This is a genomic window from bacterium (genome assembly GCA_037128595.1).
Classification (GTDB): domain Bacteria; phylum Verrucomicrobiota; class Kiritimatiellia; order CAIKKV01; family CAITUY01; genus JAABPW01.
Map to the genome: position 1 here is coordinate 1 of JBAXWB010000007.1, position 57,671 is coordinate 57,671.

47 protein-coding genes (1 of these 47 running past the window's edge) are annotated in these 57,671 nt (G+C 57.4%); 29 read left to right on the top strand and 18 right to left on the bottom strand.

The genetic code is table 11. The features are described from left to right. Position 1 precedes the first annotated feature (1 nt). Genes WCS52_05335 through WCS52_05385 form a run of 11 tightly spaced genes read right to left on the bottom strand, consistent with a single transcriptional unit; the run spans position 2 to position 8,099 of the window. Positions 2-1,036: a hypothetical protein gene (locus tag WCS52_05335; protein MEI6166598.1), complete on the bottom strand. Its 1,035-nt coding sequence runs from the start codon at positions 1,034-1,036 to the stop codon at positions 2-4. Positions 1,037-1,080: 44 nt separating this feature from the next. Further along, positions 1,081-1,449 (bottom strand): four helix bundle protein, encoded by a 369-nt coding sequence (locus tag WCS52_05340; GenBank protein MEI6166599.1) that lies wholly within the window; start codon positions 1,447-1,449, stop codon positions 1,081-1,083. Positions 1,450-1,507: 58 nt separating this feature from the next. Further along, positions 1,508-2,371: a sugar phosphate isomerase/epimerase family protein gene (locus WCS52_05345; protein MEI6166600.1), complete on the bottom strand. Its 864-nt coding sequence runs from the start codon at positions 2,369-2,371 to the stop codon at positions 1,508-1,510. After that, positions 2,368-2,727 carry an MBL fold metallo-hydrolase gene (locus WCS52_05350; GenBank protein MEI6166601.1) on the bottom strand — a complete coding sequence of 120 codons (360 nt, stop codon included), beginning with the start codon at positions 2,725-2,727 and terminating at the stop codon, positions 2,368-2,370. The genes WCS52_05345 and WCS52_05350 overlap by 4 nt, the downstream gene beginning before the upstream one ends. After that, complete coding sequence (locus WCS52_05355) at positions 2,724-3,092, bottom strand: hypothetical protein (GenBank protein MEI6166602.1); 369 nt, start codon at positions 3,090-3,092, stop codon at positions 2,724-2,726. The genes WCS52_05350 and WCS52_05355 overlap by 4 nt, the downstream gene beginning before the upstream one ends. Further along, a complete protein-coding gene (locus WCS52_05360) occupies positions 3,089-3,640 on the bottom strand; it encodes a glucose-6-phosphate isomerase family protein (protein ID MEI6166603.1) in 552 nt (183 codons plus the stop codon). The genes WCS52_05355 and WCS52_05360 overlap by 4 nt, the downstream gene beginning before the upstream one ends. Next, entirely contained in the window at positions 3,637-4,572 is a 936-nt protein-coding gene (locus WCS52_05365) for a shikimate dehydrogenase (protein MEI6166604.1), read from the bottom strand. Before WCS52_05365 ends, WCS52_05360 begins: the two co-directional genes overlap by 4 nt. Then, positions 4,560-5,276 carry an FGGY-family carbohydrate kinase gene (locus WCS52_05370; protein MEI6166605.1) on the bottom strand — a complete coding sequence of 239 codons (717 nt, stop codon included), beginning with the start codon at positions 5,274-5,276 and terminating at the stop codon, positions 4,560-4,562. Before WCS52_05370 ends, WCS52_05365 begins: the two co-directional genes overlap by 13 nt. Continuing rightward, positions 5,213-6,040: an FGGY family carbohydrate kinase gene (locus WCS52_05375; GenBank protein MEI6166606.1), complete on the bottom strand. Its 828-nt coding sequence runs from the start codon at positions 6,038-6,040 to the stop codon at positions 5,213-5,215. The genes WCS52_05370 and WCS52_05375 overlap by 64 nt, the downstream gene beginning before the upstream one ends. Further along, positions 6,040-7,074, bottom strand: coding sequence for an alcohol dehydrogenase catalytic domain-containing protein (locus WCS52_05380; GenBank protein MEI6166607.1), 1,035 nt, complete (start codon positions 7,072-7,074; stop codon positions 6,040-6,042). The genes WCS52_05375 and WCS52_05380 overlap by 1 nt, the downstream gene beginning before the upstream one ends. Continuing rightward, positions 7,071-8,099 (bottom strand): Gfo/Idh/MocA family oxidoreductase, encoded by a 1,029-nt coding sequence (locus WCS52_05385; GenBank protein MEI6166608.1) that lies wholly within the window; start codon positions 8,097-8,099, stop codon positions 7,071-7,073. The genes WCS52_05380 and WCS52_05385 overlap by 4 nt, the downstream gene beginning before the upstream one ends. Positions 8,100-8,290: 191 nt before the next feature. Here WCS52_05385 and WCS52_05390 point away from each other — a divergent pair, with 191 nt between their 5' ends. Next, positions 8,291-9,088: a DeoR/GlpR family DNA-binding transcription regulator gene (locus WCS52_05390; GenBank protein MEI6166609.1), complete on the top strand. Its 798-nt coding sequence runs from the start codon at positions 8,291-8,293 to the stop codon at positions 9,086-9,088. A gap of 76 nt (positions 9,089-9,164) precedes the next feature. Here the strand turns inward: WCS52_05390 and WCS52_05395 are convergent, their stop codons facing one another. Both WCS52_05395 and WCS52_05400 read right to left on the bottom strand, forming a co-directional pair. Then, positions 9,165-9,977 (bottom strand): 6-phosphogluconolactonase, encoded by an 813-nt coding sequence (locus tag WCS52_05395; GenBank protein ID MEI6166610.1) that lies wholly within the window; start codon positions 9,975-9,977, stop codon positions 9,165-9,167. 52 nt (positions 9,978-10,029) lie between these two features. After that, a complete protein-coding gene (locus WCS52_05400; protein ID MEI6166611.1) occupies positions 10,030-11,952 on the bottom strand; it encodes a family 20 glycosylhydrolase in 1,923 nt (640 codons plus the stop codon). 170 nt (positions 11,953-12,122) lie between these two features. Between WCS52_05400 and WCS52_05405 the strand changes: the two genes are divergently transcribed. The 28 genes from WCS52_05405 to WCS52_05540 all read left to right on the top strand — a co-directional run bounded on the left by WCS52_05405 (position 12,123) and on the right by WCS52_05540 (position 50,896). Then, positions 12,123-14,420: a hypothetical protein gene (locus WCS52_05405; protein ID MEI6166612.1), complete on the top strand. Its 2,298-nt coding sequence runs from the start codon at positions 12,123-12,125 to the stop codon at positions 14,418-14,420. Positions 14,421-14,436: 16 nt separating this feature from the next. After that, on the top strand, positions 14,437-16,485 hold the full coding sequence (locus WCS52_05410) for a Sip1-related alpha-galactosidase (GenBank protein MEI6166613.1): 2,049 nt from the start codon (positions 14,437-14,439) through the stop codon (positions 16,483-16,485). 10 nt (positions 16,486-16,495) lie between these two features. Further along, positions 16,496-17,344, top strand: a complete 849-nt coding sequence (locus tag WCS52_05415; GenBank protein MEI6166614.1) for an SGNH/GDSL hydrolase family protein — start codon at positions 16,496-16,498, stop codon at positions 17,342-17,344. After that, entirely contained in the window at positions 17,341-18,216 is an 876-nt protein-coding gene (locus tag WCS52_05420; GenBank protein ID MEI6166615.1) for an amidohydrolase family protein, read from the top strand. The genes WCS52_05415 and WCS52_05420 overlap by 4 nt, the downstream gene beginning before the upstream one ends. A gap of 41 nt (positions 18,217-18,257) precedes the next feature. Next, on the top strand, positions 18,258-20,840 hold the full coding sequence (locus WCS52_05425; protein MEI6166616.1) for a fibronectin type III domain-containing protein: 2,583 nt from the start codon (positions 18,258-18,260) through the stop codon (positions 20,838-20,840). Positions 20,841-20,915: 75 nt separating this feature from the next. Next, positions 20,916-22,463 carry an MFS transporter gene (locus WCS52_05430; protein MEI6166617.1) on the top strand — a complete coding sequence of 516 codons (1,548 nt, stop codon included), beginning with the start codon at positions 20,916-20,918 and terminating at the stop codon, positions 22,461-22,463. Positions 22,464-22,493: 30 nt separating this feature from the next. Further along, a complete protein-coding gene (locus tag WCS52_05435) occupies positions 22,494-23,003 on the top strand; it encodes an SDR family NAD(P)-dependent oxidoreductase (protein ID MEI6166618.1) in 510 nt (169 codons plus the stop codon). 16 nt (positions 23,004-23,019) lie between these two features. Next, positions 23,020-25,290, top strand: coding sequence for a DUF5107 domain-containing protein (locus WCS52_05440; GenBank protein ID MEI6166619.1), 2,271 nt, complete (start codon positions 23,020-23,022; stop codon positions 25,288-25,290). Positions 25,291-25,293: 3 nt separating this feature from the next. After that, positions 25,294-25,716, top strand: a complete 423-nt coding sequence (locus WCS52_05445; GenBank protein MEI6166620.1) for a serine hydrolase domain-containing protein — start codon at positions 25,294-25,296, stop codon at positions 25,714-25,716. Beyond that, entirely contained in the window at positions 25,716-27,638 is a 1,923-nt protein-coding gene (locus tag WCS52_05450; GenBank protein MEI6166621.1) for an alpha-galactosidase, read from the top strand. Before WCS52_05445 ends, WCS52_05450 begins: the two co-directional genes overlap by 1 nt. Beyond that, on the top strand, positions 27,635-27,997 hold the full coding sequence (locus WCS52_05455; protein ID MEI6166622.1) for a hypothetical protein: 363 nt from the start codon (positions 27,635-27,637) through the stop codon (positions 27,995-27,997). Before WCS52_05450 ends, WCS52_05455 begins: the two co-directional genes overlap by 4 nt. After that, the gene (locus tag WCS52_05460; protein ID MEI6166623.1) at positions 27,998-29,116 is read left to right on the top strand and encodes a serine hydrolase domain-containing protein; all 1,119 of its coding nucleotides are present in this window, start codon (positions 27,998-28,000) and stop codon (positions 29,114-29,116) included. Between the two features lie 26 nt (positions 29,117-29,142). Continuing rightward, positions 29,143-32,475, top strand: a complete 3,333-nt coding sequence (locus tag WCS52_05465; protein MEI6166624.1) for a hypothetical protein — start codon at positions 29,143-29,145, stop codon at positions 32,473-32,475. Positions 32,476-32,494: 19 nt separating this feature from the next. Continuing rightward, positions 32,495-33,721 (top strand): hypothetical protein, encoded by a 1,227-nt coding sequence (locus tag WCS52_05470; GenBank protein ID MEI6166625.1) that lies wholly within the window; start codon positions 32,495-32,497, stop codon positions 33,719-33,721. Positions 33,722-33,726: 5 nt separating this feature from the next. Then, the gene (locus WCS52_05475; protein ID MEI6166626.1) at positions 33,727-35,061 is read left to right on the top strand and encodes an AGE family epimerase/isomerase; all 1,335 of its coding nucleotides are present in this window, start codon (positions 33,727-33,729) and stop codon (positions 35,059-35,061) included. Positions 35,062-35,082: 21 nt separating this feature from the next. Further along, positions 35,083-36,075, top strand: coding sequence for an amidohydrolase family protein (locus tag WCS52_05480; GenBank protein ID MEI6166627.1), 993 nt, complete (start codon positions 35,083-35,085; stop codon positions 36,073-36,075). 2 nt (positions 36,076-36,077) lie between these two features. Continuing rightward, positions 36,078-37,175 carry a uroporphyrinogen decarboxylase family protein gene (locus tag WCS52_05485; protein MEI6166628.1) on the top strand — a complete coding sequence of 366 codons (1,098 nt, stop codon included), beginning with the start codon at positions 36,078-36,080 and terminating at the stop codon, positions 37,173-37,175. An 18-nt stretch (positions 37,176-37,193) separates the two neighbouring features. Continuing rightward, positions 37,194-37,901, top strand: coding sequence for a PIG-L family deacetylase (locus WCS52_05490; protein MEI6166629.1), 708 nt, complete (start codon positions 37,194-37,196; stop codon positions 37,899-37,901). A gap of 115 nt (positions 37,902-38,016) precedes the next feature. After that, positions 38,017-41,499, top strand: a complete 3,483-nt coding sequence (locus WCS52_05495; GenBank protein ID MEI6166630.1) for a hypothetical protein — start codon at positions 38,017-38,019, stop codon at positions 41,497-41,499. A gap of 111 nt (positions 41,500-41,610) precedes the next feature. Next, on the top strand, positions 41,611-42,708 hold the full coding sequence (locus WCS52_05500; protein ID MEI6166631.1) for a 1,4-beta-xylanase: 1,098 nt from the start codon (positions 41,611-41,613) through the stop codon (positions 42,706-42,708). 108 nt (positions 42,709-42,816) lie between these two features. Further along, the gene (locus WCS52_05505) at positions 42,817-43,089 is read left to right on the top strand and encodes a hypothetical protein (GenBank protein MEI6166632.1); all 273 of its coding nucleotides are present in this window, start codon (positions 42,817-42,819) and stop codon (positions 43,087-43,089) included. Positions 43,090-43,119: 30 nt separating this feature from the next. Then, the gene (locus WCS52_05510; GenBank protein MEI6166633.1) at positions 43,120-43,497 is read left to right on the top strand and encodes a hypothetical protein; all 378 of its coding nucleotides are present in this window, start codon (positions 43,120-43,122) and stop codon (positions 43,495-43,497) included. 54 nt (positions 43,498-43,551) lie between these two features. Next, complete coding sequence (locus tag WCS52_05515; GenBank protein ID MEI6166634.1) at positions 43,552-44,925, top strand: hypothetical protein; 1,374 nt, start codon at positions 43,552-43,554, stop codon at positions 44,923-44,925. Then, complete coding sequence (locus WCS52_05520; protein ID MEI6166635.1) at positions 44,922-45,467, top strand: GNAT family N-acetyltransferase; 546 nt, start codon at positions 44,922-44,924, stop codon at positions 45,465-45,467. Before WCS52_05515 ends, WCS52_05520 begins: the two co-directional genes overlap by 4 nt. Positions 45,468-45,525: 58 nt before the next feature. Continuing rightward, complete coding sequence (locus WCS52_05525) at positions 45,526-46,767, top strand: uroporphyrinogen decarboxylase family protein (protein MEI6166636.1); 1,242 nt, start codon at positions 45,526-45,528, stop codon at positions 46,765-46,767. 21 nt (positions 46,768-46,788) lie between these two features. Next, a complete protein-coding gene (locus WCS52_05530; protein MEI6166637.1) occupies positions 46,789-47,841 on the top strand; it encodes an alpha/beta hydrolase family protein in 1,053 nt (350 codons plus the stop codon). Next, entirely contained in the window at positions 47,838-49,613 is a 1,776-nt protein-coding gene (locus tag WCS52_05535) for a DUF4832 domain-containing protein (protein ID MEI6166638.1), read from the top strand. The genes WCS52_05530 and WCS52_05535 overlap by 4 nt, the downstream gene beginning before the upstream one ends. Next, on the top strand, positions 49,610-50,896 hold the full coding sequence (locus WCS52_05540) for a PQQ-binding-like beta-propeller repeat protein (GenBank protein ID MEI6166639.1): 1,287 nt from the start codon (positions 49,610-49,612) through the stop codon (positions 50,894-50,896). Before WCS52_05535 ends, WCS52_05540 begins: the two co-directional genes overlap by 4 nt. A 5-nt stretch (positions 50,897-50,901) precedes the next feature. On the opposite strand, the gene WCS52_05545 is transcribed toward WCS52_05540, so the two are convergent. The 5 genes from WCS52_05545 to WCS52_05565 form a co-directional block, all read right to left on the bottom strand. Beyond that, on the bottom strand, positions 50,902-53,007 hold the full coding sequence (locus tag WCS52_05545; protein MEI6166640.1) for a PQQ-binding-like beta-propeller repeat protein: 2,106 nt from the start codon (positions 53,005-53,007) through the stop codon (positions 50,902-50,904). A gap of 33 nt (positions 53,008-53,040) precedes the next feature. Then, positions 53,041-54,972, bottom strand: a complete 1,932-nt coding sequence (locus WCS52_05550; protein ID MEI6166641.1) for a PQQ-binding-like beta-propeller repeat protein — start codon at positions 54,970-54,972, stop codon at positions 53,041-53,043. Continuing rightward, on the bottom strand, positions 54,969-55,991 hold the full coding sequence (locus WCS52_05555; GenBank protein MEI6166642.1) for a Gfo/Idh/MocA family oxidoreductase: 1,023 nt from the start codon (positions 55,989-55,991) through the stop codon (positions 54,969-54,971). Before WCS52_05555 ends, WCS52_05550 begins: the two co-directional genes overlap by 4 nt. Before the next feature lie 503 nt (positions 55,992-56,494). After that, complete coding sequence (locus tag WCS52_05560; GenBank protein ID MEI6166643.1) at positions 56,495-56,815, bottom strand: hypothetical protein; 321 nt, start codon at positions 56,813-56,815, stop codon at positions 56,495-56,497. Next, positions 56,812-57,671, bottom strand: partial view of a transposase domain-containing protein gene (locus WCS52_05565; GenBank protein MEI6166644.1) — the 3' portion only. The gene runs 22 nt beyond the window's last position; the window shows 860 of its 882 coding nt (coding positions 23-882); the start codon falls outside the window, past its right edge; its stop codon occupies positions 56,812-56,814. The genes WCS52_05560 and WCS52_05565 overlap by 4 nt, the downstream gene beginning before the upstream one ends.

A 57,671-nucleotide genomic window follows, 5' to 3' on the forward strand; every position in this document is an offset into this window, starting at 1 on the left:
CTTACCGCGTGACCTTTTCATACAACAGGTGTTGCATTAGCTGGTTGCGCGCGGGCTTCTTGTCGTAGTGACGCACATCGGAAAACAGTACCGGCTCGCCGCTGATGAGTTTAAAGAGCTGCATCGTCAGCGCCGCATCCATGTCCGCCTCGGTGGCCGCCACAATTGGCTCGTGCGGGCCATCCCAGTCGTACGGATCGTTCAGGAACGCCTCGGCAACATCCACGGTGACAAACGTTTCCGTCAGATCGCCATGCGCCTTGGTTCCGATGAAGTCCAGTCTGCGTTCCGCAATGATCTGGCGATAGGCATAATATGAGCGGATCTGAAGTTTGAGTTTCTCGGGGGTGAGCCCTTTGCCATCGTAGGCGATGTGGCCCACATGCTTCTCCAACCAGGCCAACGCCCGGTCGACTTTCTTGGAGTCCGCCTTCTTCGCGTAACGGACGATGTCCTCCTGCTCAATGTGCTCGACATCGAGTCCGAACATCTTCTGCCACTGATCCAGATTCGAGACAGCGGTGTACATTCCCAGCGGCCGCCCGCCAAAGAGGCCGTAGGTCTGCCCTTTGAGCAGGGAGAGCGCGCCGGCCGCCCTGATGAACGACATGACCTTGGCCAGCACAGCCTTTTCCTCTATCCGGCCCCAGACACGGGTATGTGGCCGGCCGACCTGGGCCAGGGTTCCGGCCGCCGCCAGCATGCCGACCATACCCGGTTCGGAGGGATGCACATTACAGAAAAGCAGATAAGGACCCGGGGCGAAGGCGGTGGCCACCGCCGTCAGGTGCGGATAGCACCAGATCGCGTAGTTGCAGATCGTCAGATCGCACCCGGCCTGAGTCAGGCGCCGCCCCTCGGCCTGGGCCACCTGCTGGTTCCAGATGATTTCTTCACCTTGAACCACCTCCACGCCCGCCTTCTCCAAGGCGGCGGCCAGTCCCTGTTGATAGCGGCGATTCAAGGGCTCCAGGCTTTTGTGAATATAATCGCGTCCATCCGAAAATGTCAGAATACCAACCTTTATTTTTCTCATACAAGTTCCTTTCGATCGTCAAGAGTCAGGCGTCAGGCGTCAAATTAACAATACTTTTCCGGGTTCACGAGCATGGCCCCAAGCATGCGTCCCACCTCGACATTCCCATCGAAAAGTGATCGATGCTCTTCAACTGCCAGATAACCGCAATCTCTGGCAAAATCCAGCGAGGTGGCGGTTTCAGCGTTTTCTCCATCGCAGTCCGTCAACTTGCTGACGAAATGCGCTGGATAACGCCTCTTGGCCCACGCTTCACGCAAGTTCATGGAGACGGATCGCGATGAACGACGAATCTGACTGGTTAGCGCATACCGTTCCTCCAGTGGGAACCTCTTACTAGCCTGGAATATCCGCATCGCCAGCTCATACGACTTCTCATACACAGCAAGTTCCGTAACATTCCTGACAGCCATCCTTCTCCTCCTCTCAATATTCCCTGACGCCTGACTCCTGACGCCTGACTCCTGACTCCTACGCCAGCATCCCCTTCACAAACCGGCATGCCCGAGCCGCCTCCCGGTCGAGATCGAGCCCCTCGCGTAAATCGCGAAAGACCTTGATATCACGTCCGACCTCGCCACCCGGCATCAGGAACGGCTCCATAACGATTGAGCCTTTGAACTTAATGGCCTTCAGCGCTTTAAAGACCTCGGCCCAGGGGATCTTGCCGCGCCCCGGCGCACGGCGGTTGGTCTCGCCAATGTGCAGATGACCGAGATACTTACCCGCCGTTTTGATCGCCCCGGCAAAGCTGTCCTCCTCGATGTTCATGTGGAACGTGTCGAGAAGCACGGTGCAGTTGGGGCTGCCTACTTCCCTGACATACCGTACCGCTTCCTCAGCGGTGTTCAGCAGGTACTGCTCGAAGCGATTCACCACTTCCATGTGGAACGTGACGCCGCAGTCTTCGGCCGTTTTCATGACTTCGCGCATGCTCTCGATACTGCGATCCCAGTAAGGCCGCTTGTCTGTCTCTCCCTCGGGCAGACTGCCCGGCCAGTAACTGTAAACGATGCCGCCCAGTTCGCGGATACCTGTCGCCGCCAACGCCTGCGACTGCTTCTTCAGGAACGCGATGCCGCGCTGCCGGGTAGTCTTATCCGCAGAGGCGGGATCGAACGCCTTGGGAAGACCAATGCAGGAGGTCAGTTCAATCCCCTCCGCCTCAGCGGCTCCCTGCAGTCGGCGCTGTTGCGCCACGGTCATATTGGCCACCGTGCCCGAATTGACCTCCAGCACATCGAAACCCAATTTCTTCACCTTGGCCACATACGGTACAAAGTCCGCATTCCAGTTATGAGTCCAATAGGCGTAATAAATTCCAATCTTGTTCATAAGTCATACCTCTCGTTGACACAGGGCATAATCACACGCAATCCCGGAGCAAGGCCGGCCATCTTCCGTTTCAGTTCTGTTTCATCCACCGTATTGAAGGCAAACATCCCGAAATGATGCGCAACCAGAACAGGAATCTGCGCGGCACGGCATAAGGCCACGGCTTCCTCAAATGTAAAATTACCGGGCACCCCTTTGCCTCGCCCGTTCACCGGTAGGAGGGCGACATCAATCCGCTCGGCCGCCAGCCGCTCCGGCAACCCCTCATACGGCACGCAGTCGCCCGAATGATAAATCGCCCTGCCCGCCATCCGGATGATATAGCCAAGCCAATGATGTTCACCACGTGCATTCATCTGCAATTGCTCATGCGCGACGCAATCGCCAGTTCCGCCACTCCCCGCGCATTCGCCCCTTCAGCCCGGCAAACCCGGATCCCGTGTTTTCTTGCCGCATCCAGATCGATGTTGTCCACCCCGGTCCCGTTGCGACTGATCACCTTCAAATCCCGCGCCGCCTCTAGCACCCGTGCCGTCACCGGCTCGACTCCCGCCAGATAACCAACGCAGCCGGGCAGCAAGCAGATGAGTTCGTCTTCCGAGGGCGACACACCCGCCGAACAGAACTCCACGGTAAACCCTGCCCGGCTCAACGACTCCAGCGCGGGATGTTTGCCGGTTTTGGTCAGGGAACGTGGGGTCACCAGAATACGTCCGCTCATACGATGACCACTTTCCCATTCCTCAGGAACACCCGTTTCGGGAATCCCTCTTTCTCGATGTCGCCATAGTTATGCCCTGAGTCGGCCGGCCAGATGGCCAGCATCGTCAACGGCTCATTGCCTGTGTTGACCGACCGGTGCGCCCAGTAAGGCGGCACATAGACGAGGCTGCCACGTTCCATGCGTTGCGCATCGAACTTGCCTTCCTTCGTCTTCATCACCATGAAGCCGCCGCCTTGAACGCAGAGATAAATCTCCCCGGTATTCTCGCGAGTGTGATAGTGCCCCTTGGTCATGAAGTACTCTTCTCCCACGAGGCCCGGTTGGATTTTGCTGATGCAAAACAGCAGATGGCCATACTCCTCGGGCACCTGCTTCTCGTAGGTCTCGTAATGCAACGGGTCATGGCCGTCCTGAATGAGTTTTTCCAGGGCGTCCGCATCCTGGTAATAACCGCGCATGACTGAAGCCCGGCGAATGTTATGCTTGTCGGCGCCACGCATGATATTTTCGGCGAAGTCGATGGTCACGGTAAAGGGTTGCATCATTTTGCCTCCTTGGCGATTTTGGATATCTCTTCAAACACCGGTCCGCGCACCGGGATGTCCACATGGAATACCTCGGCGACAACCCGCGTCCAGCCGTGAAGAAAATAGACCCAGCCATCCTCGATCAACAGATGGCGGTGTTGCTCCTGCCGGCGCGCCTGGTCGAGGAAGATCAGATCGCCCCGGTAATTGAATTCCCAGACCAGTCCCTGTTCCGGGAATTCCGCCGCATCCGTCAGGGGTGAACCGGGGGCATCCTTCCCCAGACCGGTTGCATTCACCACCAGGGATCCTGGCTTGAGCCGCGCCATCAGGGCATCGCTCATTCCTGGGCGAGGGGTCTCATGGTATTCGACCGGGATCTGGGAATGCAGTTTCCCGTGAATTTCCCGCATCTCATGAAGCCGTGCACCACTACGATTCGCGACGATGATCTTTGAAGGTCCCTGTGGGCGATTCATCAAGTACCAGGTAATGGCGATGGCCGAACCGCCCGCACCCAGCACAAAGGCCTCCGCACCGGTCGTCTCAAAGTGCCGCGCCGGCAGGAAGGCCTCGAGAGCCAATCCGCTCGTGATCGGATCCTTTGCATGGCCAACCAGTTTGCCGTTATGCTTGGAAATCGAACTGACCTCGCCCATCAGCTGCGCATACTCGTCCAGTTCGTCGAACTGGTCACGGCAGGCCTTCAGCAAGTCAATCTTGTGAGTGGTCACCAGCGCACCAAGTGAGAGTGGATCGCGTTTGATGAACTCAACTACTTCACGGTAACGCGCCGGCTCATCGTGCAACTTGAGATCGAAACCCTTGATGACCACATCCCCCAGTTTCAAATAGTTGGCCCAGGCGGGAAAGACCTTCATAATGGACGACTTGGAGGTCGTCACGCCTATGAAATACATCGTCGGTTTGTCTGCCTTTACAAACTCCATTGATTCATCTCCTTTAATAAGTTCTGATATTTTGCCAACCGTTTTCCGTAATAGCCGGTCTTTTTCCGGTCCGGCGCCGTCATACAGCCGGTCTTGATCCATGTGGTCGCCGTCGCATGCAAATCCGTGAAAATCCCCACACCTAATCCCGCCACCAGCGCTGCTCCCAGAGGCGCGCCTTCAGGCCGCGTCATCTGCGTCACCGGGCAACCCAGCACATCCGCCTTGATCTTATTCCACACGTGACTCTTTTCGCCCCCCCCGGTAATGCGCAGTTCGCGCAGCCGGTAGTCCGGACACAGTTCCCGCAACACGTCTCTGTAAATTCCGTATTCCAGGGCAACGCCTTCGAGAATGGCCCGGTACAGGTGCCCCTTACAATGTTCCCAGGTCAGCCCCGCCCAAGCGCCCCGCAGAAGCGGTTGGCTCGGAGTCACTCGCCCTGCCAGATGTGGCACGAAGAACGGCAGATCTCCAGCCGGCACCACACGCGCCGCCTGCATGTCCAGTTCCTTAAAACCTGTTCCTCCTCCGAATTCCCGGAGAAACCATTCGAGGTTCATTCCGCCGCCATTGATGTAGGCGTAGGGATGCCACAATCCGGGAACCGCAGACCGGCCCCACCCGAGCATCTTGTGCCTCACATCCGCCCGGTACGTCGCTGTCGTTGCCGCGAACACCGACGCCGTGCCTGCCACATCCACGCAAATGCCTTCACGTGGGCGCCGCAGGCAAGAAAGCTGGCGGCGGTGTCACCGCAACCTGCGACAACGGGTGTTCCGGCCGTAAGTCCACAGGCCCGCGCCATGGCTGGTGTCAAACCCCCAGCAACCTCCTGCGGCTGGACGATGCGGGGCAATTTGGCCGGATCAATGCCGAATTGAGTGCATAGGTCAGTATTCCAAACCCGCCGCAGATTGTCGGCAAAGCCGGAAAAATGAAGATACGTGTGGTCAATAAAGGCGTGGCCGGCATCCAGCCCGCACAACCGCATCACCGCATAGCCACCTGGCTGAACAAACGCCTGGATGCGCCGGTAGGTCGAGGCGCGTTCATGCTTCCACAACAGCAGTTTCGGTCCGTGGTTAAAACTGGGCGGCCCACCGGCCTTGCGGATCACAATGTCGGCAGGTAGCCTGGCGATATAGGGCGCGCACCGTGTATCGAGCCAGGAATCATAGGGCGTCACCGCGCAACCATCCGCACCGATCCCGATCACTCCGGCCATCTGGCCGGCAATCCCGATCCCGGCCACGTTGCCTACCCGCGCTTTACGGACGCATTGCCGGATCGTGTTGCAAACAGATTCGACCTGTTGGTCGGCATTCTCTTCCACAACACCGGGCTTGGGGCGGTGCAGACGCGATGGTTGAAAGGCCATGGCCAGACATTTGCCGGTACCGGTAAAGAGCGCCGCCTTCGTACCCTGCGTGCCAATGTCCACACCGATGAGACAGACGGTTGTCATTATGCGTTCTCCCCTGTGATCACGACTTTCATACATTTTCCCGAGAACGCCACATCATAAGCCTCGTTCAGGCGGGAGAGCGGGAACGTGTGTGAAATCACCGGACGGACGTCCACGCGGCGGCCGGCAATCAACCGCATCGCCGTGCGATAGTCATTCGTGCAGCCTCCGCTGGTTCCAACCACCGAGAGATTGCGGTAATGGATCAGGTTACCATCGAGGCGGACGTGGGCGTCATCCTTGGGAAGTCCGGCAAACAAACACAGACGGCCAAAGGGCGCCAGCATGGCCAACCCTTCCTCGGCAATCGCCCGAACCGGCGCCGCCACAAGAACCACATCCACACCTGCCCCGCCGGTGATGCGCGTGACTTCGTCGGGAACGGACTGAGTGTCGGATCGGATCGGGATGATATCGGCTATCTGCCCGGCCTGCTGCAACCGAAGGGAATTGGGATCGGCGAGGATCACCTGTGCCGCACCGCTGGCAACCGCCAGCAGGACATGCAGCATCCCCATGGGACCGGCGCCATAGATGAGTACAGTGTCGCCCGGCGCCAGTCGCGCCGCCTTCTGGCCGTTCAGGCAACAGGAAAGCGGTTCGGCCAGCGCTGCTTCCGCCCAGGAAATTCCCTCCGGCAAATCCACCATGTTGCCCTGCGCCACAACGGCCGCTGGGATCCGGACGTAGGCCGCGTGTGAACCATCGGTGTTAATGCCAAAGGCCGAAAAATCGGGACACATGTTGGCCATGCCGCCGATGCAGGCGGGACAATTCCCGCACCCCCAGTTCGGGGCGATGCCCACACGTCTGCCCTGCCCCACTCCGGCCACAATCGATCCGACAAATTCATGGCCCAGAATGATCCGTTGGCCGGGATTGAGTTTGCGATGCCCGGCCCGGGCGATCTTAGTGTCCGTTCCGCAAATGGCCGTCGCTTCAACTTTCAAAAGAGACTCCCCCTCGCCAATCGTTGGCACGGGGACCTCGATGATGTCCAGTTTCCGGCCCTGTGTATAAGTGGCGGCGATCATGACAGGGTAACCAGCTTTCCGGTGCGAATGGACTCATTACCCGCATTCACCACCTGGACGGCCCGCAGACCATCAAGGCCCGTGGCGCGGGGCGGACGCCCCTCCCGAATGCACTGGACGAAATCCTCATCCTCGGCCCGGTACGCCTCCAGAAACAAGTCCGTCCAACTCCTGACCACAGGCCGGGAGAGGCCTGCCGACGTACACGAAACAACTGAGGAATCATCCAGGTGTCCCACAAATAAAATGCCTTCGGTTCCCAGGATTTCGCACCGTGCATCATACCCGTATTTCGCCCCTTGTGCCCCGCTGATCATCCCCTGCATGCCGTTGGCGAAGGAAGCCGTCAGGAGCACGTTGTCATAAAAATCAGGGAACTCACGCCGGGCCTCAGCGCAACGGTAGTTGCCCGCTATGGCGTAGAGCGTCTTGAACTCGCTCTGGGTGAACCAGCGCAACGTATCGATATCATGGCTGTTCACTTCCGCCAGGGGCCCGTTGCTCTGGCGGATATCATACATCCAGGGCTTGGGGGTGCTGGGGCCATGAGTGAGGGATTTCACCTGCACCACCCGCCCGATTTCACCGCGCTCGATCCGCTCCTTGGCCATCGCAAAACTGCGGTCAAACCGCCGCATAAACCCAATCTGCAGGTGCACCCCGGCCGCCTCCGTTGCCGAGATCATCTCCTGGCATTCGACGGCATTCATAGCCATGGGTTTCTCACAGAACACATGCTTGCCGGCGCGCGCCGCCACCACGGCAATCCGGCAATGCTCTGCGGTAGGGGTAGCAATCACCACCGCGTCAATGTTCGGATCCGCCATGGCATCCGACACGCTTGAATAACCACGCGCCACACCTAACTCGCTAGCCGCCCGCGCCAATGATTCGGCAAAGGGATCAACCAACGCAACCAGCCTAGCGCCAGACACGCCTGCCGCGAAATTGCGGGCATGAATCATACCCGCTCGACCTAACCCAATAACGGCTATTCCCAACGCTTGTTTACTACTGATCATCATGCTCCCACCATTTAACGATCATTTGCTTTCGAATGCATTCGTTTCTTTTCTTATTATTAATATTTCACAGTTTAGTCAACCATTATTATAACTATTTCTTTTATTTTTGCTTTTATTTGCTTGCGATCTACTATTTGATTTGTCATTTTCACGTGGTATTCCCTAGCTGGTAACGATATCTTGGAAACAATATGACTTCGATCAATATCCCTGATGCAATCCACGACGGACTCTTCGCCGAAGAACGAAAACTCAAAATTATGGAGGAAGTGACAGAGAAGAAGAAAGTCACGGTCACGGCCCTGTCCAAATCCTTGGGTGTATCTGGTGCCACGGTGCGCAATTATTTGCGGGATCTCGATAGCGCCGGGAGGTTGATCCGAACGCATGGCGGAGCCATTGCTAAAACCAAAACCGGCTTTGAACTGGCATCGCAGCAAAAAGAAGTTCATTTTCAGAATGAGAAGCGCCAGATTGCCCGCCGGGCGTTGAGCCTGATCGAGGATGGGGACACTATCATTCTGGACACGGGCACAACGACACTCGAGTTGGCCCGGTGTCTTCACGAGCGCAAGAACTTGACCGTGGTCACCAATGATCTCATGATTGCCCAGGTGATTGAAGAGTTCGAAACCGTGAATGTCATCTTCATGGGGGGCGTCCTCCGCAAAGGGTTCCACTGCACCCTCGGCCTGCAGGGACGGGAACTCATCACCGGCCTGACTGCCGACAAGGCCTTCATGGGAGCGAATGGCTTCAGCCTCACCAAGGGCGCAACCACCCCGGACATTAATCAGGCGGAAACCAAAAAGCGAATGGTTGCGATTGCCGGTAAGGTGGTCCTGCTTTGCGACCATACCAAACTCAACAAAGTCTCGTTCGCCCGGTTTGCCATGCCCGACCAGATCAACATCCTCGTGACCGACCGTATTGACGAGGCTGAAAAACTTCGCCTCGAAAAGGTTGGTATCGACGTCCTGGTGGCATGAGGCGCTTTCGCTGCAGGGTATGGATAAGAAGTTCTTTAGGCGACACGGGATTATCCCTTTCTTGTTATAAACGGAATCACTTTCTGTCTTCGCTTTGGCAACCTCGCCAAAGATCGGGACACGAGTCCTCATCGACAAAGAGAGTCCCTTCCTTTTCGAGAAGAATAGATGCCGGCAGCAACTCAACAGGGGCAGTCAACGCCGCAAGCTGCGTAAGAATGGGCTTTTTTAAAGCCAGCGGCACCATGGTATACACCTGCGCCGCAGAAAAGATCGCAGGAATCGTCATGGTGATCCCCTTCTCGGGAATATAGCCGAGTTCCTTGAAATTCGGATCGGCCATAAGCTGTTTTTTTGACTGAGGAACCAACTCAACGAGGCGCACCCACATTTCGTCATTGAACTGACATTGCCCCGGTTCATTCAAAGCCAGATGGCCTGACGTACCGATCCCTTGACAGACGATGTCAAGCGGCTGCGCCCTGAGAAGTGCCTCAAAACGAGCGCATTCCGCTTCCGGGTCTGGGGCATTGAACCGGACAAGATTGACCGTCTGCGGCTTGACGAGACGATAGAGCTCCCGCGTGGTTTGTGCACCGCATGTAAATTTCCCAGGCATCCGGATGTCCCAGAAATCGTCAATATTGAAACAGATGATTCTCTTCCAATCGAGTCCCGGCGCCTTCGAAAGGGCCGCGAGAAAAGTGCCCTGACTCTCCCCCGCCGCAAACACCACACGGATTTCAGCTTTTTGTGACAGGACTATCCGCATTGCATCGGCAACGGCCCCTGCAGCTTTCCGCCCCAACTCGTTCGCATCGCTGCAAACAATAACCCGCGTTTTGCCATACCTGTTCATCAATCCCACCCTATTTTTAATCAATGCCAACTTACCGTTTCCCCCATCACGCGGCCCGTTGCTGCGCCCGAGGCTGTGCGGTTCAAATGATCACAGAGCCGGAAACGAAGAATTGATAGGTGGACAATCCTGTTCCACCCCCATGTTCTTCCGGAGCAATCTCGTCAAGTTCCTCAATGGACGATCTGGATCCACGATTAAGCTCATTGATCCGAACGGCAATTTCCTTATACCGCCCGATCAATCCGTTAAGCCGGAGTTGAATGACTTCAAAACCGAAAGGCTTATTGCGTTTCATCCACTGGGAACGGAAGGACCGCAAAAGCGCATTCAGGGCTTTCACCATGGCCGGGACCATGACTTTTCGAATCGTCTCAAGGCCGTCCTTATCCCTCTCGGCATAGGCTTTCAGCAGGGCCTGGCGAAAGTCCAACTTCATCAGAATCACCTCCGCCAACACCTTACCATGCATGATGCTCGCATTATGGTTGTCCCTCGCCGGGGCTTCAAGCGATCGGAGCATCCTGCCATAATTTTCCCGGGTCAGGTCCACCCAGTGGGGATTGATGGTATTATTGTTGTTCCAGTTAATCCCTAGTAGCGGATCATCCCAAAGCAGCAAATGCCCTGAAATCTTTTTGACCCCGAAGAGGGGGTCGTCCCACTTCCGCATGTGCTTTTCGATGTGCCCGTGCTGGAGCCCACAGGGATACTGGAGGGTTGATAAGGCGACATGATTGCGATAATTGGCATGGCAGATGGCCTTGAATTTTCGAGCAACAAGTTCCTCGTTCCCGCCGCCGAAACATAGATCCGCCGCCAGGCAGAGTCCCGCAAAACTGGAATCCATTTCGCAGAAGGCGCCATCATCGCCCCAAAGGGTAAAAGAGAGGGCCTGCACCTTTTCTTCCGTGCAGGCTTCTATGCAAGGCTGAATGGTTTCCAGCGTCAACTGATGGTCGTACCATAAAGCATTCCAGGTCCAGACGCCCGACTGCACGATGGGCTCGTGCCCAAGGTCGCGGTGCCGCCGGATCCAGTCCACATAAAACCCCTTGTGATGGTGATAATAATCCCAGTACACCAAATCGACGTCCTTGGGGATTTTGGCCTTCACGTCCGGCGGGATCTTTGTATCGATGGCATAATAGTCCATGTCCCGGTTACCCATCCGGAAATACATATCCGACCAGATTCGCGGTCTGAGCCCATGCTGACGGCATATTTCCGACACCCGACCCAGATGTCGATTGAACATATCAAAGCCGCGCTCATACCCGAAACGATCCATGAAACGCCCCCGCCCCAGGTCATGCGTCTCATCCATGCCGATGGCAATGTTGCGACTTCCGAATACGCGGCTACATAACGCCACCATTTTATCAATCAGCTTATAGGTGTCGTCACAATCGACAAGCAGGACGCTTGAAGTGTCCTTGATTCCTGCGTAAGGCGCCCAGCGGAGCAACTGCTGCAAATGGCCAAGAGTCTGGATAGATCCGATCATTTCAATACCCAACGAGCCCGCATAGGCATTGATTTCCCTCAGTTCCGGTTCGGTGTAAGCCCCGCGCATATAGCCGAAATAGGGTTCACCGGGGAGTTTATAGGTATCCTCGGTATAAAGTGAGGCCTGGTTATACCCCATTAACGCCAGACGCCGCAGCCAGCGCTTGAAATGCGCCACGGTCATCACAGCGTTGCGGGAGCAGTCCAGCATGACACCCAGCGATTTGAACACCGTGGTTTCCCGTGATTCGACCCCAGCCATTAATGCGCCGAGCGCGCGGGCCGCCATGCTGACCTGGTCATATTCAATGGTGGCAACCGACTCATTGATTCGGATGGCAGAGAGGCCTTTCGTCTGAGACTTGACAAACTGAACCTGGACTCCACCCCGGCCTTTACCGACGATAATGGGGTATTCATCCGCCAGAGCCCCCAACAGGGTATGCAGTTCCGCTGGCGTTCCCTCCTTCAACCAAAAAAGTTTACCATTTTCCATGATAGTGCCCCAAACCCTTCCCGGCCATTAGCAATCTTCTACTCATACTTTCCTTGGCGCAGACGACGTGTTGTTACCGTGTACATATGGATTATTTCCATTGACGTTGTCAAGCCGCATTGTTATCGTTTAGTCCAATATTTACAAAGAATAAGATCGGGAGCCATCACATGAAAACACGGCATTTGAATGGGGCAATTCTCGCGGGACTGCTTGGATTGACCGTCACTCCGGGTTGGGCACTGGACACCAACATGGTGGCACGCGAGATGCGTTGTCAATGGAACTGGGGTGATGCGGCGGATGTGAATGAGTCGCAGCCGTGTCACGTGACGCAGCCCGAGCGGATCGGCGCGGCCGGCCAGGAGGGAGCCACCCGCTTCCGAGCCCTCATGCCGAACGTGTATCAGGTGGGCTTTGTAATGCCCGCGTTCGACTTCGATCCGCAGGACGATGGCGCGATCCGGCACCCCTTTTACCTGACGTTCCGTTTTAAGGACATCGCCTCCAAACCGATCTTTGTGTACGCCGGCAAGGGCGGCTGCGGGTTCTACGGCGCAGGGTATGTCGGCTCCATCGGCGGCGCGGCGGACGGCCAGTGGAAAGAAGAAACCGTAATCATCCGGCGTTCAATGATGCGGAATCAGGACGGCCAGAGTTTCCGGTTCGCTCTCAACAATATCAAGGCTCCTGTACCCGTCGCCTCCTGCACGTTGTGGTCAGCCGCCTCGCCGTTGCCGGGCACGGCGGCACGGGCGGCGGCCGCCCTGCAGGCCGAAACGGACCGGCGGAACGCGGTCCTGGCCCGACTGTTGCCCAGGTTCAAGAACCTGGGGCTCCCCGATCCCGGGCCTTGTGCCGACTATACGGCAGCGGAGAAGTCGCGCGGGTTCCGTGTATTCTTCCCGCCCATCAATCGCTGGCTTTTCGAGAACTCGAACCCCCGGCCGGAGGAACTGACCGACACCAAGCATGTCAGCCTCTGTCCCGGGCAGTCCCACTCGTTGCTGGTGGCGGTTCGCGGGCTGAAGGATCTGGGAGCGGTCGCGGTGAAATTCAGCGATCTGAATGGCTCGGCGCACTCCGTAACTCTAGCAAACATCCCCGTACGCTGGGCTGTCTACAGTCCCCAGCGCATCGGCGCGTCCTGGGGTGCCGACTATCAGGTATGCCTGGAACAGTTGGCGGAGGCGCCGTCCCAAGCGGTTAGCACCAGCCGCCTGGAAATGGCGTGCCTGACCTTCACCGTGCCGGCCGACGCAGCGGCAGGGAAGTATAGCGGGACCATGACCATCACCAGTCAGAAGGGCGGGACGTTTGTCGTGCCGATAGACATGACGGTTTATCCATTCAGCCTTGAGCACCCTAATCATGCCACGCACGGGCAATTCTACTATGCGGATTTGATCAATCCCTGTCCGATGGAGTTGCGCGATATGCACGATCACGGCATGGACACGCTGGTTTCCGGCATGATGCCCTACTATCCAGTTGCCGACACACTGGACTGGGGTCCGGTCGTCAAGGGATTTGAACTGCTGAAGCGTCTAGGCTACCGGTCCCCGCTGATCATAAGCACGGAGGGAATTGCGCCCCTGGCGACGCTCGATCCCAAAAAACCGGAGGGTGATCCGGCAAAACGGCGCAAGCACGCCGACGTGATCGCGAAAGAACTGCAGGTGGCCAAGGCGGCGGGTTTCGAGGACACGGCCTTCTTTCCGGTGGATGAACCGCATGCCGACCCGGTGATCGCTCAGGCGAAGTATTCCTGCACATGGATCAAGGATGTGCCCGGCGCGCGGACCTACATCACCTCCAACCCCAAGGCAGTATCCGTCCTGGGCCCGGTCCTGGACGACGTGTGCTACAACCTGACGTATCTCAACAACCAGACCGTGGCGGGCGTGGTGTCGAACAAGCAGACGCTCATGTTCTACTGTCCGGGGTTCGAGGTCGATCCCTCGGCCAACCGTTACCGGGCCGGTTATTACTTTGCCAAACTGGGGGCATACAGTTGCCAGTTCTATGCCTACGGCGAAGTGGCAGTCGATCCGTTCAACGACCTCGACGGCGATAACCGCGACTGGACCGTAGTCTATCCCTCCATGACTTCTGCCACCCACGATCCCACCCTGGAATGGGAAGCGCTGCGCGAGGGCGTGGACGACTACCGGTACGTCTACACGCTACGTTCCCGGGCACAGCGAGCCCGGGACAAGGGGCATGGCGCTGAAGCCGACAAAGCGATCAAAGTGTTGAACGAAGTCCTGTCTGTGGTCGATCTCGACGGCAACAAGGCTGGCGGTCCGGCCATGCAGATCGAGGCAGACACCAGTCTCAAGGACAGGAAACTGGACGCCAAGGAATTGACCAAAGCCACGACGGATGTGACCTCCGCCTGGTACGACCAGTCGCGCGCTAAGTTGGCGGCTGCGATCATATCGTTAGAAGCGTCCATCATGAAATAAGGATTTCGAGAAGCGAATGAATAGTGAATTGATGGCAAAACCGAATGTGTTTGATAGCCTGCTGCTCGGGGCGTCACCGGGAATTTCCGTTGCCCGGACCGGGTCAGGTTATGCGTTTTTCCGCGTGCAGGTCGGAACTGCGACGGATCGGTTGGAATTGCCGCTGGGGCAGGTGTGCGGAGCAAAGCGGTTCCTGGCCTGCCATCGTGGATCGCCGTTCTGGATGAAACCAGCCGCCGGGGAAGATGTGGGTAGGCTGCCGGCGGAGGTGCAGTTCCTGCTGCTGGAACTGGCCGACGGACGGGTGGCGGCGCTCGTGCCATTGATCGACCGGAAAGCCCGGGCCAGTTTGCAGGGCGCCGGTGATAACCGACTGACGCTGGTGATCGAAACCGGCGATACGACCTTACAGATCACCGAGATGATCGCGCTGTTCTGCATGGTTGGTGATGACCCCTACGTCCTGATGGAACAGGCGGCCCGGATTGTGAACGAGCATTTGGGTACTGGGCGGCTGCGCATGGACAAGGCGATGCCGGCCTATGCGGATCAGTTCGGCTGGTGCACCTGGAACGCCTTCTATCAGGAGGTTTCGCAGGAGAAGGTGGCAACAGGACTGCAGTCGTTCAAGGCCGGCGGGGTGCAGCCACGGATGGTGATCCTGGATGACGGCTGGCAATCCGATCACAAGACCGCCAGCGGTGCGCGACAACTCACCGCCTTCGGCGCCAATGCCAAGTTTCCCTCCGGCCTCGCTCCACTGGTTCATCTGGCCAAAGACCAGTTTGGTGTGAAGACGTTCATGGTATGGCACACAATGGTCGGCTACTGGGGTGGAGTCGATGGAACCGCCCTGCCCGGCTACGGGGTGCGAGAGGTCGCCCGCAACAGTTCGCCGGGTGTCCGGAGTTTCGCAGCCGATCAGAAAGACTTCTGGGACCAGTGGTGGGGCCAGACGGTCGGGCTTATTTCGCCAGAGCATATCCACCGTTTCTTCCACGATTACCACCGCTACCTTCGCAGCCAGGGTGTCGATGGCGTCAAGGTCGATAACCAGGCGGTGCTGGAAATGATCGCTCAGGGCAACGGGGGACGCGTGGCGTTGATGCTGGCGTACCATGAAGCGCTTGAAGGCAGCGTGAACACGCATTTTGCTGGAAACCTGATCAATTGCATGAGCTGTTCCTCGGAGATGCTGTACGGCGCGCCGGCGAGCACCATCACGCGAACCAGCGAGGATTTCTTTCCTAATCCGAGTTCAAAAACAGTCCACGGACTGCACTTGTGGTGCAACGCCGCAGTGGGTCTGTGGTTCGGACAGTTCGTACATCCCGACTGGGACATATTTGTGTCAGGCCACCCGTTGGGCGCCTACCACGCCGCGGGCCGGGCGGTCAGTGGCAGCCCGGTGCTCATTTCCGACAAACCAGGCGAGCAAGATTTCGATCTTCTCCGCAAGTTGGTTCTGCCGGACGGCACCACGCTGCGTTGTTCCGGTCCCGGTGTGCCGACGCGGGATTGCCTCTTCCATGATGTGATGCGCGAAAACGTTCTGCTGAAGGTCTTCAACCGAAACCCGGGCGGTTCGGCCGTGCTGGGCGTGTTCAACGTCCATTCCAGTGAAGACGCCGCCGAAAAGTTCCCCATCACCGGCAGCGTCAGCCCGGATGGCATCCCCGGTCTTGTTGGCGAGCGATTCGCGGTCTATGCGCATCATGGCCGTATGTTGAAGATCATGACACGGCATGAGCGCTGGGAACTGACCTTGACCCAACTGACCGCGGAGGTCTTCACGATGGTGCCGGTTGTGGACGACTTTGCCGCCGTCGGCTTGCCAGACATGTTCAACAGCGGTGGCGCGGTGCTGAGTCACAGCGTCGAAACGTCGGGCGCGGTGCGAATTCAAATGCGATTCGGTGGCAGATTCCTGGCTTACGCCGCCGTGGCACCCAGGGAGGTGCGCGTAAACGGATCGCGTGTCGATTTCAACTTCGATGCCGCCAGCGGTGCGCTGGAGATCGCCGTTGCCGCGATTGCGGACCCATTATTGCAAATCATTCGATAAGGAGATTGCCATGACACGCTTGCCAGTTTTGAACGCGCCTCGAAGCGGTGCTGTTTGTGCCACCATTTTGTTCGCCCTGATGGCCGGGTTCACCGTATCCGTACGCGCGAGCGACCGTCCGCTCATCCAGCACAAGCCGTTTCGCCTGCTGCTGATCGGGGATTCCATCAGCCTAGGTTATTTTCCGTTCGTCCAGGAAGCGTTGACAGGCGAGGCGGTCGTCGTCTCCAGTGGTCAGTGCCAGGGGACGCGGTTCGTGCGCGAGCATTTCGATCAGATCCTCGCGACGGGCGGAGGAGACTGGGATGTCATTCACTTCAACGCCGGCCTGCACGACGTGAAGGAAAACCGGATCGTCCCCATCAAGGAGTACGAGACAAACCTGCGTGACATCATTCGTCGGCTCAAGGCCACCAAGGCAAGGATTGTGTGGGCTTCGACGACGCCCCTCGCAGCCACCCCGCAGAACAAGGATGTCACCGACTACAATGCGACAGCGAAGCGGGTCATGGAGGCGAGCGGGATTCCCATTGATGATCTCTACACTCATATGAGGCCGCGGTTGACCGGCAACCAGAAGCCTGACGGCATGCATTTCGAGGCCGCCGGCTCAAAACTACTGGCGGGATTCGTAGCCAATTCAATCAGGGCAGTTATGACAGGCACGCCGGTCGAGACCGGCGATGCTTGGCGCGCGGAGCACCCGCCTGTGACCAATTCCCTCGGGATGAAGATGATGCCCATCCCGGCGGGAAGGTTCCTGATGGGAGACAATCCGGGAACCTACAAGGGCGAAGATCAGCCCGTGGAATCGATCTGCTGGAACGATGCTGTGGCCATAAAAAGGACTAACATATGATCGATATTGAACATTTTCCGCTTTTTGATGGACACGCCCACTTCTCGCAGGCCTTTCTCGATCAGGGGTTGGCCTCCTACAAGCGTTGCGGGGTCAAGGCCGGCATTGTCATCCCCCAATATCCGTACCTCGATTTCGGCGAGTTTCTGCGCGAACTCCGCCGGCGCAAAGCCACGAACTGGCTGCCCTGTTACTGGCCAGCCTGGCCGAACTTCGGTTGGCGCCCGGATGACTTCGTGCAAACGCTCGTAAAGGACATGCGTCGGTTCCACCGCCTGGGTTGCCGCGGTCTGAAAGTATGGAAGGATCTGGGTATGCACATCATCCATCCGAACGGCAAGCCGGCCTCCATGGATGACCGGCGCCTCGAACCCGTGTGGGAGACCGTTGCAGACTTGGGCTGGTGGATCTCCGTGCACCAGGGGGATCCCACGGCACGCTGGACTACGCGTACAGGCCTGACCCGTGATGAGATCTTTCGGCGCCGCGACCGGGTCATCCGCAAGCACCCGGAAATCCGCTTTATCCTCTGCCACAACGGCAATGACATCGAAAGCGTGGCGAAGTTTGGCACCTTGCTGGACCGGTTCCCCAATGCCATGAGCGATATCGGCCGGGATTTCCTGCTGCACGAAACGCTCGCCGACACCCAGGCCTTCATCGAAAAATATGCGAACCGGCTGCTATTCGGACCCGACACGTGGCTGCCGGATGCGCGTCCGCCGGATCTCAAGTGGGACTGGGAGGAGGGTTATCTCCCGTGGCGCCGACGGATTGTTTCCTGGGGTCTGAGCGAACCCGCGTTCCGGAAGTTCACCTGGGAGAACGGCGAGCGGTTTCTTGCCGATATGACGGGTTGCCGGAATCGATGATAACAGGAGCCATGGACCGAATTGGAAAGGAAAGCAATTTCATGATGATGCGTACACTACGTTATGCCGCTTTGGCAGGACTGCTGGTTTCGACGGCACAGGCAGCGGTTCAGGGTCCGGTTGCGCCCTTGCGCCAGGATCTTCCCGGCGACAGCGAACGACACCTTGAAACCGTCATTACCCGCGCCCATCAGGAATACACCGTGAACTTCCGCGGCACCGTGGACGGCGTTATGACCCGCATGCCGGTTTCCTACGCGCCCTACCGGCAAGGCTGGCAGCCGAACACATGGGCCAGAATCGAAAACATTGGCGAGACGGATGTGATCAATCCTTGGATTACGGTCAACAGTCGGGGTGATTGGCGAACCTTGACAAACATTGTCGCAGAAGCGACCCGTGGCTGCACAAGTGATGCCGAGAAAGCCCGTGCCATTTGGGAATGGGAACGACACCACCGGTTTCATGCCACGACGTGGGACAACGAAGTCAACGATGCCGTCAAAGCGCTCAACATCTACGGTTACACACTCTGCGGCGACGAGGCCATGGTGATCCGGAATCTGTGGCAGGCCGCCGGGTTCCGAACTCGTCCGGGACACCCAATCGGCCATGTGGTCACGGAAGTGTTTTACGACGGGGCCTTTCACCTGATGGATAGCGATGAGAACGCGCTTTGCCTCATGCGCGACAACCGAACCATCGCCTCCGAACCCGACATTGTCCGCGACCATGATCTACTGAAACGCACGCACACCTACAGCATTTCCGCGCCGGAAAACCCGATCACCGACCAGTCCTCCGCCTCCCTGTACTACTACGAAGGCGAGCGGAGGGAGAATGAGCGCACCGGCGTCGGCCATGCGATGCACTTCATGCTTCGGCCGGGCGAGTCGCTGGAGTGGCGCTGGAGCCATATCGGCAAGGAGTATTCGGCGGGCATTGCCATGGAACCGGGGGTCAAGTGGAGCAACGATGGCGAGGGGACGCTCCTGTCAGGATGGGGACAAAAGGCGTACGACAATCTCCGCAACGGAAAATGGATCTACTGTCCGCCACTGAATATGGCAATTTACCGCCGGGGCGTACAGGCAGAAGAGAACATCGCCTGCATGGCTGACGATGGCCGCAGGCCCAACCTGCATCCGGCCAAACCGGGCCAGGCTGCCCGCATCACCTGGAAAATCGCAAGCCCATACGTTATGGTCGGAGGCACAGTCGGGGGCGAAGTGCGGAAACCGGCGGCAGCCGAACCATTACTCCTGCGCTGGTCAAGCGACGGGACGTCGTGGCATGAACTCACAAATGTGACGTTCGCGGCAACACCGGGCGGATCAAACCTTTCCTTTACCGCTTCATTCGACAAACTCCTATCGCCCCGATCCAAGCCAATGTATGAGTACTTTGTCCAGGTTGAAATGAAGCCGGCAGCGGAGGGTGAAGCCGGACTGGACAGCATCATGTTCGACAATGACATCCAGATGTCATTGCTGGGCATGCCCGAGTTGACAATCGGAGCCAATCTCATCCGCTACACTGACGATTCCAACGGCCCGAGAAAGGTGCGCATCACCCAATCATGGATGGAACGGACCACCTGGCATGCGCCCGCCGCGCCGAAGAAACCGATATTTCCTGAGGAGGGTGCCACGGTTGAAGGGACAACTTTCACCTTCCGCTGGCCCGTGCCAGCCGTGGGTGACACACGCAACACGATTGCGGATTATCACATCCAGGTGTCGGACCGCGCGGACATGCGGTGGCCGGTCTCACCCACCTTTGACCGCCTCACCTCGCTCACACCTGCGGCCGGAAAACCGGAGTGGACGATCCCTCGATCGGGGCTGTTGAATCCTGACACGAAATACTTCTGGCGGGTTCGCGCCCGCGATAGCAGAGGGGTGTGGGGCGCCTGGAGCCCGACGTTCAAGTTCCGCTGCGCCGCGCCCGGCCTGCCGGTGAATCTCAGGGTTCGAGAGGCAGAAAAAACACCCACCACCTTGGAATGGGATGATAGTCCCGCGTCACGCCAGGCGGTCACCTATCGCGTCTACGGCAGTGACGAACAGGGATTTACTGCCAGCGATGTCCCGTATGTTGTCCGCATGGGGCATGGCTTCTGCACGACACAGGTGGATTACGCTACAAAAAAGAAGGACGATCCATACTTCGGAGAAGTCAAGACGCCACCAAATTTTATTGCGGAGACCCGCGAACGACGGTTCCCGCTCACGCCCCCCCTACGTGCCTTCTACCGGATTGTGGCTGTTGATGCGAAGGGCAATGTCAGCGGGCCGTCGGACTATGTGGAACTGCCACGCCCGGTCATCTACAGCCAGCCGATTCTTGAAGCCAAGGTTGGCCAACCCTATTCCTACCGCCCCGCCGCCATCGCCTCCATCGGCCACCTGACCTGCCGCGGGGAATACGAGGCCGCATTCTGGCAACGTGAGCATCTAACCTGGACGCTCGAGACGGGGCCGTCATGGCTCAAGGTGTCAGAGGACGGCCTAGGTGGCGTGCCGATGGAGGGCAGTTCCGGGGTGCATGATGTTTTACTCAAGGTGGTTAATGACAAAGGCAGCGTGGTGGAACAACGCTTCCGGTTGGTAGTCGAGAAGTAAGAACTATGACAAGGAAGGCAATGGTTTAACCGGCTCGATATGTTAATGTCACCGTGTACAAAAAAGAAATACAGAATGAAACAATTTCGATTTAAATCAACTTTTGCGTCCGGCACGAATGCCCTCCCCTCTCCGTCCGAGGCCGCTGCACCGGCGACCTTTCGCGTCGGCAACATCATCTATACCAAACGGGGGCTGATGGCCCTGTTCTTCTGGTTGCTGTGGTTTGATTTCTGTTTCTCGATCATGGAGACGGTGCTGGGTCCGATCCTGCAGTTCCGGCTGAAAAACGACCTGCATGCGGACTCCTTTCTTTACACGGTGTTGTTGGGAACGATTCCCAGCATATTCAATTTCATCCTGAATCCGATCATCAGTATCAAATCCGACCGGCATCGAGGTCCGCGCGGGCGCCGGATTCCATTCCTCCTCTACGGGGCTCCGTTGGTATGCGCCTGCCTGGCACTGTTGGGTTTCGGCAATGAAATTGCCGCCTGGGTACAAGGTACCCTCACCCCCCAGATGTCGCTGACCGAGGTGACCATCTGGACCTTCGGGATCCTGAGTCTGGTATTCAGTGTTTCCAACCTGCTGCTGGGTACAACCTTCTACTATCTCTTCAACGACGTGGTGCCGGAGGCGCATTTCATCAAGTTCATGGCCTATATGCGGATCGTCGGCGGCCTGGCCGGCATGATCTACAGTTGGTTTATCTACGGTTACTCAAACAAGTGGGGTCCGTTGAACATTGACCTAGGGTTCATCCATTATCACAATCCGCACTTCTGGTATCCCAAGTTGATTCTGGTTGGCGCCGCCGTTTTCTACACCATAGCCAGCACCATTGCCCTGCTGAAGATCAAAGAACCGGAGTATCCGCCGCCTCCGCCTTTGGCCGAGGGTGACGGGTTTGTCGCCAAGACCCGCACGACGATCCGGACCATTGTCGGGGAGTGTTTTTGCCACAAGTTCTATGTGATCTTCTTCATCACCATGATGATGAACTGGATGACTTACCAGATGGGCTCCTTTATGAACCCGATGCGTGTTGACTTGGGCATGGATTTGGCCTTGCTGGGCAAGATCGGCGCCGTCACTGGCTTCATCGGCATGGTCCTGACCCTGGCCGCCGCCAACTTCGGGGACCGGTTCCGGCCGCTGCCACTGATGGTATTCTCGATGAGCCTGATGGTGGCGACATCGCCAATTTCGCTTTTGTTTCTGATCCCCGGCCTTTCGCCTAAAACTTATCTTTACATCCAAGTCGCCTACTCGCTGGTCAACCTGCCGATCGCGGTTGTTTACGGCATGGCGGAAAGTCCGTTGGCCATGTCGTTGCTGCCCCGTGACCGGTATGGGCAGTTTTCCGCGGCCCAATCCATGATGCGGATGATTCTGGCAGGCATCCTGGGCAGCATGCTTGCCGGCTGGCTCATGCGGACCCTGGAACATCACATGGGGTCGTACGCCCTGCGGTTCGCCTTTGTCTGGAACTTCGTATTCCAGATCATCACACTGGGGTGTTACTACTGGTTGTACCGTGAATGGAAACGGCTCGGAGGCAAGGCGGGTTTCAGCCCGCCACCGGTGGGGAAGACAGCGCAGGGAACGACGTCGCATTAACTATGAAGTTTACAGGTGCTTGGGATGGAGATGAAACAGAACACAGTTTTCCGGGCAGTGCTGGTTGAGCATGGCTACAGCACCAGTCAGTACGAACATGACGTGATCACCGCCGCCGGCGGTGAATTCATCGACGCTCAGGACCAGCCCCTTGCGCAGGGCTACGCCCAAGCCGTGGCCAACGTGGTGCTGTGGGACGTTCGCGCCGACGCCCTGGCGGCTAAAGTCCAGGCGCTAGTGGACGCCTGTGGCGACTCCGCTCGCGTCGCAGCCATTCAGGTGGACCTGCTCGATGAGGCGGCCATCGGCAGCGCCCTGCAGTCGTCGGTTGGGCGTTTCGGGAGGATCGATATCCTTTTTAACGGCGCGAGTGGTAACCGCGGCAAGGTACCGTTGGTCGAAGTCCAGCAGGAGGACTTCGATTTCGTGATGAGGCTCAACCTGTTGGCGGCAGCCATCTTCCTGACCGGCGATGGCGCCAGGTTCGTTTCGGGGGCTTGCCTGCCTGTTGACGGCGGTTACCTTTGCCAGAATATATGACCTGGAGAATCGACCTATGCGAATACAACTCACCCACGAACCATTGCACCTGCGCCCTTTCACGGAACGCAAACATCTATCCATGCCGCGCCTTAACCACCACGAGGACATGATTTCCATGGCCGCGACGTCAGGGGTGCCGCCCGAACTGCTGCCGATGCACCGCAACATGTGGACATCGAGTTTTCCCTACCGTAAGGCGGCAGACTATCCGGGACACTTTGAGGTGCGGGAAGTCCCCGTGGTGCGTCTCGAAGACGAGAGCGCGCGGGTCACGCTGCTTCCGTCGATGGGCGGACGGGTACTGGAACTCTTCGATCGGAAACTCAACCGGCAGTTGTTCTGGTCTCCCCCCTCGCTACGGCTGGCGAACCTCTCCGCCTCCGGTCCGTGGGCGATCGGCGGCATTGAGTTCAATGCCTTCCGCGCCAGTCACAACGTCCATGGAATCTCAACCGTCGAGGCCCGCCGGATCACGTTGAAAAACGGAAACACGGCGGTCGGCATAGGCGCCTTCGATGAACTATTCGGCTGCAGTTGGGAGGTCATGCTCACACTCGTGGAGGGCACGTTGGTCACGCGCATGACCCTGAAGAACCATTCAGGCAAGGACCAGCCGTGTCTCTATTGGTGGACCTGTATCGCCGTCCCGGTGCAGTGGCGAGATCGCGTGATGCTGGCACCGGGGAACTTCCTGAACCATGGCATGACCCGCCAGGGTTACGAACTTGAGCAATGGCCCATCGTAAGCGGGGTGGACTGGTCGCAGTGGCTGCATCAGCACGAGACGACCTCGGGCTACCTGGCCAACACCCGCTCTGACTTCATGGGCTATCGCAACGAGAAGGAGGGGTGGAGTTTCATCCACCGTGCCGACCGCACCATTTGCAGGGGCCGCAAACTCTGGTCCCTCGGATCGCAGGGCGTGCACCATATCTGGTGGCAGACTCTTGCGGAACCGAATTGGATACCCTACTCCGAATTGCAGTGCGGCCTTCTGCCGGTGCAGCCCGATGCCGGGGTCTTCGACGCAGGGAAAACCATTGCCTGGACGGAAACGTTCGCCGCCATGCCGGGCGCATCCACCGCTCCGACCTATGCGGCGAACTTTGCCGACTTCGAGCAACGCGGGCAGGAGAAGACGGGCGCCGGTTGGGCGGCGTGGAACGATCCGGGATTCTGGCACATCAAGGAATCCGAAGTGCTGGTTCCGTCCGATGCCCGACTGGACATCTCCCGGAAACTCATTCTTACCGGCTCACTCAGCGACGCCGAGATTGCACAGGCGGTAGAGGCTGGCTGGGTCGGCGGCGAAAGTTGGATCCGGTTGCTGGCGGGTAAACAGGCGCAACTCGCGCCCACCGCACGGTTAGCGCTCGCCGTGGCGCTTATCAACCAGAATGACTTTGTCACCGCCCGCCGTCAACTTGAGCCGCTGGCCGGTGCAGGCGGCGAAACCGGCGCTTACGCGAATCATTTCCTTGGACTCATGGCCGCTGAGACGGGCGATCGCCAGGAAGCGCTTGCGCGCCTGCGGCGCTCCGTCAATGAGGATTACGTGGACACCAATCTACTGACATCTGCTGACAAAGTGCTGGGCGGGTTTGGACTGCACGACGAGCGCAAGGTTCTTTGGCAAAAAGCCCCTGACGAAACCCGGATCACTGATGATTATCGCCTCGCGATGGCCTCGCGGGCGCTATTGGATGGCGACTGGCGGGCAGTCCGTGCGCTGCTGGCCAAGCCGCTGCGTAGCATCGCCGAGGGCGTCTATTATGCCTGGATGCTTTTCAAGGAGTCGTTCTTCGGTGAGTTCGCGGAATGCTGCCAGGCCGGCGATCCCGGGACTGCGCTTGATTTGCTGGCGCGCGGTTCGGAGGTCGCCCCGCAATTCGAACGCGGCCGCATGGAAGACCGGTTCAACGTTGACTTCCTCTATTACCGGTACTTACTCTGCCGGCAACAGGGCTGGGAATACATGGCGGCCTCGTTTGCCAACATGATCCTCCTCGATCCGGAGCATCCCGGGTCCACCGAGGCGCTCTATGCGTTGCGCGTGGCCCAGGCCGAGAACGATCCCACTGCCGCCTTGCGCCGACAAAACATTCTCGCCAGGCCTCGCGATGATGCCGACCTGAAGAGGAACTACCCGTTACGCTGGGCCTTGTTGCAGCAGCTACTGGAGGGCACCCTGGACGGTTGGCAGGCCCTTGAGCAGCACCCGCTATACCGCTACCGTGCCCGCTTTGAAATCAACCTTTGTCGGAATAACAAAAAAACGGAGTGACTGATGCAAGAGGAACATAAACGTCGAAAATCGTGTGACCGAGCCATCACGAAACTGCTGAAAACCTATGTCGGTCGCGGCGAACTCATGGGAGCGGTGGAATCCCCGACATTGGATCAACTGCCGCTTTCCGTTGCTGTGCGCAGTCATGCCATGACGGCGCTGGACTTCGAGCCCGGCACCAAGTACCAGTATTCCAACGCCGGCACCAACACCGCCGGCCGGATTATTGAAGTCGTCAGCGGTTTGCGCTATGAGGACTTCATGCAGCAGCGCCTGCTGGAACCACTGGGCATGCATGACACGACATTCTGGCCGGACAAGAAACAACTCTCCTGCCTCGCCAAGACATACAAGACCAGCGAAGCCGAGACGGGACTGGAGGAATCGGAAACAGTCAAGGGGAAATCGCAAAGGCAAAACTAATGAGAAACGTTCTGACATTTATTAAAAACGGTGTTGGGATCGACGCGCTTCGGCCTTACGCCGTCACTTCCGACGGGCATTCGCAGGATGTTTCTGTTGACCTGGTGATCAGGAAAGCGTTCACCGGGTTCACGTTTAAAGCCATGCTCCGCAACACCGGCAAGAAGTCCGTCAAGATCAGATCTGTCCGGTGGATCAGGGATCCAAGCCCCCTGTGGCCGCCTCCGACCCTTGTCTTTGCGAACCGGCTGGAACCCTTCTACTATTCGAGCGAGGGTTATCGCGGCGAAATCTTTCCTCTGGGCACCATGGTCGGTGAACAGCTTTTTCATCCCCTCACCAATCAGGATGTAACCGTTGGCCTTCACGAGGACTGGGTCGTTCCAGGAGTGTTCATTGGCAGCGCGAAGGAGAGTCTCGGCATTCTTCTGATGGCCGCCGAGCACAAGAAAACCTCGGCGAAGTTCAGATTCCGCGGTGGCAACGGTGTGGACCGATGGAACCTCGAGATCGAGCAATACCCGCAGGGGCAGGATGGGTTTGTCCTGTTGCCGGGCCAGACCGCCGGGATGGACACTCTCTTTGTCGATATCGTCAAGACGAACGACCCGCAACTTTCGACTGGTTCGTATTATAAACTTCTTCGCAAGACCGGCCATTTCAAGCGGATGGATACCAATCCGCTTCACGATCAGAGGATCTGGCAGACCTGGAACTATGGAACCTATTTTGCCATCGACGAGGGATTTGTGCAAAAGCAGATACCTCTCATTAAAAAATTCTTTCCAAGTGTAAAATTTATTCAGATCGACAGCGGATACGAGCGGATATATCCGACGGGGCAGCTTGCTCAGGGGGACCTCCTGTACAAGAATGTACCGCCCCATAACACGAAGAAGTTTCCACACGGTATGAAATGGCTTGCGGACAGGATCCGGGAACAGGGACTTCGCCCCTCCATCTGGTTGGCCCTTTGGGTTTCGGAAAGCTCGAAACTCGTCAAGGAACATCCGGAGTGGATCCTGTTTGATGATGCGGGAAGGCAGATGAAAGTGATGTCGAAGTGCGGTGTTTTTAATGATATCCCGAGAAACTTGGTGATTCTTGACCCGACTGTACCTGCGTACAGGGCCTATATTGAAAAACTCGCGAAAACAGTTTTTCAGGACTGGGGATACGAAGGCGTGAAGCTCGACTTTTCAAGTTTCCCCTTCAACATAAGGACAGCCCGGTACCGGCATCCGGAATTTACGGCTGCGGAATGCCGCGACTGGTGCGTCCACACGTTTAGGAAATATCTTCCCGAGGACGGTTTTTTCGGCTGGTGCAGCGCCGTGGGGGCGGGGACGCCTTTTTACGGTCCAGCCGATTATTTCCGGTACGCGGAGGATATCGGGGACGGCAACTGGGACTTGGCGAAACGTATCGCGTTCTGGACAACAAACACAAATATGCTGCTATCCGAGAGAACGGCCATTCCGCACATTGATTCCATTGGATGGGCGAAAGATTTTTCAGAAACGCAATGGCTGACTTACCTTTCGCTCTGCGCCGTGACCGGCAATGAATTTGAAGTGTCCGGGGACCTGACGAAACTGGATGATGAGAAGCTTCGTATTCTCAATACCGCGCTCGAACTCTCCGACACCCGGGCCACATTCAGGATTCTGGATATTCCGAGGGGCGTGTTGGGTCTCCCCCCGTCACTATGGGTTTCGATGATGAAGGGAAGACTTCGCGCCGCGCTTCTTGTCAATTGGTCTGATTCCTCATCGAAGATAGATACAAAGCCGCTGGATAGGGAGTTCCCCGATTGGAATAAACTCACCCCCGTGTGGGACCTAGGCGGAAAGATGGGGAAGGGGTTTGTGAAACTCCCCCCGTTTGCGTCACTATTCCTTACAATCAGGAGAACAGCATGAAGTCGGTTGCGTTTACAGCGCTTCTCGCCATTGCGCAGGGCTGGGAATACATGGCGGCCTCGTTTGCCAACATGATCCTCCTCGATCCGGAGCATCCCGGGTCCACCGAGGCGCTCTATGCGTTGCGCTTGGCCCGGACCGAGAACGATCCCACGGCCGCCCTGCGCCGCCAAAACATTCTCGCCCGGCCTCGCGATGATGCCGACCTGAAGCGGAACTACCCATTACGCTGGGCCCTGTTGCAGCAGGTGCTGGAGGGCACCCTGGACGGTTGGCAAGCCCTTGAGCAGCACCCGCTATACCGCTACCGAGCCCGCTTTGAAATCACCCTTTGTTGGAATCACAAAATAACGGAGTGAATGATGCAAGAGGAATATAAACGTCGGAAATCGTGTGACCGAGCCATCACGAAACTGCTGAAAACCTATGTCGATCGCGGCGAACTCATGGGAGCGGTGGCGGCGGTGGCCTCCAAAGATGCCGTACTGAGCCTGAAGACCGTGGGATTTGCGGATTTCGCGGCCGGAAAGCAGATGCGTACGAATACGTTGTTCTGGATCGCATCGCAGAGCAAGCCCATGACCTGTGCCGGGCTGATGATGCTGGTTGATGAAGGGCGGGTTCATGTTGATGATCCGGTCGAGAAATACCTGCCTGAGTTCAAGGGGCAGATGCGGGTCGTGGAGAAGGACGAACACCACATGCTGCTACGTCCGCCCGCGCATCCGATTACCGTCCGCGAAATCCTGTCGCACACCGCGGGTTTGCCCTTCTGTTCGGCACTGGAATCCCCGACATTGGATCAACTGCCGCTCTCCGTTGCTGTGCGCAGTCATGCCATGACGTCGCTGGACTTCGAGCCCGGCACCAAGTACCAGTATTCCAACGCCGGCACCAACACCGCCGGCCGGATTATTGAAGTCGTCAGCGGTTTGCGCTATGAGGACTTCATGCAGCAGCGCCTGCTGGAACCACTGGGCATGCATGACACGACATTCTGGCCGGACAAGAAACAACTCTCCCGCCTCGCCAAGACATACATGGCCAGCGAAGCCGGGACGGGACTGGAGGAAACTCACCTCACGCAACTGACGCCACCCTTCAATGATCACACCCGTCAACCCATGCCGGCGGGCGGATACTTTTCAACCGTCACCGATGTCCTGCGTTTCTGCCAGATGATTCTCACCGGTGGCCTGTTTGAGAACCGGCGCTATTTATCAGAAGAGGCCGTTGCCGCGATGACCTCTAAGCAGACGGGCGAAGCGGTCAGCGAAGGCTATGGCTACGGCTGGCAAATCGATTCAGGAGCGGGATCCTTCGGCCATGGCGGCGCGATTGGCACGGTCATGACGATATTCCCTGCGCGTGGCCTGGTCACGGTTTTGCTCATTCAGCACAACGGCGCCGTGGGCGATGGGAAAATGCGGGAAAAATTTTATGAAACAGCGTTGAAACTAAGCAATGGACAGGGTTAACCTAAGAAAGGCAAGCGATGCAAACCATGAAAGAACCCATTCGTGAGACCGAGGCACTGGCGGAAAAACCGGTGATGATGAAGGACCGGTTGACGAAGCAACGAAATCGTTTGGCACAGGTAACCACCCTGGCAATTCTGATCGGCGCAGGCATGACGGGGCCCGCCTTCGCGGCCGCTGATTTCTCCGTTTGCAACTTCGACGGGGTGGGAAATGTCAAGGCGATGGCGGAGACCAAACTGACCGTCGTCACCGAGCATGCGACCGAGGGAAAGCACGCCCTGAAAGTTGAATGCGGCGCGAAAGACTGGCCTGGCATTATCGTCAACGGATTTCCAAAAGACTGGACCGGAGTCAAGTATCTGGCCTTTGACGTCTTTAATCCCGGCACCACGTCCGTTGAACTCTGCGGCTGGGTGAAGGATGACGAGAATGCCGGCTTGTACACGCGGTACGGATTTGCGGGGTTGATGGCGGATCCCGGCAGGCAGACTATCCGGTTATGGCTGGACAAGGCGGTGAAGGGAAACGCATTTCCACTCAACAAGAAGAACATTCTGGCTTTTGGCGTCGGCCCGATGGAGGGCCAGCAGGCCATAACCCTCTATTGCGACAACTTCCGGCTCGAGCCGGTGATGAACGAGACGCTTCCCGATGTTCTGCCGATCCTGACGTTCGATGAAACCGCACCGGTCGGGAAGTTTGAATTGGAGGAATACCCGCCCGAAAAACCCGGAAAAAGTGCCTATGAATACACGACCGAACACGCCACTATGGGAAAACGGGCGCTGAAATGCACCTTTCGCGCCAATGGCGCCGGGATCGTCATTTCAGGGTTTTCGCCGAATTGGGGACAGCATGACGTACTCCTGATTGACTGCTTCAACCCCACGGATCAGGTCATCGAACTGGAAGGATGGTTCAGGGATTGTTTAAACGCCCCCTACTACAGCCGCTATAACTATTCGGGCCTGATGGTCCGCCCCGGACAGAACACCCTCCAGATTCCACTCTCCGGGTTGCTCAAGGGAGAGCCTGCCCAACTTTGCCGGGAGGCCTTGAACCGGAACAACATCGTGAAGTTTAACTGTTATGTGGCAGAGCGGAAGGAAGACCTCTGCCTGACCTTTGGCGGTTTCCGGCTCGAGAAGAGCCGGATGGCGCGATTTGAGGGCCCACAGATCAGGAAATTCGCTTTTACACCGAACCCCGCCACGGCGTTCCCGGGATTCACTGCTGTCAACTATTTGACGGCTTACGATCCGGCCTACGGTTATGGCTGGCAAGGTCTGCTGTCTTCACCCATCGCCTGCGGCAGTTATGAGTACCCCAGCGACCTGCTGGGCAACTTTGCCCTGGGACACGAATTCGATATCGATTTGCCGAACGGAAACTACCGGGTGACCTTCTATGCCGAGTCGGCGAGTTTCTGGGACCTGATCACAGCCTACCGAGACCGTAAAGTAGTGGCCAACGGCAAGACGGTCGTCGAGGAGAAGTGGACAGGCGCCCGGTACTACCAGGAGCGCATGTTCCGCCACCTGAACACGGAAGACCTCCCCAGTGATGACCACTGGGAAAAATATGTAAAGCCGCGCTGGCCGGCTCATACCTTCGAGGTGGCGGTCACCAATGGGAAACTGGCGATTCAGTTCGATTCACCGTCAACGTTCACAACCCAGAGCCCGTCAGGAGCCTGGCCGCTGAATTGTATGGTCGTCTGCCCGGCGGCAGACTCTGCGGCCTGCGACGAGTGGCTGGCCAAACTCGAGGCCGAGCAGAAACGTCTGTTTGCCCAAACCTACACGCAGTTGCCGCCACCCGTGCCGCCGCATCCCGCCCAACTACCGGCCGCATGCCGCGGAAAGGACTACGCCGTGTTTGTGCCGGACTACTTCAAAGATATCTACTACAACAGCGTCCCTGAGGAGGCGGAACTGACCGTCAAGGAAATTGCCCTCCGGACAACACCGGGGCAGTTTGACGCTGCCGCCATCGGGGTATTCCCCCTCAAGGATCTTGGATCCACGACCGTCACCGTCAGCAACCTCAAGGGGACCCGGGGCAAGTCCAGTGGCAAGGTGATCCCGGCGACGGCGATTGAGACACGGAAGGTGCGCTACAAGATTCAGCGCCGCGCCGCCAATTTTCGTTTTGTCTATGCCATCCAGCCGCGGTTACTGGATCCCGTAAACTCGGCTGACATCGGCAAGAATATTACGCGGAGTTTCCATCTGTCTGTTCATGTCCCCGAAGGCACGGCTCCCGGTGTTTACATGGGTACAGTACGCATTGCTCCGGAGAAGAGTGCTCCCACCACACTCCCAATCCAGTTGACCGTGCTACCCATAACATTGGCCGAGGATCGCGATTTTGACCTGGCCCTATTCGGTACTGGCATTGAATTCACTGGCAACTATCCTGATACGGCCGGTCTGTCAGGCGGCAATCTCCTGCGCAATCTGCGCAACCTGCGGGAGCATGGGTTCACCACAACGACCGGACCGGGAAATGCATATTATGCAAACGGCAAACTTAACATGGATGAGGTGGAGTCCTTCGTCAAGGCCTACCATGCAGCCGGGTTTGACGGCCAGTACTTCGTGGGCTACGGCAGTGGCAGGATCAGCGGCGCCGACAGCACGAAGGACCTGATCGATGCCTATACGAAATACAACCAGCGCCTGGAGGAACTCGGCCGCACAAAACTGCTGTTGCATCTGATCGACGAGCCGGACGAGAGCCGGTGCGCCGAGGCCATTGCACTCGCCAAGAAATACAACGTCGTGTCGAATCTGCTTACCACGGCCACCTACACTTCCAAGGATCAACTGATCCCTTGGTACCGCGTGAGCATGGTCAACGGCCATGACGAGGCGTTCATCAAGAAGGTGCAGGCGGCCGGCAACTTGTGCTGGGTCTACAACGGCGGGATCAACCGCTTCCATCTCGGATTCTACTCCGCCAAACTCAAGGAAGCCGGCGTTTGCGGGCAGATCCTCTGGCATTACCAGACCAGCGAAGGCGATACGTTCAACGATCTGGACGGCCGCGAAGGCGAGTATTCCATGAGTTTTCCGACGCCGGACGGGCGGTTGATCAATGCCGTCGAATTCGAGCGCACCGCGCAGGGCATTCTTGAATTCCGTTACTTCACCACGCTGCGGAAGCTGGTGGCTGAGAAGAAAGATACGAAGCAAGCCAAAGCGGGTCAGAAGTTGATCGACGAGATCCTCGCCTCCATGACCCTCGGGAATGTCGGCAATTTCAATGGACTGACCGACCGGCAAGCCTGTAATGCTAAATGCACAGAGTACCGGAACCGGATCATTGACGCCATTTTGGATCTTCAGAAATAACAAAGTGAGGGCAGGGCTTATGACCGTGACAAATCTTACATTCACAACAAAACAAAAACTGCAGTTTCTTCACCATTCAGAACTGGCCGGTCATTGGTACTGCAACAACCAGAACACCGATGAACGGCCTTGGGGTGGCATCGCGGAGAGCGCCGACAAGGGACGTTTCGTCTACGAGTATATCCTGCATAAAAACACGGCTCGCGGCATGGGCGTGTGGGGCCAAGCAATCGCCATCATGAACCTGTTCGATCTCGCGCGCCGGGTTCCCTCGGAGGCCGGCCGTTTCACGCAGGCGGCACGACTGGCGGCGGACTATCTGAAGACGCTGCAGGTGACCGACTTCCGTCTGCCCAAGTCCATCGGAGGTTTCCGCGAGTGCACCCCGCAAACCCCCGAAAGTTACCCCCGCGACGCCGTGACCGGCGGGTTCGGGCTCTGCAGGCTGTTCAAGGAGACGCAGGAACAGGAATGGCTCGACCGCGCCAAAATGTTCGCCGACTGGTGGATCCTTCACGGGACCGATGCCAATGGTTGGCCGTTTATCACGTTTCATATCGATAAACAACACGGGCACAATCACGCCATGCAGACCTTCGGAGAAGAAGATAGCGGCGCCGAGATGGTTAAGGGCGATTGGCAGGCCGGCTCGGCCATCTTCTTCTACCAGTTGTACAAACTCACGGGCGAGGCACGTTACATCGAGCAGGGATTCGACCCGCTGATCCGTGGGCTCGCTCGGATTTATGAGGAAAACCGGGGTAAACCCGTGGTCGATGGATTCCACGGCGTCGTCCCGATCAGCCATGGCAACGACGATTTTGCACTCGTGGCGCTGGTGTGCGCCTATCGCCTCACGCATGAGCAGCGCCTGCTCGATCTGCTCTTGGAGCGTATCGCGGCGCAGAACCGGCTGATGGACGAGGACGGTTCCTATCCGAGTTTCGGCGGCACATTTGTATCAGGTATCAACAACCTGGAATTCCTGAAGTTGGTGGAGACCGAAAAACTCAATCTCGATATCCGCGAGGTCGAGCGCTGCGTGCGCCAGACGGCGAAATTCGGTCTGACCCTACAGGTCAAGGAAGGCACAGACCTCCGGCAACTGGGCGGATTGTACGGCCAATCCAGCCACGATGTGGCGAGGACCTGGATCCACCAGCGTTCCACCGCCTACAGCATTAACTTCTATCTCCGCCTCGCAAGCGAGCAGGAGATTTCAACCTTGAGTAGTTTTGGATGGTAAACGGTATGACTAATGCCCACTCCTATGCCAATTGGCAACCTTTGTTGCTGGAAAGCATCACGGTCGACACGCTCCGTTCGGATGCCTACCGCCAGTTCATTCTCAACACCACCATCACACCCGGTTGCCGATTACTGCTGCAGCGCCACCGTCGCCATCCCGATTGGCCCTACGTCGAAACCAAGTTCAATCCAAATACCGGCCTCGATCTTCCCGAGACCGCTTACGGGAGAGTGTATGCCTGGTTCCTCGGGCGCGGCAGTGAAGCAATGGACGTGCATCTGGCCTGGCTCGATCGCGTTGAGTCGCTGACAGCCGACGAGCGTGACGCGATCCGTGATCTCTTTTCCCTATGGAGGGGCAACATGACGGATGCATTGCTCAAGATTGCCGGACAAAACAGCGGCCGTATCCCCTTCCGTGTCAATCGCGAACTGAATGGTATCGATGCCACAGGCCGGCTAAAGCCCGCCGATCCCGCCATGACCGGCGCCGGTGACATCTTCGCCGTCAAGGGGTTGATTTCCAACCGGAACCCGGTGGCCCAGGCACACGCCATGGCGTTGTTCCGGCGTACCGTCAACCTGATCCGTTTGGACCGTTTTGAGATTGAACAGTCCGTCCAGCCCGCAGGGCGCAGTCACGGACCGCGCATGCTGATGCAGGGTGTAGGCTCCTGTATCAGTCGCAAAGCCCTGGACCCAGTCCACCGCGAAGAGGCGCTGGAAGTTGCGGCCCTATTCCTGGGCGAGGTGCTTGATGCGCACTATGATCCGGCAACCTGTCTGTTTTCCGAATATGTCGACCCTGTAAATGGCTCGCGCGGCACCCTGCTCGACCCGGGCCACGCCACTGAACTGGTCGGCCTCGGACTCGGAATGGTCGAACGCCTCACCCGGTCAGGCTCAGGTTGCCGCCACGCCGGCTTGCTCGCCCGCGCCAAACATGAGTTACCGCAGTTGCTATTGAGTGCCACTTCGCTCGGTTTCAATCCCTGCCACCCCGGTATGTTCAAGGCGGTGGATAACCGCAACGGCGAACCGCTGGACAGCAGCATGCCCTGGTGGAATCTGCCCGAGACCATGCGCGCGGCAGTGCGGGCCGTGGCCATCGCTGAGACGGAGGCGCTCCGTACTCAGTGCCTTGAGGTATTCCGCCTTTGCCACAATGCGTATTTCACAAACTACCTCAACCGGGATAACATGTTATTTCCGTATCAGTCGTTGGACGGCAAAACAGGAAAGGTCACAGATGTCGTACCGGCGGTGCCGGAGGGCGATCCCCTCTATCACGCCAACGGCGCGTTTCTGGATATGCTTGAAGTCATTGAACACTTGTAACTTGATCAAGAAAAATTACCCATGAAAATACCCATCGTTGACTGTCACAATCATCTGCTTTGCACCGAGGATCTGGACGTGTTTGGCGAAGTGGCGAAACGCGTGCCGCTGGAGGGGTTTACCATTCTCAGCCTGCCGGTCACATCGCAGGAACAGGCGGACTCATTGCCGTTGGCGTATCAGGCCAAGCGACGTTTCCCGGAACAGGCCTACATTTACGGGGCCTGGAATCATACCGAGCGGCTTTCGAAACACCCGGATGCAGTCCCATCGCTGGCGGCGCAAGTGCGCGCACAGGCAATCTGCGGCGTGGACGGCTGGAAGATCATAGAGTCCAAACCCGATTTGCGACGGAGTCTTGGCGAAGCGCTTGACGGCCCCTATTTTGCTGAAGGGTTGGCGGCATTGGAAAAATTCAATCTGCCGGTGCTGTGGCATGTTGCCGACCCGGAGACATTCTGGGATCCGGCCACCACGCCGGCATGGGCACTATCCCGCAACTGGGGATATGGGCTAGGATTCCCCTCCAAGGAATCGCTCTACGCCGAAGTGGAGCGCGTGCTCGACCGACATCCCCGGTTGCGCGTGGTCTTCGCGCACTTCTACTTCCTCAGCGCCGACCTTGACCGTGCCGCGCGTTTCCTGTCGGCCCACCCTCACGTGGGCTTCGACCTGGCGCCCGGAGTTGAATTTTTCTATAACCTCTCGCGTGATCGCGACCAGGCCCGCGACTTCTTCATCCGTCATGCCGACCGCATCTACTTCGGCACCGACGCGGGTCTGATGCGCGGCGCACCGGTCACCAGTGTGGAAGCCCGGATCCGGCTGGTGTGGCGCTTTCTTGCCACGGGTGATACGTTCCGGGTTCCGGCGGACGCCGATTTCCTGCTTGGCCCGCCGGAGGATGGCATCATCCGTGGCCTGGACTTACCCTCGCCGGTCCTGGAACGTATCCTTGCCGCCAACTTTCGTGAACGTGTGGGCCCGCACCCGAAACCGCTGGAGAACGCCTGACCATGACATCTAAAGAACGTTTCAGATTGGTAATGCAGCGACAGCTTCCGGATCGGATGCCGGTGGACATGTTATGGCCAAGGAATGAAACCACACGCGCCCTGATGGAGCACTTCGGCGTGGACACGATCCACGACATTCATCGTAAATTGGGCGTAGATTTTGTGTGGACTGGACCGGATGCGCAATTCCCGGAGTTTGCCGCAAAATGCAATGGAGAACTCACGGGCGATGCGCCCGGAGCCGGGAATGCCTACATTTTTCATGATCGCGACACCTTTGAGGATGCCTGGGGTATCGTCCAGAGGGTAGGTGCGGACGGGAAGTATGTCGGCTGGGTGGGCGGCCCCCTGGTTGGCAAGGAAACCCTGGAAGGATGGTCGCTGCCGACCACGAAGTGGGCCAGCGTGGAGGCCGTCAGGCAGAAATTTGCCGCCTACCCGGATCAGGTCATCATCGCTTCCGTATCCAACCCGTACAAAACCGCCTGGCATATTTGCGGATACGAGCATTTCATGCTGATGATGGCGCTGGATCCGAATTTTGTGCATGAACTCTATGAGCATCTATTTGCGTGGGAGACCGAACGGGCGGTCCTGGCGGCGCGGGCGGGCGCGGACATCATCGCCGTTGTGGGAGACGTCGCCGGCAGCAATGGCCCCATGTTTTCCATTGAGATGTGGAGGGAATTTATCCAGCCCGGTTTCCAGAAGATGATCAGGAGCATCAAGGCGGCCAATCCCGAATCCACTATTTTCTTCCATTCCGATGGAGAGTTGAAATCCATGATTCCCGCCTTCATCGAGACCGGGATTGAAATTTTGAATCCAATTGAATCCAATTGCATGGATCCCGCCGCCTTAAAACGGGAGTTCGGTGCTAAGATCGCCTTCCATGGCGCGATTTCCGTGCAGAAGACCATTCCGAATGGGACGGTGGCAGATGTCAAAAATGAAGTCTATGAACGCATCCGGACGGTGGGCTATAACGGCGGCTATATGGTGAGCAACGAGAATAGTTTTCCATATGATGCACCGCTAGAGAATGTGCTGGCCATGTATGAGGCAGTACACGATTTCAATTACCAGTCATTACGCTGACCCAAAATGTTTAAGACCATGACAGATGTGTTTCCCGCCACCATCCCGTCCTTGACGTGGCCCTCAATGTTGAGACTGTTTGTGCTCGCCCCACACCCGGACGACTTCGACGCGATCGGCGTCACCTTACGCTTCTTTCACCAGCGGGGTTGCGCGATCCAGGTCGCCGTGGTAAGTGGCAGCGCCAGCGGCGTACTTGATGAATTCTGGGCCGGACATGACGCCAAGGTCTCAGCGAGAGAGCAGGAACAGCGTGCGAGTATACGTTTCTTTGGCCTGCCGGATGACCATCTTGTCTTTCTGCGGCTTCCCGAAGATGCCACGGGTGATCCCGTCGAAAGTCCCGAAAACGAGGCAGTCATCCGCCAGGCACTGCTGTCGGCGCGGCCCGACATCGTGTTTCTGCCGCATGGTGCCGACACCAATGTGGGTCATCAACGGGTGTACGCGATGTTCCGACGCGCTGCGCCGGGAACAACCGGTTTCTATATTCGCGACCCGAAGACGGTAACCTTCAAGACAGATTTACTGATGCCGTTCAATGAGGAAGATGCGGAATGGAAGCGGAAATTATTGCTGCATCATCAATCCCAGGAGCACCGTAATCGAATATTACGCGGGTATGGGTTTGATGATCGCATTCTGGATGTCAATCGCCGTATTGCCATGGAACAAGCCTGCGAAGAGCCCTACGCCGAAGCGTTTTCATTGTCAGGTTCAGGTTGACTCAAATGGTCAGCGGTTGAGACGTGTTACCGTGTACATATTAGCAACTGTTGATTGACAGCACCTGTTATGAATGATAAGTTGAATAGATAACTATTCAACAGGAGCAAGCAGAATGATTAACAAAACCTCGTATTCTATCGTGATGACAAGCCCTTCCACGGGAACCGCCCTGCGCTGGATGGGGCGGATGATGGCCTTGATACTGTTGACGGCCGGCGTTCCGCTGCTGGCAGGCGAAAACCTGGTGCAGAATCCTTCGTTCGAGACAGTTAATCCGGCCGACCCCAACGGTCAGATTTTTGAGAATTGGGAACACAATATACCCGAACCGCCGGCCGCTAAATATATCAGTTCCATTGCGCACAGTGGTGCGCATTCCTGCCTGCTCGTTGGCGATGTGCTTTCGAAAACCGGAATTTACACTCCGGATAAAGCATTCTTGAAGCCCGGTCCCGGCCGTTATCGATCCCAGTTCTATCTTCGCGGCATGGATCTCGGGATTGGTGAATACGGCGGCGCGGAGTTTTTTTCCTGTGGGCCCGAGGGCAAATTCTTCGGATTCAAAAAGACCGGAAACTTCGGCTGGACCCCGTTGACTTACGTCTTTGATATCAAACCCGGACCGGTCACCCCGTTCCGAATTCGGATCGGGTTGACCGGCGGCGGACGGCTGTGGGTGGACGATGCCTCGGTTGAGAAAGTGGACGAGTCGGTCGCACTGACACCTGAGCCAGTCTGGGGGGATGAAGAAGCGCCAATCAAACCGACAGGTCCGCTAGGCGTGAATCCGATCCGTTGCTCCACTTGTCTTTACCTGAACAATAACGCCAATAAGGCCTGTTTTGCCTGCGGCGCCGAACTGCTTCACAATACGACCCTGCAACATAAAGACCTTCCCAAGGAAAAAGTTATCGCAGAATTTGCCAATGGATCGATCGCGCCATTTCTCAAAGGCAATGATCTGCAGGTCAGTTACACCACCAATCACGTAGCAAATGGCAAGGGCGGCATCTCCGTTGAGAAGACGTTCATTGCATTAAACGGTTCATTTGACTGGTCGGAATACAACAATCTGTGCTTCGAAGCCTATAATGAATCTGACAAGCCGGCCCCAGTCGAATTGACGGTGAGAGATGCGTTGTCCCACGGCTATTGGGGACAGGCCAACATCACCAGCGTCATTCTCCCCGGCCAGAGCACGGTCCGTATTCCCGTCAATACTTACAGGGGCGAAAAGGCACGGCCCGGAAGCATGCTCCTGCTGGATCAGATCAAGGGTCTGGTTCTTCGCGTGGTCGAAGGCAAGGCGGTGCTTAGTAATTTCCGGCTCGAGCGCGTTGAGCCCCCCGCCACGTTTGACGAACTCAATGCATTTAAGGTCGGCACGTTTAACTCGCCCAGCCTACCCGGATTCACTTTGGTGACCGCACGCACGCAGTACGATCCGCTGCGTGGGTTTGGCTGGGTCGATGCGATCGCCTGGCGGGCTATGAACGTCCTGCAGCCCGACCCGCTCGTGCAGTCCTTTGCGTGCATGACTCAGGGTAAATTCCGGATGGATCTTCCCAATGGGAAATATCACGTTGTCTACTGTATCGAATCGCCCGGCGGTTACTGGGGCGAGGCGCAGACCTATAATGCACGCCAGGTGACGTGCAACGGTCAAGTTGTGCTAGACGAGAAGCAGGACTTTGGGAAGTTCCTCGGCCGATATTTCCGTAACGCCCACCTGGAAGACATGCCCGGAGAGGACGTGTTTGCACAATACGTGCAGGCAACCTGCCCGGCGCGCGAGTTCGACGCCACGGTCACGAACGGCAAACTGGAAATCGGATTCAAAGGCGAGTCCTGGGCCAACAGTCTCTCCTACCTTGTGGTTTATCCGGAAGCCAAGGCGTCGCAGGGCAAGCGCTTCATGGATTCGGTGACGCAGATGCGCCGGGACATATTCAATACCGGCTACAAGCAGATTGAGCCCAAGCGATCCGACGTGCCCAAGACAGACTATGTGGTGTTCACGCGACCGCTGGATGTCCCGGTCAATGCCTACGATGGGCCTGCAACAAACGAGATTCTGGAAGCCAATGCCATGCTGCAACTGAGCGTTGCCGGAAGTGAGGAATCGGCGCTGATTCTGGCGGTGCAGCCGTCGTCCGCGCCGCTGGGCGCGATGGACTTGGCGATTTCGGCATTTGTAAACAAGAAAGGTCAGACGCTCGATCCGTCCTGCTTCGAGCCTGGTTGGATTGACTATCGCCTTTCGCGCGTTGAGATGGATGGGAGCGTCTATACCGTCTCGCCACGCTACTGGCACCCCACCCCGGCGCCGGCCGCCCCCGGCGTCACCCGTTGCTTCTGGGTCCGCACCCATACGCCGGCAGGCGCCATTCCTGGAAAATACAGTGGTACGATCACGATCCGTCCCGCCAGCGGAAAAGCCCGGTCGATACCGGTGGTCATCAATGTGCTTCCGTTCGATTTGGATCCCATCACCGATGTGGCGGTTGGGCCAATTGGTTCATCGATCAGCGTCTCATTCATGGGCAATCCCACAGCCAAAGTATGGAACGACAAACTGGAGGAGAAGATCCTGGATGCCATCGCCCAGACCGGCTCGACCACCTTGACCGGTTTACCTTCACTCAAAGCCAAGGCGTCGCAGGGCAAGGTCGAACTGGACACCGCCCTGGCCGACAAGGAAATGGAGTTACTGCGCGCCAAGGGGTTCACGATGCCCATCATTACCTATGGCGCAGAAGGTGCGAACCTGGGATACCGAATCTATGGCAGTGGCTCCGGGCCCGATGAGACCGCGGCCAAGAATGCAGGATTCTCCAATGTCGGGGAATACCTGAAGGCGCTCTATACGGCCATCGACCAGCATGCTGCGGAACACCATTGGCTTCCGGTGGTATGGAATCTTTGTGACGAACCGCTTGCCGGCGAATCGCTCAACAATTCCACAGCCAATGCCCAGGCCCATCACGAGGCGGTTGCGGGTCTGAAACTCACCACCTGCGGGGGGTTCACCTCCATGGAGGGGGACCCGAAGCAAGTTCACGCCGGCTTGCTCAAGGCCCTGCCAATGTCGATTCTCAATGGTCACGATGCAAATGCCATTGAGCTGGTTAAATCAGCCGGCAATCAGTGGGCGTTCTATAACGGCGCTTCTCGCTGGACCTACGGGCGCTATCTGAAATCGCTTGTAACCAAATACCAGTGCGCTGCACGAGTCTCCTGGCATTTCAACGTGGTAGCCGGTGATCCCTACTACGCGCTGGACTGTCGCGAGGACGATTACTGCTGGTACAATACCGACGAACAGCAGACGATGGTGCCGTCCATGCTCGTAATGCGTCACATCCTGCCGGGACTCAACGATTACCGCTACCTTTCGACGCTACAGCGGTTGATCAAGGAAAAGTCGTCGCACCCGGCCGCTGCGGCGGCGCAGAAAGTTTTTTACGAGCAGATGGTCGTGCAGCCGGGCGGCGATCGCTACCCCGAGAAGAAACTGGGTGCTGATGGTCTGGCGGCACGTTTCGCTCAGGACCGACAGCAGGTTGCGCAGGCGATTTGTGACCTGATCAAGTAAAGATTGACGGTTTTATGTTGGAGCAAATGACCGGAGGGAACCGCCGGCCCCAGTGGGAATGGAACGAAATGGAGCCGACCGTCCTCGGCCGGTAGGTAGCAGGAGATCGAGATGAGCAAATGGACTACGCAAGAGGCAAACGCATGGTACCGGGAGCAACCTTGGCTCGTCGGCTGCAATTTCATCCCGAGCAGCGCCATCAACCAACTGGAGATGTGGCAGGTAGCGACATACGATCCGGTCACCATCGAGAGGGAACTGGGGTGGGCAGAGTCTCTGGGATTCAATACGCTTCGCGTCTATCTTCATGACCTGGTGTGGCGTTACGACCGTGACGGATTCACAGACCGGATCGATCATTTCCTGGGGATTGCCGAACGGCACGGCATGAAAGTCCTGCTCGTATTATTTGACGACTGTCACAGGCCTGACCCGGAAATTGGACTACAACCACTGCCCGTTCCCGGCGTGCATAACTCGGGCTGGAAACACAGCCCCGGACAAAAACTTGTCCTGGCGTTTCACGACGGCACGGTGCCGGAGATAGAAAAAAAACGCTTGGCAGAATACGTCCAGGGCGTACTGACCCAGTTTGGGGATGACAAGCGCATTTTGATGTGGGACGTTTACAACGAGGCGGGCGGGAGTGGCAACGGCGACAAAAGCCTTGAATTACTACAGTTGACTTGGCAATGGGCGCATGGCGCGAGGCCCTCTCAGCCCTTGACTGCCGGCCTTGAAGGCACCACTGGCGAGAGAAACGTCGAGCTCAATTTGGCGCAGTCTGACGTAATCACCTTTCATAGTTACTATAGCCAGACACTGGAAAAGATAATCCTTCACCACAAGGCGAGCCATTCCGGAAGGCCGGTGATCTGCACGGAATACATGGCGCGGGAATTCGGGACCACATTCCAGCACAGTCTCCCCATCTTCAAGCGGCACCAAGTGGGGTGTTTCTGCTGGGGACTGGTCGCCGGAAAAACCCAGACCCATTTCAACTGGAAGACGGTCGAAGAAATGGAAAGGCTGAAAGCGCAAGGGAGCGTACTTCGTCCCGGCGATCCGATTCCAGAACCCGCTCTCTGGTTTCACGACATTTTCCGAATCGACGGAACGCCGTTTGATCAGGGAGAAGTCGAGTTCATTAGAGAAGTCACAACCACTGGACAGCACAACCCTGTCCAGGTGCTCGGAGAAAGCCAATGAAGATGTTCAAGAACGGCGGTCATCGTCTATATTCGAGACGGACCCCGAAACCGCCAAAACCGGTTCTGGGATGCTTCTGGATCTCGAGAAGAACGGCATGGACGCAGTGTGGAAGTACAGCCGGAAGTTCGGCTGATGGGCATCAAGGAACTGAACGCCATCCAATGGATAGGCGGCGCCCGCCATTGCCGGGCCGCCGATTGGCTGCCGGTCTACAAACGGTGCCAGGCCGCCGGCAAAGGGTTGCAACTGGGACTGGACCTTGACGAATTCGACCTTTTTATGGAGAACCTGCGGCCTGAGGGGCTGCATATCTCAACCTGGGTCAAAACGCGTGAAGAGGGCGAAGCGCTGCTGCGCAAGGTTTCCCGCTGGCGCTGATCGATACAAAGAAACAAGAAGTATAAACTGATGCTTAAACGACCTTCGACCGTGACGCTAACAATTGTCGGCGCGTTGAACCTTTGGCCTTGTCGGTTGGCACAGGCCGAAGGGTCGTCTCCACCGGTCGGCGGCGAGTTACAAATGGTAAACAATGGTTCGTTCGAGGTGCAGGACATCACCGGCAAACCGAAGGACTGGCGAACTGCCGGCCATCCCGGCATCGCCCAGATCGTTGAATCGGATGCTGGTCCACCGGGCAAGCGGGTTCCCCTGAAACTCCCGCCGGGGGTGTCGACTGTCGATCTGATGGGGAACAGGTTGGAGGGCAGAGATATTGAAGTGACTGAAGTCCCCATCTATGTATTGACAAAAAATGATGAAACCTTGATAGGCTTACTAAAGTAATGACCCTAGATTTTCAAGGGCATGGATGTTAATGAAAAAGGAGGCATCAATTATATGATCAACGATTCCAGAAATACAGCCGACGTGGGCCGCAAACGCATTGTGTTTATAGGCGCCTCGTACCTGTTTGTACACAAGGTTCTGCGCGACCTGCTGATCGTGGGCGGATTCAACAACATTCAGATCGTCGTGCATGACATTGATGAAGAACCGATGAATATCGTTGCCGATCTGCTTGAAAAAATCGCCCGGCAACGCCAGTCGAACATCACCGTTTCGCGCACACTGGATCGCGAAGCGGCGCTCAAGAACGCGGATGCCGTACTGCTGGCCATTACCGTGGGTGGACAGGAGAGCGACCAGCGTACGTTCGAGGTCTGCGCCAACTACCGCATTCCCATCGGCGTAGGCGATACCCTGGGACCGACCGCCCTGGCACGCAACCTGCGAACAATTCCGGTGGTCGTCGGACTCGTGCATGACATGGAAAGGTTGTGCCCGAATGCCATTTTGCTCAATTTCACCAATCCCATGTCCGCGCTCACCGGCGCCATGGCACGCACCTCACACATCCCCTGCTTCGGACTCTGCCATTCGGCTGACGAACTCTTCAGTTTCTTCGGGAGGGTTTTCGGGGTACCGCAGGATGAGATTGACCTCGACGTGGGCGGCGTGAACCACCAGAGTTTTGTCTGCGGGTTGCGTGTCCGTGGCGTGGACCGCACCAAGGACATGCTGGCGGAAATCCAGCGCAGCGGCGCCAAACTGGAAGACAAATTGTTGTCCGTGACCGAGGAGGACACGGCACTGCAACAGGACGTCTGCAACATTCTGGGCGTCTGGCCAAGCTGCGGAGCCGACCACCTGGCAGAGTTCTACCGATTCTTCTACACCGAGCGCCGCATTGAACAGTTGCACCTGACCAAGCGGTTACGCCGCGTCCAGCCGGGCCGGACCCGCTTTGGCCGCAAGGAGTGTCCGGCCATCATCCGGCAGTGGGCGTATGAAGGACCGGCAGGCGATCTCGATCTGCCGACCACCGAGCATGCCCATGAGATTCTCTATGCCTACTTCACCGGAACGCCCTATACGAGGGTCCTCAACGTGTTAAATCGCGGCCAGTTGATCAAAGGTCTTCCGGAGGATGCGTGTGTTGAGGCACTGGTGACACTGGACGGTAAGACCGTCACAGGGCCGAGTGTTACACTGCCGCCAGCCGCCCATGCGTTGGTGGCCAACTGGGTTGCCATCCATCACCTGTCGATCCAGGCAGCCCTGCACTGCGACCACGACGCCGCGCGCCAGGCACTCTTCCTCGACCCGCATGTCCGCGACCTGTACGATATCGCGCCACTGCTGGAGGATCTACTAACTGCCACGCGGGAATGGCTGCCGACAGGGTGGTTTGCCGGGAATAAGCAGCCATGAATCACTGGAACATTCAGGTCGCTGACGAAACGGAGATGACCCAGGAAGAGGATCGGGCCATCCGGGATCTGTTGTGTGCATGTTTCCCAGCGGACCGTTCCGTGTTTGCCACGACGCGCGCCTGGCACGGAAGCGTGCCGACTTACTCTTTGCTCGCTCAGCAAGACGGCCAGCCGTGCGGGCACGTGGGATGTGTCGTCCGGACGATCCGGGTCGACATGTGCCCCGTGTGCGTGTTGGGTATCCAGAACCTCGCGGTAGTTCCCGAATGTCGCGGTTCCGGACTTGGCGCTCAGCTGATCACGGCGGCAACAAACGAGGCTTCGGCGCGCGGTATCCCGTTCGGCCTGTTGTTCTGTGTGCCAGAACTGGAACGCTTCTACGCTGATCTGGGATGGTACACGCTTCGCGTCAGGGCTCTTATGGACTACCTCGGGGAAACGGATAGCCCCATCCCGGGCAAGAATATCGCCATGGCGAAGGACCTGGCTGGGTTGCCGTTTCCGAGGGGCGACATTCACCTGTGTGGGGCCGATTGGTAACCGGCTGGCACTTGCTTGAGTCCGGGTGGCGAGAGGGTACGAAATAAATATGGAGAATATGAAAATCATGACATCCCGCGAGCGAGTGTTAAGGACAGTGAACTTCAAGGATACCGACAGGGTCCCGATTGATCTGGGCGCCATGAAGGCATCCTGCATTGGTGTCAAAGCCTACAACAATGTTAAGGCCAGGCTCGGCCTGCATACCGCCACGCGCATTTGGGACCCGAAATTCATGATCGCATCCGTCGAAGAAGCGATCATGCAGCGGTTCCACCTGGATGTTGTTCCACTGGACGTATCGTCTGTCATGAGCGATGCGAGTCCGGACGCGGATTGGGTTCCGAAAACCCTTTACAAGGGCGCAGAAGGACTCCTGCCACCTTGCACGAATGTCGGCACGGATTCCGAAGGGCGGTGGGCTCTTCTGGATGACAAGGGCAACCAGACGCCCTTTCGCATGCCGCGTGAGGGTTACTACTTTGACGATATCGGCTTTAACGAACCCGGAGGGACGATTGATCCCTCGGCGTTCAGGCCGGTCACCGGATTTACCGATGAACATCTCCGCGCCGTTCAGGCGAGAGCCCGGTTCCTTTACGAGAACACCGATTATGCCCTACTGGGATGGGGCGGCGGCGTCTGTTTCCTGGGATTGAGCCTGATCACAGATCGACTGAGCAACGTGACCATGGGGCTTCCTTCCGAGTGGATGGTCATGCTGATGACCGAGAAGAACGCCTGCCACGAGATGATGAACAAGTCCGTGGAGGCTTCAATCCGGTGCCTGGGGCAGTTGCAAGAAGCCGTAGGCGATCGCTGCTTTGCGTGGGGAATTGCCGCGGATGACAGCGGTACCCAGCGCAGCGAATTCATCAGCCCGGAATTGTGGGCCGAAATGATCAAACCACACTACACGAAACTGTGCACCTGGATTCATCGAAATACTCCGTGGAAGACATACCTTCACTCCTGCGGTTCCATTTACCACCTCATTCCGCACCTGATCGAGGCTGGCGTGGATATCCTGAATCCCATCCAAACCTCGGCGGCTAATATGGAGCCTGACCGGCTCAAAAAGGAATTCGGCGGCAAAATTGTGTTCTGGGGCGGCGGGTGCGACACCCAGCGCGTTCTGCAGACGGCCACACCCGATGAAGTCCGCGAACATGTCAGGCAACGGCTAGCCGTGTTCAAACCAGGCGGAGGGTACGTATTCAACCAGGTTCACAACATCCAACCCAACGTTCCCGCCGACAATATCATTGCCATGCTGGATGCCGCCTATGAGTACGGATAACATAAAATTGGAGAACCACACATGACACGTAATCTCGATCCCAACCGGATGTTTGTGGAGATGGCGATGCGCCATCGGCCACAGTATCGCTTCGACGGCTCAACGAAGAGCGATTTTGATGCCTGGCGGGTCCAGGCGCGGCCGGCCGTGCTGGCCTGTCTCGGTGACTTTCCCGAACCTGTTCCTCCCCATGCTGAACTCATCGTGGAATGGACCGAACGCGGCCTGCGGATGCAGCGCTGGGTGATCGACGTCCATCCGTACCTCGCGGCGACAGTGCTTGTTAATATACCCGGCGACCTGAAGACCGGCGAGAAGAGGCCGGCGATCCTCTGCTGGCATGGGCATGGCCGCTTCGGCAAGGATCCGGTCATGGGGGACCGGCGCGCACCGGAGTTGGAAAACGATATCCAGCGCATGAATTACGATTACGGGTTCCAGATGGCGAAGGCGGGTTTCGTGACCTACGCGCTCGACTGGATCGGCGCCGGCGAACATGACCCCGAGCGCAAACCCAACTTCTCGAATGTCGGCGCCGGCCAGGACTGGTGCAATCTACTTTACCTTCACGCCACCATGTTCGGTACAACCTCAATCGCCATCAACGTACAACTTGGACGCATGGCCACGGATTTCGTCTGCACCCTGCCGGAAGTCGATGACACACGGCTGGGCGTCATGGGATTGAGTGGCGGCGGCACCATGACAACGTGGTCCTACTTCTGTGATGACCGTTTCCGCGCCGCGGAAATCATATGCTATTGCGACCTCTTTGAAGCCATCGGCCCGCGCGACATCAACTACTGCGGCATGCAGGTCGCTCCCGGTTTGTACAAACTGGTCAACCTGCCGGACCTGCAGGGCTTACTCGCGCCTAAACCGTTGCTGATGGATATCGGTCTGCGCGACCAATGCTTTCTAATCGAGACAGCATTGCCCGCTTTCAGGCAAGTCGAACGTATTTACCAGGCGGCGAATGCCGCCGACAAACTGGAACTTGACCTTCACCCCAATGAACACGGGTGGGGCGGCAACAAATCTGTGGCCTTTTTTGGAAAGCATCTTTCAATATGATGAAAACAACTGGTCTGATCAGTGAAACTCAAGTATTGCGTAACATTCTCGAACTCGTGCGCGCAATGCCGGAATTGAAGGCGGCACTGCCGGAGGGTTGTGAACAGGTATCGTTCTGGCGCAGGCATTTGAACCGCAGTGCTGCCACCCGGCGCCTCATGCTCGTGCTGCGGGAGTTACCCGCTTTCAACGAACGCGCGCCCAAACACCGCACGCCCGCCGCCTGGCGGGCGCTATTCGGCGAAGGATACGGCGGTGTGGCCCTCACCGTGCTACGCGAAGTCATCACCCTGTCGAATCACAAACCCGCCAAGCGGCCGCCGATCCGGTGCTGGCGTGATGCCTACGGGCCGAATGAAAAGATCCAGCGTATCCGCCCGGTCGAATCCGACGCCTGGCTGCCCAATCCCCACCGCGGCACCACGACGTTCCAGCGCTTTCAGGGCGACCCGCTTTTTGCGGCGTGGAACTGGAGCGATACGCATGGTCCCATGGATTTTCCTTCCGTCAAGTCAGTTGCTGACAACCAAAAATATATTCCGCGGACGACACTCAGTTATTGCCGCTGGCCTTGGGCCTGGCTCGAGCCCGTCAAGGGTAAATTTCGCTGGGATATTGTGGATGCCGCCTTAAGGACCGCGCATAAGCGCGGTCAAACCTTGCAACTTCGTTTCGAACCCTACACCTCTCGCGTGGATTACGAAAAAACACCCTCCGTCTCGAAACGTCACCCCCCCCTGCGCTCCGTCAACATGCCAGACTGGTACTGGGATACCGGTGCGCGCTGGATCCGCAAAGGTCCGAATGCCGCCAATGAACCGAACTGCAACGATCCGCTTTATATCCGGCATTTCAGCGATTTCATTTGTGCCTTTGCGAAACGCTATGACGGTCATGCGGACTTGGAGAGTGTGGACATCGCCTACGCCGGGTTCTGGGGCGAGTCGGGCGGCAACACAACTCCTGCCACGGCGGCTAAGCTGGTGGATGTTTATCTGCGTTATTTTAAAAACACTCAACTGATATCGATGCTTGGCACGCCAGGCTGCAAGCAGGCACAAAGGCGCACGGCGGGTTCATCCCGACACATTGGCTGGCGTGCGGATTGCTTCGGTGACCTGCGTAAGGCTGATGTGCCGGATGTGCCGTTCGGCATGGGGTGGAACCACACGTACGATTTATATCCCAAGGAGATCGAGCAGTGTGGCCTACGTGATGTCTGGCAGCAGGCTCCTGTCACAATGGAAACATGCGGGAACGTGCCCACCTGGTTCATGCATGGCTATAACTTGGACACCGTCATCCGCGAGGGGTACCGTTACCATACATCGGTTTTTATGCCCAAGAGCGCCTTTTTTCCAACCGAGTGGCGGGAGAAATTGGAGGAGTTCGATAAGAAAATCGGCTACCGTTTTGTGCTGCGGCAGATCCTGCTCCCCTTGGCCGTCCGGCGCGGCGAGCGGTTCACGATCGAGTGCTTCATCGACAACGTCGGCTGCGCACCGATCTACCGGCCGTACCGGCTCGCGTTACGGTTACGGCAGGCCGGCCGTGCGCAGATCATTCCCTTGAAGCAGGATATCCGCGGTTGGCTGCCCGGGCATCGCTGGTTCAGTGAGGCGCTCGTATTGCCGGGCCGACTCAAACCCGGTGAGGCCAATGTGGATCTGGCCATTATCGGTGACGATAGCCGGCCGCGAGTCTGGTTCGCTATCGAGAGTGAACAGGAGGACAACTGGCATGCCCTGACCTCCATCGAGGTCGCGATATGAATACCATGCTGACCAAAAGCGTAGTAGGCCTCGCGTGCGCCATTTTGCCGTGGTTGGCCTTGGCTGCTGATACGGGAAATCAAGTTCGGGTGGAAGCACCGCGGGCTTCGGTAGCGCCACCCGCTGTCAATAATGTGTGTGGTTTCCGGGGTGACGGGTCCGGCGTATTCTCCAAGACTAGGCCACCAACCCTCTGGGGTAGCGAAGGGAATAAAAATATTCTGTGGAAGACCGAGGTGGGCCGCAGTCAATCTTCACCGGTAATTGGAGGCAATCGTGTCTTTGTATCGGCCGAGACAGATCTGTTGTTATGTCTTGACCGTGCGACGGGCAAGGTGGCGTGGAAGAAGGACAACGGTTTTGAGTCATTACCTGCTGAGATGAAAGCGGTCGAGAAACGCCCCCCTTCCGATTCAGGCTGTGGCTACAGTGCGGCCACGCCGATCACAGACGGCCAGCGCGTCTGGGCGTCCTTCGGAACGGGCATCGTGGTGTGCTACGACCTCGACGGCAAACGCCAGTGGGTCCGCTATTTTGACCAGACTCAGGTTACTCAATACGGCCGTAGCGTGTCGCCCCTGATGGCTGGCGGTAAGTTGCTGGTGACTGTCGGGTTCCTGATGGCGCTGGACCCGGCGACCGGAAAGACGATATGGGAGTGTCCTGAGGCTGTACCGTCTTATGGCACACCTGTCGCGGTGCGTATCGCCGGTGTGGAGGTGATTATCACCCCGAAAGGAGACGTCATTCGTGTGGCCGACGGCAAGGTGCTGGGGGCGGGCTTAGCCGAAACTCCGTACAGCAGCCCTGTCGTCGCTCAAGGGGTGTTATATTTCGGAATGCCGGTGCAGGCCCTGCGACTGCCGGACAAGGCGGAGGCGACCAGTCGCCTGGCAACCATTTGGGAAGCCTCCGATCCCGGGGGGGATTCTTTCGCTTCGCCGGTGGTTTATGATGGCATTTTCTATATGGTCGGTAATGACGGTGTGTTGTGGGCATTCGAGGCCGCCACCGGTAAGATGTGGTATCGGCAGGAGCTGGTGAACCCGGGCGGTGGCAGCGGTGGTCCGGCCGGCAACTTCTATCCCAGCCTCGTTGTGGCTGGTGGCAATCTGCTAGTAGCCAACGATGCCGGCCAGACTATCGTTGTTGCCACCGGGCGGGTCTTTAAGGAAGTCGCCCGCAATACTCTCGAAGAAGGCTCGGGGGCCTCGCCGGTGGCCGTCGGGGCAGAGTTGTTCGTGCGGGGCGGCAACCTGCTCTATTGTCTCACAAGTAAGTGAGGCCGCTATTTTTGTCCTATGCAGTACAACGCGCCTCCACCCCGATAGTACAGGCGCCCGCCTTCGAAGATGGGGGCTGAAATAGTAGCCTCCTGATGTCGGCTGTGGTAGTCGGCGTTGACCAGGAATTCCACACGATTGCGGGCGACCGGCTTGAACGTACGGCCCGGCTCCAGCACCAGGCAGACACCCTGGTTTCCAAAGAAATAGATGTATTTGCCCGCTAGTGTGGGGCTGGCAGAGGCTCCGCCCTTCAGATATCCATCTCCACCGTTATAAGGCATGAAGATATCGACATCGAGCAACCGTTGGTAGACAACCTCCCCTTTGCCAGGGTCCACGACCGTCAGAACCCCGAAATCGTTCACGCAGTAAAGCAACCCATCGTAAAGCAGCGGTGTGGCATCATAGAACGGCTCATAGTAGTAGGGAAACTTATCCGTGTTGAAAGGTGTCTGTTGGACAATCTCGAGCGTGACCGTATCACCTTGGAGCGGTAAAACTTTGAAAGCCACCACATCACCAAGATTGCTGATTATTTTATAGGCGATTCCGTTTTTGGACACCGGCGTTGCTATCCGGTTGGCCCTGAGGGAGGTGAAGTTTTCCGGCTTCAAGGCGGCTATTGTTTGAGGAGCGAGCGTGAGCGATACCCCGTCAGAAAGTCGCCGGAATTCTCCATTTAAATAGTAGATCACCTTCTCTGAACCAGCGGGCAGTAAACAGCCAGTACCATGAAAATGATTTAGCCATATTGAATTTGGCATTAAATGGGGTCGCTCCACGAGTACCGCGCCGGTTTTGGCATCCAGTACATTGAAGTTGTCAAAATACACCACCAATTTGCCATCTATCAGTAACGGTGATGTCGTATAGCCATGTTCCACGCAGCCGTGTTTCAACAACCGGCTCCACTGACGATTTCCATCGCGATCATAACAGGCTATGATGCCAGTCCCGAAAAGAACATATACCCGTTCGCCGTCCGTTACTGGGTTGCACGCTGTGTAGCCAGCCTCACACCCCCAGCTGGACGCGGGGCCATACTTGGTACGGGACACCTTGGCCATATTTCTTATAAGCGTATTTTCCAGACTGCCACGCCGGTCCTTCTCCAAGGCAGGCCATTTATATGGGACCATTATCTCGGCCTGATCAATAAGTTTAAGTTTTTCGGCTACCGGATCCAGTACTGCGAAAATTTCGGGATTCGCCTTTCGCTCCTCGTCCGTTGCAAAGTCATAGTACGTCAGCGACCGGATCCAAAGTGGTTTGCCATCCGCCTTGTTGACGCAGGTCAGACTGCCGCTTTCAGAGGAAAAAAACAGCCTGTCGCCCATAATGACCGGCGCGCTGCTGCCCGGTGACGGCGTAGGAGTCATCCAGACGATACCATGAGCATCGTATTCGGCACCCTTGTCCCCGAATAAAGCGCCTCGGATCCACCAACTCTGCCGTGTCGCCAGCGTCTTGGCATTAAGAATTAAGAGACGGTTCCAGCCTTTCTTAAGATTAAGGACCAGGCGACTTTCCGGTGCCATATCCACATTCTTTCCGCTGAAATAGACCTGCACGCCATTGAGCCAGACCCGGTAGGAGCCCTGTCCCTGAGTCATCAGGTTGAAGGCAACGGGTCTCCCGGAGGGCGAGTGGATGTAGGTGTGCGCATAAGCCGCGAAGCCCTTTTTATCGGGCGGAACCTTCAGAATTTGGCAGAGATCCATGCAATCGGTGTCGAGTGTAACCGCCTGCCATGACAGGTTGGTGGTTTTCAAACCATCTTCAGGAGTCAACGCCGCTATGTCCGGAATGGGCTCATCGGTTTTCGCGTCGTCGGCCAACGGCAAGGGGCCCAGAACCAGCCAATGGCGGAGCACGCCATCAGGGGCCGCATTCGCCTTGTCCGGCAGAGCGTCATTGGCAGGTTTTCCTGCCTGTGCCGATAGTTCGGCTACATCCCTGGAAATGCGCCCCCAATGGGTCGGGGGATTAACGGTGGGATAACAGCCGCTACCATCGCCGCGCCAGCCCATGACCTCAGCGTTTGTCGACGTCACCAGCAATGTCATCAAGAGTGGGATCAAGAGCAGAGTGCGAAGTGTGTTGATCATAATCTTCCTTCTTACCATATCCCCGCTGATTGTTTAATCCGATCCTTGCAGATGTATAAGTCCATCCCGCGCTGCGGCGCTCACTAACGGATTGGAGTCCGACGCACAGGCTTGCAGGGCTGATACAATGGGTTTGCGATCGGCACCAGGGCGGCTGACCAGGGTGACAAAACCGCGCACTGCCGCCAGACGGACCGTTCCATCCTTGTCGGCCATCGCCGCCTGCAGCACGGCCAGGATTGGACTGGGATCGACTTCGGGGACCATGGCAATTTCCGCCAACGCCTGCAGGCGTGCGATCCGGACGATCGGTTTCTTATGGGCCACGCCAGCAAGCAAGGCTGGCACGGCCATCGGCACACGAAGTCGACCCAAACCGCCAGCCGCTATGGTCTTCATATAGTCCCGGGAGTCCTCCGAAAGCCCCATCAACGCGGGAATGGTTGCAGGAGTGTTGGACTCCGATATCGCCTTGGCCGCCGCCTCACAGACATCCCAGTGCGGGTCTTTTTCAGCGATCGTCTTGAGGAATGTGACAGCCTCGACGTCCCCGAGGGCGAAAAGCGCATTCACAACCGCAAGACGCACGGGAATGTCATCGCCATCTGCGGCCGGGTGCGCCTCGAATCGCTGCTTCAGTTCAGTAAAGCTAAGCCCGGCGAGCGGGAGAGTTTGCCCCGAGCCCGGCGCAATGCCGGAGCCCGCAAGGCAATACAACGCCTTGTCCGTGCGGATGAACAGCCGGCTGCCGGCAACAGCCGGTGAGGCAAGGATCTTTTCCCCCAGCGGATTCACGGCCACCACCCGTAGCGTCGGCTCAACATCTCCCAACCGGCTGGCATCCAGTACATAGGTATCTCCGTTTTCGGCCGTCCAATACATGTTGCCGCCCGACAGGATGGGCGACGATGTGAAGTGCGCATGCAGGCGTTGGGCAATGCGCACTACACCGTCTCTTGAAATCAGCCGGATCACACCATCATCCGCTGGCAGGATAAGCACGGAACGAAACAACGGTGAAGGCACATACGGTCCACCCGTCGGCACCTGCATCCGGATATGGGTTTCAGTCACATCCCCCGTTCCCTCCGGGTTGATGGCCAAAGAAGGGCCGTTTCGCCCAGAGGTGGCGTAAAGCAGTCCATCATCACCAGCCACGGGACTGGGGGCCACGCAATCGGACAAACCGGCACATGACCAGCGTTCCCGCCCGTTTAGGGGATCGTAGGCCCTAACGATGGAGGCTCCAACGATCACCTGCCATTCACCCCCATGCTTGAACAACAGGGGTGTGCCGTACTGATAGGACGCCTTGCGCGGCGTTTTCCAAAGAACCTGGCCTGTAACGCAGTCGGCGGCCAGAATGAACGCCTCGCCGGCATGATCGCAGCATTGAATCACACGATCGCGGAACACGACAGGCGATGCCGTAATGTTATAGGGCGATTTGAACGGGCCCAGAGGCAGAGTCCAGAGCCGGCTGCCCTCCAGGTCAAAAGCCATCAGGCCCGGCGAGTCAAAGAAAACATACAACCGGCGACCATCCGTTGCCGGTGTGGCGGGGGCATAGCCGGCTTTCGGGTCGGTCTCCGGAATCCGTTCGGCGACGAATTGCCGCTGCCAAAGCAGATGCCCATCGCGTGCGTCGAGGCATAATACCAGCCTGTTCGTTCCGTGGTCGGAGGAGGCGGTGAGAAAGACACGCCCGTCGCAGACAATCGGGGAAGAACTTCCCTCACCCGGCAGCGGGGTTCGCCAGGCAACATGGTTTGTCGCATTCCAGAAAACAGGCAGGTTGGTATCGTCACTGATTCCCGAGCCGTCGCCACGCCACGAGGGCCAGTTGACGTCCATCGGAATGGCAGCCTGGGTTCCCCCTACCCATACACTACTCCCGATCACGAACAGCAACACGCGAATCCGATACGAGGTGGCGTGGCAGAAGAAATGGAACGAGTGAGTCACCGGATCCACTTCCCACCGGCAGCCAGAGACCGTTCGGCACGATCAACCCATTCCATACTTTTCAGGGCGTCTGCGGCGGGGAACTGCAACTTTCGTCCGGACTTCACCCGCAACAAGAAATCCTCATCCTGAGGGGCTATCGAATATGAAGGTTCCCCATAGCGCTCTCGCACCGGGATCCGTTCGACCAGTTCGCTTTTGCAATCGGCCCGGTGGTTGAAACGGACCACGCTCAGGAGTTCACTCCACGCGCAGAAGGTTAATGACCCCTTGGTGCAGGTCAGACAGAGTTCGTAGAAATGGCCACGATCCCCATGGTCGTCCGTGCCGCCGACCTGCGCCGCACGAGTGGTGAAAAATGTGATCTTGCCCGTCCGGCCGTCTGGGAAAACCATGCAGGCTAGCACATTATCGGGAACACCGTAGTGCCGGATGGCGTTGGGGCCGGTTACCGCCATCACCCGCTCCGGCTCACCGAACCAGTAGCGGTAGATATCCACCTGATGGCATAGTTTCTCCCAGAAGATCCCCCCCACGCGTTCGCGCGTCATAACCCCCTTGGGATGAGGCCCCGATATCTGCACAAGTTCCATGTTCAAAGGCCGACCAACAAGCCCGGACTTCACAACCTCGCGCATGGACTTGAGAATGCCACTGTACCTAAGTTCGAACCCGACCTGGAAAGGCACTTTGAGACGCTCGGCCAGCGCCACCATTCGGCGGCAGTCCCGGATATTGTGCGCCAGAGGTTTCTCTGTGAACGTCGGAATTCCAGCCTTTAAGCACGGTTCAATTCCGGCCACGTGCGCGCAAGGCGGCGTGACCACGAAAACGGCGTCCGGCTTCCATTTCATGACCTTTTCAAGATCGTCCACCGTCCGCACACCATCCGCCTCGGCGGTGCGCCGAGTCGGTTCGGACACATCGCACCCCAGGATCTCCGTCACCACCTTCAACTCGCGAAGCGTCTTCACATGGCTCCGCCCCATCGCACCCAATCCGATTACCGCCACTTTCATACTGCATTCCCTTTCACCGCGCCGTCGTTCCCGCTCACTTCGAAGATTGACTAGCGCTGTTACATTCTAAGTATGTACACGGTAACACGCAGAATCGAAGGTGTCAATAAGCACTATGCCGCTGTCAACGCACAATAGGAATGTCCCCTTTTTAGATTTGGTGTTGCTCGTTTTTGCATGGCGGTAGCCCGGATTTCCGCCCCCTGAGAATGGGCCGAATAGCTCGTCGGAGGGGGGCGGGAACCCGGGCGTTAGCGGAAGGGCAGAGCGCCGCCATGGGTGGTCGGGTGCGGGAAGAAACGTTCGCCGGGGACAGACCCCGCTAACGACAACCGGGACGGGGGAGTCCCGGTTCCATGGCCTTTGGGCCTTTCCATTTTTTCTTGTACTTCTGAGGGATTTTAGAATAACTCACCAACTTTGTTGGTTATATGTAAGCGTCCGATCTAGCACCCCGTAGGCACTGGGGCGGTGATGCGATAGAGTGGTTTGGGGCAGTACGATCAGATCAGGCCGCGAATCAGCGACTCGATTTTCTTTAAGTCGTCAGGCGCGATATTCTGATAGTCGTCCCACGTTTTGATGGGGTAGCGGGCCAGGACAGCATTGATGCGGCGGAAAGTGATATCGATGTGGCGTTCCAGTTTTTCCGGGAGATGATCGAGCGGTAACCCCTTAAAGCACAGGGAAGCATTTTGAATGCGCTTCCATTGGAAGTTGATCGGTCCCTCATCCAGGCAGTGGATAGCTTTCATTATGCAGTCCGTGGCGCGGGTGAGCGCCTCTTGCCCGCGTTGTTGCCCTGTGAGGGGCGACGCACTCATGCGGCCTGCTTTCGACGGGCAGCCAACCAGTTAGCCGGGGTCAGTTCATGAGTGTGCCAATTGGTTGTCGTTGGCAGGCGGGTTAAAACATCATGCATGTATTCCTGGGGATTAATACCCAATCGGCGGCAGTTTTCCAGAATAGTGTAGAGGATGGCGCTACGCTCGCCAGCTTCTGGATGACCGATAAAGAGCCAGTTCTTTTTCCCGACTGCGGTTGTCGCCCCACTTTCAAGGAGAGAATCTACGCTGCCAAGCAAAACAACAACCATGATCCAACCGACCAAGCCAAGAATCAATGCAACAGCAATGCCAATCGCCGTTCTTTTTACTACCTTCCTATTCCATGGAGTAGGACGAGGTGGCGGCTCATCAACCAACTCAGGAGGAAAGGGTTCATAAATTGTTTCCTGGGGTTTTGTTTTCGGTCCAAAATAGGTGTCATCAGTGTGCGCAGGCGCAGTGTGACTCTCCGTCACGTTGGTCACTGGCCCCGCTTCTTCCTCGAAGTCGACTGGACCAGGAATTGAATCCAGGAAGAGTCCAGGAATTATTCCGCGCAATTCGCGGCGCATGATTTCAGCCGAGGCAAAACGCTTTTTAGGGTTCTGGTCAATCGCTTTACAGATGACATCTTTGAGTTTCGGGTATTGGACAAACGCGGGATGACTAAAGTCCAATTTTGGCGGCTTTTCAGCACGTTCCATGAAAGCAAGCCAAACTTGAACATCATCGCCAGAAAGCCGGGGGTATGCAGGTTTGCCCGCAAAAGACTCATAAAGACACAGGCCCAGGGGATAGATGTCGGATTGAGGGGTTCCCCGATCATTGAACTCCAGCACCCCTTTGCGCAAAC

Coding starts and splice junctions, on each gene's coding strand:
- WCS52_05335 (MEI6166598.1), bottom strand. CDS start 1,036: ATGAGAAAAATAAAGGTTGGTATTCTGACATTTTCGGATGGACGCGAT.
- WCS52_05340 (MEI6166599.1), bottom strand. CDS start 1,449: ATGGCTGTCAGGAATGTTACGGAACTTGCTGTGTATGAGAAGTCGTAT.
- WCS52_05345 (MEI6166600.1), bottom strand. CDS start 2,371: ATGAACAAGATTGGAATTTATTACGCCTATTGGACTCATAACTGGAAT.
- WCS52_05350 (MEI6166601.1), bottom strand. CDS start 2,727: ATGAATGCACGTGGTGAACATCATTGGCTTGGCTATATCATCCGGATG.
- WCS52_05355 (MEI6166602.1), bottom strand. CDS start 3,092: ATGAGCGGACGTATTCTGGTGACCCCACGTTCCCTGACCAAAACCGGC.
- WCS52_05360 (MEI6166603.1), bottom strand. CDS start 3,640: ATGATGCAACCCTTTACCGTGACCATCGACTTCGCCGAAAATATCATG.
- WCS52_05365 (MEI6166604.1), bottom strand. CDS start 4,572: ATGGAGTTTGTAAAGGCAGACAAACCGACGATGTATTTCATAGGCGTG.
- WCS52_05375 (MEI6166606.1), bottom strand. CDS start 6,040: ATGACAACCGTCTGTCTCATCGGTGTGGACATTGGCACGCAGGGTACG.
- WCS52_05380 (MEI6166607.1), bottom strand. CDS start 7,074: ATGATCGCCGCCACTTATACACAGGGCCGGAAACTGGACATCATCGAG.
- WCS52_05385 (MEI6166608.1), bottom strand. CDS start 8,099: ATGATGATCAGTAGTAAACAAGCGTTGGGAATAGCCGTTATTGGGTTA.
- WCS52_05390 (MEI6166609.1), top strand. CDS start 8,291: ATGACTTCGATCAATATCCCTGATGCAATCCACGACGGACTCTTCGCC.
- WCS52_05400 (MEI6166611.1), bottom strand. CDS start 11,952: ATGGAAAATGGTAAACTTTTTTGGTTGAAGGAGGGAACGCCAGCGGAA.
- WCS52_05405 (MEI6166612.1), top strand. CDS start 12,123: ATGAAAACACGGCATTTGAATGGGGCAATTCTCGCGGGACTGCTTGGA.
- WCS52_05410 (MEI6166613.1), top strand. CDS start 14,437: ATGAATAGTGAATTGATGGCAAAACCGAATGTGTTTGATAGCCTGCTG.
- WCS52_05415 (MEI6166614.1), top strand. CDS start 16,496: ATGACACGCTTGCCAGTTTTGAACGCGCCTCGAAGCGGTGCTGTTTGT.
- WCS52_05420 (MEI6166615.1), top strand. CDS start 17,341: ATGATCGATATTGAACATTTTCCGCTTTTTGATGGACACGCCCACTTC.
- WCS52_05425 (MEI6166616.1), top strand. CDS start 18,258: ATGATGATGCGTACACTACGTTATGCCGCTTTGGCAGGACTGCTGGTT.
- WCS52_05430 (MEI6166617.1), top strand. CDS start 20,916: ATGAAACAATTTCGATTTAAATCAACTTTTGCGTCCGGCACGAATGCC.
- WCS52_05435 (MEI6166618.1), top strand. CDS start 22,494: ATGAAACAGAACACAGTTTTCCGGGCAGTGCTGGTTGAGCATGGCTAC.
- WCS52_05440 (MEI6166619.1), top strand. CDS start 23,020: ATGCGAATACAACTCACCCACGAACCATTGCACCTGCGCCCTTTCACG.
- WCS52_05445 (MEI6166620.1), top strand. CDS start 25,294: ATGCAAGAGGAACATAAACGTCGAAAATCGTGTGACCGAGCCATCACG.
- WCS52_05450 (MEI6166621.1), top strand. CDS start 25,716: ATGAGAAACGTTCTGACATTTATTAAAAACGGTGTTGGGATCGACGCG.
- WCS52_05455 (MEI6166622.1), top strand. CDS start 27,635: ATGAAGTCGGTTGCGTTTACAGCGCTTCTCGCCATTGCGCAGGGCTGG.
- WCS52_05460 (MEI6166623.1), top strand. CDS start 27,998: ATGATGCAAGAGGAATATAAACGTCGGAAATCGTGTGACCGAGCCATC.
- WCS52_05465 (MEI6166624.1), top strand. CDS start 29,143: ATGAAAGAACCCATTCGTGAGACCGAGGCACTGGCGGAAAAACCGGTG.
- WCS52_05470 (MEI6166625.1), top strand. CDS start 32,495: ATGACCGTGACAAATCTTACATTCACAACAAAACAAAAACTGCAGTTT.
- WCS52_05475 (MEI6166626.1), top strand. CDS start 33,727: ATGACTAATGCCCACTCCTATGCCAATTGGCAACCTTTGTTGCTGGAA.
- WCS52_05480 (MEI6166627.1), top strand. CDS start 35,083: ATGAAAATACCCATCGTTGACTGTCACAATCATCTGCTTTGCACCGAG.
- WCS52_05485 (MEI6166628.1), top strand. CDS start 36,078: ATGACATCTAAAGAACGTTTCAGATTGGTAATGCAGCGACAGCTTCCG.
- WCS52_05490 (MEI6166629.1), top strand. CDS start 37,194: ATGACAGATGTGTTTCCCGCCACCATCCCGTCCTTGACGTGGCCCTCA.
- WCS52_05495 (MEI6166630.1), top strand. CDS start 38,017: ATGATTAACAAAACCTCGTATTCTATCGTGATGACAAGCCCTTCCACG.
- WCS52_05500 (MEI6166631.1), top strand. CDS start 41,611: ATGAGCAAATGGACTACGCAAGAGGCAAACGCATGGTACCGGGAGCAA.
- WCS52_05510 (MEI6166633.1), top strand. CDS start 43,120: ATGCTTAAACGACCTTCGACCGTGACGCTAACAATTGTCGGCGCGTTG.
- WCS52_05515 (MEI6166634.1), top strand. CDS start 43,552: ATGATCAACGATTCCAGAAATACAGCCGACGTGGGCCGCAAACGCATT.
- WCS52_05520 (MEI6166635.1), top strand. CDS start 44,922: ATGAATCACTGGAACATTCAGGTCGCTGACGAAACGGAGATGACCCAG.
- WCS52_05525 (MEI6166636.1), top strand. CDS start 45,526: ATGAAAATCATGACATCCCGCGAGCGAGTGTTAAGGACAGTGAACTTC.
- WCS52_05530 (MEI6166637.1), top strand. CDS start 46,789: ATGACACGTAATCTCGATCCCAACCGGATGTTTGTGGAGATGGCGATG.
- WCS52_05535 (MEI6166638.1), top strand. CDS start 47,838: ATGATGAAAACAACTGGTCTGATCAGTGAAACTCAAGTATTGCGTAAC.
- WCS52_05540 (MEI6166639.1), top strand. CDS start 49,610: ATGAATACCATGCTGACCAAAAGCGTAGTAGGCCTCGCGTGCGCCATT.
- WCS52_05545 (MEI6166640.1), bottom strand. CDS start 53,007: ATGATCAACACACTTCGCACTCTGCTCTTGATCCCACTCTTGATGACA.
- WCS52_05555 (MEI6166642.1), bottom strand. CDS start 55,991: ATGAAAGTGGCGGTAATCGGATTGGGTGCGATGGGGCGGAGCCATGTG.
- WCS52_05560 (MEI6166643.1), bottom strand. CDS start 56,815: ATGAGTGCGTCGCCCCTCACAGGGCAACAACGCGGGCAAGAGGCGCTC.